The organism is Roseovarius sp., from assembly GCF_965228755.1.
Classification (GTDB): Bacteria; Pseudomonadota; Alphaproteobacteria; order Rhodobacterales; family Rhodobacteraceae; genus Roseovarius.
In genome coordinates, this window is the sequence record NZ_CBDDIG010000005.1 from 391,003 (window position 1) to 447,387 (window position 56,385).

Genomic DNA, 56,385 nt, shown 5'->3' on the forward strand with positions numbered 1-56,385 from the left:
GATGGCGCTGTCGATGCTGGGGGTGGTGGCGCTGGCGCTGTGGTCGGCCTCGCGGGGGGTGGAGTGAGCGCAGGACATGAAGGAGAGCGCATGACACAGAGAACGTATTCCGGCATCTGGCCGGTCGCGCCGACACCGTTTCACGAGGACGGGCAGGTTGACGGCGAGGGGATGAAGCGGGTGCTCGATTGCATGATCGACCAGGGGGTCGACGGGATCTGCATCCTTGCCAATTTCTCGGAGCAGTTCCTGATTTCAGACGCGGAGCGGGAGGCGCTGACACGGCTGTCGCTGGAGCATGTGGCGGGGCGGGTGCCGGTGATCGTGACGATCAGCCACTTCGCGACGCCCATCGTGGTGGAGCGGGCGCGGTTCGCCAAGGAGCTTGGCGCCGATATCGTGATGATGATGCCGCCCTATCACGGGGCGCTTCTGAAGGGCACGGCGGAGCAGACATTCGAGCAGTTCCGGGCCGTGGGCGAGGTAGGCATTCCGATCATGCTTCAGGACGCGCCGCTGTCGGGGGTCGACCTGCCGGTGCCCCTGCTGGTGCGGATGGCGCGGGAGATCGAGATGCTGAAGCTGTTCAAGATCGAATGCCCGCAGGCGGCGGCCAAGCTGCGGGCGCTGATTGCCGAGGGGGGCGCCGACATCGAGGGGCCGTTCGACGGGGAGGAGGCGATTACCCTGCTGGCCGATCTGGATGCAGGGGCGACGGGCACGATGACCAGCGCGATGATCCCCGACCTGATCGGGCCGGTGGTCAGGGATTTCCTTGCCGGCAACCGGCCGGCGGCAATTGAGGGGTATGCCCGCGTTTTGCCCGCCGTGAACCATGAGAACCGGCAATGCGGGTTCAGGTCTGCCAAGGCGGCGATGGTGGAGGGTGGCGTGATCGCCTCGGAATTCTGCCGCCATCCGATCCCGCCGCTGCATCCCGACACGCGGGCGATGCTGCTGGAACTGTTGAGGCCGCTCGACCCGATGGTGTTGTCATGGGGGAAATGAAGCCCCTCGACACGGCCCTGCCGGCGTTGCAGGCGCTTCTGGGCGAACGACTGGTCACGACGGAGGCCGATCGTAGCCTGCACGGGCAGAACGAGACCTATTACCCGGTCACGCCCCCCGATGCGGTCGCCTATCCGGATAGCACGGAGGAGGTGTCGGCCATCCTGCGCCTCTGCAACCGGCATGGCGTGCCGGTGACGGCCTATGGTGCGGCGAGCAGCCTCGAGGGGCAGCATCTGGCGGTAGAGGGCGGTATCAGCCTTGACATGAGCCGGATGAGCGGGGTTCTGGCGGTCAACTCGGAAGACCTGAACGCCGTGGTGCAGCCCGGCATCACCCGCAAGCGGCTGAACGAGGAGTTGCGGGCGACGGGGCTGTTCTTTCCGGTCGATCCCGGGGCGGATGCCAGCATCGGCGGGATGGCCGCGACGCGGGCGAGCGGGACGACGGCGGTGCGCTATGGCACGATGCGCGAGAATATCCTGGCGCTTGAGGCGGTGATGGCCGATGGCACGGTGATCCGCACCGGCAGCCGGGCGCGGAAAAGTTCGACCGGGTATGACCTGACGCATCTGCTGGTAGGATCGGAGGGGACACTGGGGATCATCTCCGAGCTGACCCTGCGGCTGCAGGGCATCCCCGAGGCGGTGAGCGCGGCGACCTGCCGGTTTCCCTCGGTCGAGGATGCGGTGAACTGCGTGATCCTGACGATCCAGTCTGGCCTGCCGATGGCGCGGATCGAGCTGCTGGACGAGATGATGGTGCGGGGGTTCAACCGGTATTCGCAGGCCGACCTGCCGGAGGAGCCCCACCTGTTCCTGGAGTTCCATGGCTCGCCCGCGGCCGTGGCCGAGCAGAGCGATGCCTTCGGCGAGATCGCCGCCGAGTTCGGGGCGGATGGCTGGAAGACCGCCGATACCACCGAGAAGCGGAACGCGCTGTGGGAGATGCGGCACAAGGCGCATTACGCCTCGGCCGCCTTCGGCAAGGGCGGGCATATCTGGCCCACGGATGTCTGCGTGCCGATTTCGCACCTGGCGGAGGCGGTGTTGCAGGCGCAGCGGGATGCCAGGCGGCTGGGCCTGACGGCGACGATCGTGGGGCATGTGGGGGACGGGAATTTCCATGCCGGGCTGAGTGTTGACCCGGGGGATGCGGACGCGATGGCCCATGCTGAAGAGTTCACGCAGGCGCTGGCAGAGACCGCGCTGCGCCTCGGCGGGACGGTCAGCGGCGAGCACGGGATCGGGCTGGGCAAACAGAAATTCATGGGTGCCGAGCATGGCGCGGCGCTGGCCTATATGCGGGCGATCAAGGCCGGGTTCGACCCCAACAACATTCTCAACCCCGGCAAGCTTCTGCCGCCGGGCAACCGGGAGGTTTCGGATGGTTCCTGAAGACAGCAAGGCGACATTGGTGGGGCGCATCTGGCGGCCGGGGATCGGGCCGGCGGTGGTGCGGCTCGACGGGGGCGAGGTGGTCGACATCACCAGCCGGGAGATCCCGACGATGCAGGCGCTGCTGGAGGCGGATGATCCGGCGGAGACGGCCCGCGGGGCTGCGGGCGAAATGGTCTGCACGCTGGCGGAGCTGGACGCGGGATCGACCGAGAGCGCCGGGGCGGATGACCTGCGGTTGCTGGCGCCGCCGGATTTGCAGGCGATCAAGGCCGCCGGGGTGACCTTCGCCGAGAGCATGGTCGAACGGGTGATTGAGGAGCAGGCGGCGGGCGATGCCGACCGGGCCGAGGCAATCCGGGCAAGGGTGAAATCGGTGATCGGCGACAGCCTGTCGGGGATCGAACCCGGCACGGATCAAGCCATGCAGGTGAAGGCCGTGCTGCAGGAGGAGGGCTTGTGGTCACAATATCTCGAGGTCGGGATCGGGCCGGATGCCGAGGTGTTTACAAAGTGCCAGCCCATGGCGTCGGTCGGGAGCGGGGCGGCCGTGGGCCTGCACCCGGTGTCGAGCTGGAACAACCCCGAGCCGGAAGTGGTGCTGGCGGTGAATGCGCGTGGTGCGGTCGTGGGGGCGACGCTGGGCAACGACGTGAACCTGCGGGATGTGGAGGGGCGTTCGGCGCTGCTTCTGGGCAAGGCGAAGGACAACAACGCCTCCTGTTCCATCGGCCCGTTTCTGCGGCTCTTCGACGGGGGCTACGGGATGGAGGATGTGCGCCGGGCCGAGCTGACCATGCGGGTCGAGGGGGAGGATGGCTTCGTGCTGGAGGGCCATTCCTCGATGACCAAGATCAGCCGCGACCCGGCCCAGATCGTGGCCCAGACCATCGGGGCGCATCACCAGTATCCCGACGGCTTCTTCCTGTTCCTCGGCACCATGTTCGCGCCGGTCAAGGACCGGGGCGCGACGGGGCAGGGGTTCACCCACAAGGGAGGCGATATCGTAACCATCAGCGAACCGTCGCTGGGGGCGCTGAGCAACACGGTGCGGCTGTCGACCGAGTGCCCGGACTGGGTGTTCGGGACCGCCGCGCTGATGCGGAACCTGGCGCAGAGGGGGCTGTTGTGACGGCGGTGGAGGTGTTTGACGACACGAACTGCCTGCTGGGGGAGGGGCCGCTCTGGCACCCCTTGCGGGGGCAGTTCTTCTGGTTCGATATCGACGCGTACCGGCTTTACACCCGCACGGACGAGGGCCGGCAGATGTGGCAGTTCGACGAGCATGTCTCGGCCGCCGGATGGGTGGACGAGTCGCGGCTTCTGGTGGCGTCGGAGAGCGCGCTGATTGATTTCAACGTGGAGACGGGGAAGAGCCGCAAGGTTTGCGACCTTGAGGCGGACGATCCCGCCACACGGTCGAACGATGGCCGGGCGGACCCTTATGGCGGGTTCTGGATCGGCACGATGGGCAAGGCGAAGGAGCCCGGCGCGGGGGCGATCTATCGGTATTACCGGGGCGAACTTCGGCGGCTTTATGCGCCGTGGTCGATCCCGAATGCCATGTGTTTCACGCCGGACGGGCGGTTTGCCTTCCTGGCCGATACGCCGACGGGCAAGGTCTGGCGGCAGGCGCTGGATGGTGAGGGCTGGCCGGAGGGGGAGCCGGAGGTGTTCCTCGACCTGCCGTCTGACCGGTATCGGCCGGACGGGGCGGTGGTGGATGTGGAGGGCAACTTGTGGTGCGCGCAGTTCCGGCACGGGAAGGTATCAGTGTTCGGTCCGGATGGACGGGAGATGCAGAGCATTGCCTTCCCGGCGCAGCGGACGACATGCCCGGCGTTCGGCGGGGCCGATCTGCAGACGCTGTTCGTGACCAGCGCCAGCCTCGAGCAGACCGTGACCACCGAGCATGACGGGCGGACATATTCGCTTCGCGTTGACGTGGCGGGCCAGCCAGAGCACCGGGTGATCCTGTGAGCCGGTCGTTCCTGTCGATCGGGGAGTGCATGGTCGAGATGGCCGATGCGGGCGCCGGGCTGTACCGGCGTGGCTTTGCCGGGGATACGTTCAACACGGCGTGGTATGCGCGGCGGTTGCTGCCGGACGACTGGAGCGTCGGGTATGGCAGCTGCATCGGCACCGATGCGGTTTCGGCCGAGATGTGCGCCTTCATGGAGGGGGAGGGGATCGACACGTCGACCCTGCGGCGGTTGGAGGATCGCACGGTCGGGCTTTACATGATCAGCCTCGAGCAGGGGGAGCGCAGCTTTTCCTATTGGCGCAGCCAGTCGGCGGCGCGGGCGCTGGCGGATGATCCGGGCTGGCTGGCGGAGGTGCTGGCGGGGCGGGATATGCTTTACTTTTCGGGAATTACGCTGGCGATCCTGACGCCCGCCGCGCGCCGGGCGCTGTGCGATGCGCTGGCGCGTGCGCGGGGTGAGGGAACGCTGGTGGCATTCGATACCAACCTGCGCGAGCGGTTGTGGGAGACGCCGGAGGCGATGCGCGAGGGGCTGACCATGGGGGCCTCGGTGGCCGACGTGGTGCTGCCCTCCTTCGACGAGGAGCAGCGCGCGTTCGGGGATAGCGCGCCGGAGGAAACGATTGCCCGCTACCGCGATTGCGGGGCCGGCATCGTGGCGGTGAAGAATGGCGGCGGCGACCTGACGCTTTGGGATGAGAAGGGCGCCAGAACGCTGCCGGCTGTGCGCTTTGAGAGCGTGGTCGACACGACCGCCGCTGGCGACAGTTTCGGGGCGGCGTTCCTTGCTGGCATGGCCGCCGGGGAATCAGTGGATGACGCCGCGCGGGGGGCGATGGAGCTTGCCGCGCAGGTCATCCAGTACCGCGGCGCATTGGTGCCGCAGATATTCGAAGGAGGAGAGACATGAACATCCTGATCATCGGGGGCGGCGGCGTCGTCGGGCAGAAGCTGGGCCGGACGCTGGTCAAGCGGGGAGAGCTGCGCGGGCAGGCGATCGAGAAGATCACGCTGGCGGATATCAACGATCCGGCGCCCATCGAGGGCGGCTCGGTGGCGGTCGACACCGTGACCTGCAACATTGCCGAACCGGCCTCGGTGGCGGAGTGCGTTACGGCGGATACGAACGTGATCTACCTGCTGGCCGCCATCGTCTCGGCCCATGCGGAAGAGGATTTCGACGCGGGGCTCGAGATCAACCTGATGGGCACGCTCAACGTGCTGCAACGGGCGCGGGAGCTGGGCACGAAGCCGGTGGTGGTCTTCACCTCGTCCATCGCCGTCTATGGCGGGGAGGTGCCGGACCCGATCGTCGATCACAGTTTCCTCAACCCGCAAACCTCCTACGGTGCGCAGAAGGCGATGGGGGAGCTGCTGCTGAACGACTTTTCGCGCAAGGGGTTCGTGGACGGGCGGGGGTTCCGCCTTCCGACGATCTCGGTCCGGCCGGGCAAGCCCAACCGGGCGGCGTCGAGCTTCATGTCGTCGATCCTGCGCGAGCCGCTGAACGGGCAGGAGGCGGTTTGCCCGGTCGATGTGGATTTTCCGCATTACTACCTGAGCCCGCGGAAATGCGTGGAGAACCTGATCAGGGGGGCCGAGATCGAGGAGGCGGACCTGGGGCAGAACCGCTGCATGATGATGCCGGGGCGGATGTGGACGATCGGGCAGATGATCGACGCGATGACGGCGGTGGCGGGCCCGAAGCCGGCGAAGCTAATCAAGTGGGAGGCGCAGCCGGATATCCAGGCCATCGTGAAGGGCTGGCGGTTTGATCTGCGGCCTGAAAAGGCGTTGAAGCTGGGGCTGTCGGCGGATGACAGTTTCGAGGACAACGTGCGGTACTACCTCGAGGACGACAAGCCCACCGCCTGATGTCGGCGGGCGTTTTCTTCGAAGAAAACGGGCAAGAAAACGGGGTTTTCTTGCCCGGAATTATTGAAAACTCCGGGTCGCCCTAGCCCTTGAAGTGCTTGCAGGCCTCCAGCCGGGCCAGCGCCCCCCGGCGCAGGAGCGGCAGGTCGATATCGACCGCGGTGAAGGTGCAACCGGCCTTTACCACGTCTTCCAGCATCCCTTGGACGGGCGACAGGAAGCCCGCCGGTTTCCCGGCGGCGCGGATGCGGGCGATGCCGTCGGTGATGGCGGCGAGGACCTCGGGGTGCTTGGGGTTGCCCGGGTGGCCGAGGCTGGCGGCAAGGTCGGCGGGGCCGATGAAGAGCCCGTCGATGCCCGGCACGGCGGCAATCTCCTCCAGCCGGTCGAGCGCCTCGCGGGTTTCGATCTGGACGATCAGACAAATCTCCTCGCGCGCCTTGATGAAATACTCGGGTTCCGCGCCGAAACCGGTGGCGCGGGAGACGCTGCTGACGCCGCGGATGCCCCCGGGCGGGTAGGCGACGGCGGCGGCGGCGAGTTCGGCCTCTTCGACGGTCTGCACGTAGGGCACGAGGATGTTGCGGGCGCCCACGTCGAGCAGGCGCTTGATCTCGGCCACGTTGAGGCAGCTTGGCCGGACCATCGGTTCGGTGTCGCAGGCCGAGAGGGCCTGCAGCATGGCCATGACGCCGGGCTCGTCATTGGGGGTGTGCTCGCAATCGAGCAGGATCCAGTCAAAGCCCAGCTGGCCCAGCATCTCGGTGACCATCGGCTCGCGCATCATGCTCCAGATGCCGATCTGGGGGCGGCCGGCGGCGATGGCGCGTTTGAAGCGGTTTTCCTTCATTGTGGCCTCCTTCAGTTGACGGCGGTCAGCAGGGGCTGACCGGCGTGGAATGCGGCGATGTTGTCGCGCTGGAGCTGGCCCATGGCGGCGCGGGTTTCGACCGTGCCGGAGCCCTGGTGCGGCTGGATCACCACGTTGTCGAGCGCGTAGAAGCGCCGGTCGATATCCGGCTCGCCGAGGAAGACGTCGAGCCCGGCGCCGGCGATGCGGCCCTGTTCGAGCGCGTCGAGAAGCGCGGCCTCGTCCACCGTGGTGCCGCGGGAGATGTTGACCACCACGCCGCGGGGGCCGAGCGCGTCGATCACCTCTTTCGAGACGAACTTCTCGGTGTCGGGTCCGCCGACGAGGGCGATCACGAGGTAGTCGACCGCCTCGGCCAGCGCGACGGGGTCGGCGTGGTAGGTCCAGCCGGGCGTCTCCTTCTCGGAACGGGCGTAGTAGTGGAGGTCCATCTTGAAGGCGGCCAGCCGGTCGGCGATCTCGCGCCCGATGCGGCCGAGGCCGACGATCCCGGCGCGGCCGCCCGAGAGCTTGCGGTTGAGCCGGTATTCGCCCTTGCTCTTCCAGTTGCCGGAGCGGGCCCATTGGCTGGCCTGTTCCATCTCGCGGACCTGCATCAGCAGCATCGCGACGGCGAGGTCGGCCACGTCGTCGTTGAGCACGTCGGGCGTGTTGGTCACCTTGATGCCGCGCGCATCGGCGGCAGAGACGTCGATGGCGTCGTAGCCCACGCCGTAATTGGCGATGAGTTCGAGGTTGGGCAGTTGGTCCATCTCGGCCGCGCCGAAGGCGTGGTGGCCCTTGTAGGCAAGGGCGGTGATGGCGTTTCGCGTGGCGTCGTCGAGTGATGGCAACTCGGCCGCGCTGGCGAGGGTGACGGGGGTGAAGGCCGCGTCGAGCGCGGCGGTGTCGGTATCGCTGTAGGGTCCGATGACGAGCGTGGCGGTCATGATGTCTCCTTTTGAATTGGCAGCGGGGTGCGGCGGTTACCCGGCGCAGATCTCGTCGACGGATTTCTTCACGGCCTCGAGGCTGAACACCTCGTCGAGCCAGTCGTCCTTGAAGATGACGGTCTTGGCCTTGTCGATGGCCATGAGCGCCCCGTCGGAGAACTTGCCTTCCGGGAAGATGCCGAAAGCGATGGCCAGTTCGATCTTGAGATGGCCCAGCACGAAATCATGCGCCGCGGCCTCTGGCACGCCCATGGCGACGGCGCGGTCGGTCGCCTCGCGCAGGGCGAGGGAAAGGGTGGCGGCCACGGTTTCGGAAAGCGCGGGCTCGAGCACGGCGATGTTTTCCAGCGTGCAGCGGTGCGAACGGGCGACGGGGGCGTAGATCACCTTGGCGATCTCCTCGCAGAGCGCGTAATGCTCTTCGGGGCCCTGGATCAGGGCGCAGACGATGCCCTGCGGCGCGGCGATGCCGCCGAAATAGTCTTTCTGGGCCTCGGCGCTGTCCTGCACTTCGAGGATGTGCGGGTGGCAGGGATGGGTGCAGAAATAGGTGACGTCGTCGCGTTCGGGCATTTCGCCGGCATAGGGCGCGGCGGCGTCGAGGACGATGATCGCGGTGCCGGGGCGGACCTTGTCGATGAAGCCATGGGCGATCTTGCCGATCAGCCGGTCGGGGACCGCCATGAGCACGACGTCGGCATTGGCGAGGGCGGTGTCCTGATCCACCGCGTCGAGCCCGGTTTCGGATTTGAGGCGGGCGCGGCCGTCTTCGGAGATCTCGACGGGGTCGACCTCGAAGCGGGAGTTGCGGAGGTTCGTGGCGAGCCTGACGCCCATTTTTCCGCCTGCGCCGAGCAGGGCTACCTTGGTCATGCGTTTGTCCTTTCCAGTGTTTGCGGGGCGGTGCCGCCGCCGCGTTTGATCCAGCCGAAATAGTCGGGGCTGCCCATCTGCCCGCCCTTGAGCGCCAGTTGCAGGCCGGCGAGGGCGGGGTCGTGGGAATGGGCTTGCAGGAGAGCCGCGCCGGGGATGGTGGGGGCGAGCGCGGTGAAGGCGAAGAGGCCGAGCTGGCGGGCGGCGTGGCCGGAGGTGTCGCCGCCGGAGATGACGGCGCGGCGGAGGCCGGTTTCCTTGAGGAGCCGGGCGAGGAGGCGGCCGAGGGCGGCGCCGAGGCGGGCGTTGGCCTCGTCCATGGCGAGGCCGGTGTCGGTGACGGCCTTGCGCATGGCGTCGACGGCGGGGTCGTCGGGGCCGCGGGCAGTGTGGATGATCGGGTCGCGGTGCTGGCGCAGGGCGTCGAGGGCGGCGGAGACGGCGCGGGTTTCGGCGGAAGGGTCGTCGCGGATGATGGCCGCGGCGTCGAGGGGGATGGGGGCGAAGCCGTTCTGTTCGGCCCAGTCGATCTGAGCCGCCGTGACGGGTGAGACGGAGCCGGAGACCGCGAGCATCCGGTCGACCGGCCCGGCGGTGTCGTTGGTGTCCTGCCGTGGCAGGGCGCCGGTTTCGCGCCAGTGGGCGACGAGCGCGTATTCCACGCCCTGCGAGCCCACGACGAAGCGGGGGCCTTGGCGATTTTCCCATATGAGCGCGCCGCAGCGGGCCATGTCGTCGTCCCGCATGGCGTCGAGGCAGATGACTTCGGCCCCGCGCGAGCGTTCGCGGGTGAGGGCGCTGTGCGGGTCGCGGGCCAGGTCTTCGAGGTCGATCAGGCCGAAGCGGCGGTCGGTCTGGCGGGAGAGGTGGCGGGCGACGTCGGATTCGTCCATCGGCGTGACCGGGTGGCGAGACATGACCGGGTGGCGGTCGAGGCGGAAGACGCCCTCGGGCGCCCCGGCGAAGAGGTGGCCGAACGCCTGGTAGCGGCGCAGGGCGGGGGCGGCGAGCAGGCAGGGGGCCCAGCCGCCGAAGCGCGGCAGGCCGAGGTCGATGGCCTTGCCGATGGAGCCCACGTGGGGGGCGCTGTCGAGGGTGGAGCAGGTCTTGTAGTGGACGACCGCCGCGCCGGTTTCGCGCAGGAAGTCGAAGGCTTGCGGCAGGTGGCGGTCCATCCAGTCGGGCCCATGGCTGCGGGCGGTGGAGGCGATGCCGATGGCGCGCGTGTCGGGGAAGGCGGCGAGCTCGTCGGGCGTGGGGATGTCGAGGAAGAGGACGGCCGGGATGCCGGAGAAGGCCAGTACCTCCATCGTGGCGGCGGAGCCGGTGAAGTCGTCGCCGTACCAGCCGACGAGGGGGGGCTGGGGCTGCTCGGTCATCCGCCGTAGGCCTTCAGCGCGCGGGCGAGGGCGGGGTGGGTGCGGGCGTGGTCGCGGGCCGGGATGCCGCCGATTGCGGCCTCCCATGCCTCGCGCAGGGAGGTGACGCCGGCGGCGGGCCCGTCGGGATGTGCCATGATCCCGCCGCCGGCGGCATAGATGCAGTCGGCGCTGCCGAGGCGGCTGTAGGTTTCCTCGGGCTGCACCGCCGACTGGCCGGAGGAGAATACGGGCATGGGGATGCAGGGTTTGCCGGAGAACATCGGCGTGAGGAGGGACTTGGCGGAGGCGATGACGCTGTCGTCGGGCTCGCTGAACTTGTTTTTCAGGCCGTTGACATGCATGTGGTCGGCCCCCGCGAGGCGCCAGAGTTTGGACCATGCGGGATAGTCCCAGCCCAGCATGGGGGCGCGGCTGAGATAGCCCCAGCCGTTGCGGTGGGCGTGGATGGGAAGCTCGGTATGGCGGGCGAGCGCCAGCAGGCCGGCGAGGCCGACCGAATTAAGGCTGGCCATCACGCAGGTGCCGCCGAGGTAGCGGACGAGGTCGTGGCGGCGGCGCATGTCGTCGACTTCGCCGGTGAGGTTGAAGGCGTACATGACCTTCTTGCCGGTGCGCTGGGCGTGGTCGTTGAGGACGCGCATGACGGCGCGGGCGCGGTCCTCGAAGGGGCAGGCGGGGCCGTTGGCCTGAAGCTCGTCATCCTTGATGAAGTCGATGCCGGCGCGGGCGAGCGTGTCGGTGAGCGCGGCGGTGTCTTCGGGGGTCAGGCCGACGGAGGGTTTGACGATGGTGCCGATGAGGGGGCCGGTGTCGACCCCGGCCAGCTTGCGGGTGCCGGGGATGCCGAATTGCGGGCCGGGGCCGGCGGCGGCGAAGCTGTCTGGCAGGCGCAGGTCGAGGAGGCGTAGGCCGGAAAACTGGCGCAATTCGAAGAGGTTGCCGGCGACGGTGGCCATGAGGGCGAGGAGGTCGGGGCCGATTGTCTCGACGGGCCAGGAGAGGGTGACGCGGGCGCGGTGGTAGGTGCCGCCGGTGAGGCCGCCGGGGAGGGAAGGGGTGGCGACGTCTTCGACCACCTCGAGCGATTCCACGCGGGCGGCGGCGCGGTCGTGGAGGTCGGGGGTTTCGCCGGGAACCTTGACGAAGGTGCCGGAGCTTTGCTCGCCGGCCATGGCCTCGGCCGCGGCGCTTGGGTCGACGGGGGTTTCGATCAGGTAGTCGGCTTCGATCCGGTCGGTCATGCGCGGCCTCCTCGATAGGGCTCGAGCCAGTGGAGGGAGGCTTCGGTGGGGCCTTGCGGCTTGTACTCGGCGCCCAGCGGGGCCTGCCAGCCGAGCCGGGAAATGGTTTCGAAAAGGTAAACGAAGTTCTGTTCTCCGCTGCCCGGCGGGCCGCGGTCGGGGGCGGAGGCGAACTGGATATGACCGATATGGGGCAGCAGGGTCTGGAGGCGGTGGGTCAGGTCGCCTTCCATGAGCTGGACGTGGTAACAATCGAACATCAGCTTGAGGTTAACGGCGCGGACGGTCTCGATGATGGCGACGGCCTGGGTCGTGGTGGTGAGGAAATAGCCGGGCGCGTCGTAGTGGTTGAGCGGTTCGATCAGGATGGTGATGCCGTGCGGGGCGGCGGCGGTGCAGGCGTAATGCAGGGTGTCGAGGAAGGTGTCGTGGGCCGCTTTGCCCGTGGCGAAGCCGGCCATGACGTGGACATTGCGGGTGCCGGTAGCCGTCGCATAGGCGATGGCCTCGTCGATGGCGGTGCGGGCGTCCGCCTCGCGGCCGGGCAGGGCGGCGAGGCCGTTTTCGCCGGCCTCCACGTTGCCGCGGCGGGTGTTGAGGCCGAGCATGGGCAGGCCGGTTTCGGTGAGGGCGGCGGTGACCTCGTCTGCTGGGGTGTCATAGGGCCAGTGGCATTCGACCGCGTCGAAGCCGGCGGCCGCCGCCGCGCGAACGGCGTCGGGCAAGGGCCTGTCATTCCAGAGGAAACCGAGGTTGGCGGAGAATTTCAATCGTCCCACTCCACGTCGAATTTCGTGACGACCGAGCGTACCTGCTCGGGGGTGAGCATCTGCGGGTTGAGGCCGCGGAGGAGGAGGGCGAGTTTGGCGGTTTCCTCCAGCTCCTCGATGGCGTTGCAGGCGGCCTCGACGTCCTTGGCCGCGACCACGGGGCCGTGATTGGCCAGCATTACCGCGGAGCGCTTGCCGGCGAGCCCGCGCACCGCTTCGCCCATCGCCGGGTCGCCCGGCAGGAAGAAGGGAAGGAGGCGGACCTTGCCCAGTTTCATGATCGCGTAGGGGGTCATGGGGGGCAGGAAATCGTCGGGGTCGGCGTCGGGCAGCATCGAGAGGGCGACGGAATGGGTGGAATGCAGGTGGACGACGGCGCCGGCGGTGGCGCGGGTGTCGTAGAAGGCGGTGTGGAGGGGCATTTCCTTGGTGGGTTTGTCGCCGTCGATCAGGGTGCCTTGGGCGTCGAAGCGGGAGAGGCGGCCCGGGTCGAGGCGGCCGAAGGAGGTGCCGGTGGGCGAGACGAGAAGGCCGCCATCGGGGGTGCGGGCGGAGATGTTGCCGGTGGACCCGTGGGTGAGGCCGCGATCGAAGAGGGATTTGGCGAGCAGGCAGATCTGTTCGCGGAGGCGGGTTTCCTCGGTCATGGGGCCTCCAGCGCGGTGAGGGCGTCGGTGAAGAAGGTTTCCGCGCCGAAATTTCCGGATTTGAGGGCGAGGGCGGCGGGGTGGCCGCCGGTTTGGGCGAAGCACCACGGGACGCCGGGGGCGATTTCGCGGCCGACATCGAGGCGGGTAATGCCCAAGCCTTGCGTGACCGCGCCGGAGGTTTCGCCGCCGGCGACGACGTAGCGGCGCGCGCCGTGGTCGCGGGCGGCGGTAGCGCAGGTGGCGAGGGTGTCTTCGACGATTTGGCCGGCGCGGGTTTGGCCGAGTTGGGCTTGGGCGGCCTCGACGGATTGCGGGTCGGCGGTGGCGTAGAGGAGGGGGGCGTGGCGGAGGTTTTGTTGGTTGAGCCAGTCGAGGGCGGGCCCGGGCCCGTGTTCGGCGAGGGCTAGCGGGTCGAGCTGGAAGCAGGGCGCGCCGGTGGCGCGGTAGGCGGCGACCTGGCGGTTGGTCATGGCGGAGCAGCTGCCGGACAGGATTACGGTTTCGGGAGCGGTGGCGGGTGGCGTGAAGGGCTCGGCCTGTCCGATGTTCTTTGCCAGCAGGCCGGGCAGGGGCTGGGCCAGCGCCGAGCCGCCGGTGAGGAGGGGCAGGTGGTGCGTGGCGGCGGCGATGGTGGCGAGGTCTTCATCCGCCACGGCGTCGATGATGACGTGGGCGATGTTGTCGTGGGCCAGTTGGGTGAGGGCGTCGAGGATGGCGTCGGGCCCGCGGGCGACGGTGAGGCGATCGATGAGGCCGACCTTTCCCTGCACCTGTGGCTGGAGAAGGCGGAGGAGGCTGGAATCGCGCATCGGTGTCAGCGGGTGATCCTTCATCGGGCTTTCCGACAGGAGGTCGCGGCCGACGAAGAGGTGGCCCATGAAGACGGCGCGGCCGTTTTCGGGGAAGGCGGGGCAGTAGATGGTTTGGGGCGTGTCGAGCTGGGCCATCAGCGCCTCGGCGACGGGGCCGATATTGCCCTTGGCGGTGGAGTCGAAGGTGGAGCAGTATTTCCAGTAGAAGCGTCGGGCACCGGCCGAGCGGAGCCATGCAAGGGCTTGTTCTGAAAGGGTTAACGCTTCGTTAACGGGGGTGGTTCTGATCTTGAGGGCGATGACCTCGAACGGGGCGGTGTTCTCAGGCGGGGTTTCGGGCACGCCCATGCGGAGCGAAACGCGGGCGCCGCTGCGGGCGAGAAGGCCCGCGAGGTCGGTCGCGCCGGTGAAATCGTCGGCGATGGCGCCGAGGAGGGTGGTCATCGGCGCGCCCGGGCCGGTAGGGATGACGGTTTTGGCGGCATCTGCTTAGGTTTGTCCCTGTCTACCGTGATTTGGTATACCAAATATCTTTCAAAGCGCGCGGAGGGTCAATGGCTGAGCAACTCTTTCGCGGTGGAGACCACGCGGGCGGGGGTGATGCCGAAATGGTCATAGAGAACAGGGGCTTGCGCGGAGGCGCCGAAACTTTCCATGCCGATGAAGCGGTCGGTGGGGCGGAGCCACTGGTGCCAGCCGAAGGGGGAGGCGGCCTCGATGGCGATGCGGGGGGCGGTGCCGAGGGTGGTGGATTGGTAGGCGGGGTCCTGTTGAGCGAAGAGCTCCCAGCAGGGCATGGAGACGATGGCGGCGGCGATGCCGGATTGGTGCAGTTGGGCCTGTGCCTGAAGGGCGAGGCCGACCTCGGTGCCGGTGGCGATGAGGGTGATGTCGCGGGGGCCTTCGGTGTCGCGGAGGATGTAGGCGCCGCGGCGCGAGAGGTTTTCGGAGCGGTCGGTGCGGACCTGGGTGGCGTCCTGCCGCGAGAGGGCGAGCATGGAGGGGCCGTCGCGGCGTTCGAGGGCGAGTTTCCAGGCCTCGGCAGTCTCGATGGCGTCGGCGGGGCGGAAGACGTGCATGTTGGGCATGGCGCGGAAGCTGGCGAGGGTCTCGACCGGCTGGTGGGTCGGGCCGTTGGAGCCTACGCCGATGGAATCATGGGAGAAAACGAAGATGCCGGGCAGGCCCATCAGGGCGGCCATGCGCATGGCGGGGCGTTCGTAATCGGCGAAGGCGAGGTAGGTGACGTTGATCGGTCGGAGGCCGCCATGGGCGGCGATGCCGCAGGTCATGGCGCCCATCAGGTGTTCGCGGACGCCGCAGTGGACGTAGGAGCCGCCGCGGTGGTCGGCGGTGAAGGCGGGGCGGGTGCGCTTGTGGTTGGTGGGGGCTTCGAGATCGGCGCAGAGGACGAGGGTTTCGGGGAGGATCTCGGTGAGGGCGTCGCAGATGTCGCCGGAGGAGAGGATGGTGGGGCGGGGGGTGTCGGTTGGGAGTTGGTTGGGGCCGAGATTGTGCCAGAACGCCTCCCATTCCGGGGGCAGGGTGGCGGTGTGCCAGCGGTCGAATTCGGTGGGATTTTCAACGTCGGTATAACGTCGGTATTTTGTCGGTATTGCGTCGGTGCGGCGGGCGAGGGCGGCGGCCCAGTCGGCGCGGATCTCGGCCGGGATGTCGAAGGGCGGGTGGGGCCAGTTGCGGGCCTTTCGGGCGGCGGTGGCGTCCTCGGGCGTGAGCGGGGCGGAATGGCCGCCGCGTTGGCCTTCGAGCCGGGGGATGCCACAGGCGATGGTGGTGCGGCAGGCCAGCAGCGAGGGGCGCGGGTCGGATCTGGCGGCGTCGAGGGCGGCGTCGATGGCCGCGATATCGTGGCCGTCGAGTTCCTGGACGTGCCAGTGGGCGGCGCGGAAACGGGCGGGGATGTCTTCGCTGATCGAGAGCGAGGTGGCGCCGTCATCGGTGATCTGGTTGTCGTCCCACAGGAAGGTGAGCTTGCCGAGGCGGAGGTGGCCGGCGAGGGAGATGGCCTCCTGCCCGATGCCTTCCTGCAGGCAGCCGTCGCCGACGAAGGCCCAGGTGCGGTGATCGACGTGGTCGGGGCCGAACCGGTCTGCGAGGCGGGCCTCGGCCACGGCCATGCCGACGGCGCAGGCAATGCCCTGGCCCAGCAGGCCGGTGGTGATCTCGATCCCGGCATCCTGTTCGATCTCGGGGTGGCCGGCGCAGACGTTGTGCAACTTGCGGAAGGATCTGAGGGCGTCGGTGGTGAGTTTCTCGTAGCCCGCGAGATGGAGGAGGGCGTAGAGCAGCATCGAGCCGTGGCCGTTGGAGAGGACGACGCGGTCGCGGTCGGGCCAGAGGGGGTTCTTCGGGTCGACCCTGACGTGGCGGGCGTAGAGGGTGGCGGCGATTTCGGCCATGCCGAGGGGCACGCCCTGGTGGCCTTCGCCGGCGTTGAGGATGGCGTCGATGGCGAGGAAGCGGATCGCGTCGGCCATTTTCTGGATGTCGGTCATTGCTGTCCTCCCCCGGTTTGCTGGGAGGAGTAGCGGGTTTTGGAGCGGGGGAGGTTTAAGTTTTGCTAATGGTGGGTTTGATTTTGGTTAAAGGTTTGGGTGGGCAGGTCCGGCGTTTCGGGCGGCCCCGCGCGGGACAAAGGGCTTCAGCCCGCCGCGCATCGACGGGCCGTCCCGACGGCACGGCGATTTGGCAAATGGCGTGGTACGTCGCGGGTGTCGGATGTCCTTGGCGACCATAAAGCGTCAAGCCACGCCCGTTGGTTCGCCGCGCCACGGCCCGTCGATGCGCGGCTTCTCGGCGTCGGGATAAATGACAACGGGGGCAGGAGGATGGTTGTCGGGATCGTGGTGGCTGGCTTAGGGTCGGGCACACCGTGACAATAGGGAGAGGCTGGGCATGACACCGCAGGAGGCAAGCCGCAGGACGCGGGAATTGTGCGGGCTGGCGCCGGTGATCCCGGTGCTGGTGATCGATGATGCGGGCAAGGCCAGGTCGTTGGCGGAGGCGTTGGTGGCCGGAGGGCTGCCGGTGCTGGAGGTGACGTTGCGCACGCCCGCGGCGCTGGAGGCGATCCGGGCGATGGCGGAGGTGCCGGGCGGGCATGTGGGGGCCGGGACGCTGCTTTCGGCCGAGGATGTCAGGGCAGCCAAAGAGGCGGGGGCCACGTTCGGGGTGTCGCCGGGGGCGACGGAGGATTTGCTGGCGGCTTGCGAGGCGGAGGGGTTGCCGCTTTTGGCCGGTGCGGCGACGGCGAGCGAGGCGATGCGGTTGCTGGCACGGGGCTATGACATGCTGAAGTTCTTCCCGGCGGAGGCGTCGGGCGGGGCGGCGGCGCTGAAGGCGCTGGGCGGGCCGTTGCCGCAGCTATCGTTTTGTCCCACGGGCGGGGTGAGCCCGGGGAACGCGGGGGAGTATTTGAAGCTTTCGACGGTGCCCTGTGTGGGTGGGAGCTGGATTGCGCCCGCCGACCTGGTGGCGGCGGGCGACTGGGGGGCGATCGAGGCGAAGGCGCGGGAGGCCGCCGGCCTGTCGGGGTGACGGCCGGCGGTGCGGGTCAGGTGGCCTGGGGTTCGGCCTCGACCGTGATGGGCTGGGTCTTGCCGTCTTTCGACTCGCCGAAGAAGATCGTCTGGTGGGGGAACGGGATCTCGATGTTGCGGTCGTCGAAGACGCGTTTGAGGACGGCGTTGTAGGCCCGCCCGATGCCCCATTGCCGCCCCGGCACGCACTTGATGCGGGCGCGGAGCACGACGGCGCTGTCGCCGAAGCTGTTGAGGCCGAACCATTCCAGATCGTCGAGGATGCCGTCGGCCTGGTCGGGATCGCCCTTTAGCTCGGCGAAGGCGTCGAGCATCGCCTGTTTCACCTCGTCCACGTTCTCGCGGTAGGCCACGCCCATGTCGCAGACGAAATAGCCGTAATCCTTGACGTAGTTCGACACCATGTCGACCGAGGAGAAGGGGATGATGTGGTAGACGCCGTGCAGGTCGCGCAGGCTGACCGAGCGGATGGTGAGGCGCTCGACCACGCCGGTGGTGCCGCCCACGGTGACCACGTCGCCCACGTTCATCGCGTTCTCGAACTGGATGAAGATGCCGGTGATGATGTCCTGCACCATCTTCTGGGCGCCGAAGCCGATGGCGAGGCCGAGCACCCCGGCGGAGGCCAGGAGCGGCGCGATGTCGAGGCCGATTTCCGCCAGCACGAACATCAGCGTGATGATGATGAGGGCGATGGTGGCGGCGTTCCGGAGGAGCGTCAGCAGGGTCTGTTCACGGGCGGTGGCGACCTTGCCGAATTCCGGGTTGAGGCGATAATCGACCCAGGAGGTGAGTGCGAGCCAGATGCCGAAGGCCACCAGCAGCACCACCGAGACAGAGAGGATCGTGCCGGTCAGGCGCAGGCCGAACTGGCTGACCATCCAGGCGCGCAGGTCGATGAGGCCGACCGCATTGAAGGCCAGCAGCACCACGGCCACGAAGATGAGGGCGCGCAGGACGAAGAGGATTTTCGGCACGAAGGCGTTGAGGCGGCCCTGCAGCAGCGGCACGCGGTCGGAGACGTTGGCCGGCAGGCTGACGCCGCTGGCGATGGAACGGCTGAGGAAGCCGGCGACGGCGAAGCCGAGGAGGCCCACGACCAGCACCTGTCCCGAGGCGATGAAGGTCTGGAAGACGGCGTTGCCGGGGCGCAGGAGGACGATGACGAACATCGTCAGCAGGTAGGCCAGCGCCGGCCAGTGCCAGTGCCGCGCGAGGTAGTGCAGCGCGCCGCGCCGGCGGCTGCGGCGGGGCGGGGGTGTGGCGGCGTGGTCCATGATCGGGGCGGTATCGGTGGTGGCGGTCACCATGGGGGCGCCGATCTCGTCGAGGGCTTCCTGCTGCGGGAGTTCGGGATCGGGGTGGTGGGGGGCCGGGTGGGGCTCGTCGGCGCCCAGCATCCAGTCGGTCACCGGCTTGCGGTTGCGCAGGACGAGCCAGATGGCGAAGGCCAGCACCGCGAAGGCGATGAGCGCCGAGACGGCGCGGCCCGCCGCGAAGGAGACGTTGCCGTTGATCAGCGGCACCACGAGAAGCTGGCCGTAACCCACCACGCCGACGATCAGGTTGATCCGGGTCGAGAGGTAGGAGGCCGCCCGGTCGCTGATGGGCAGCGGCCGCAGCGAGGTGGCGGAGGGCGACAGTACGAGGCGTACCGCCACCTTGGCCATCTCGACCAGCAGGAACGCGTTGAGATAGAGGGTCTGGCGGATGCCGATCTGGCCGAACTCGCCAAGGGCGAGGATGGCCAGTGCATAGCCCGCGGCCCAGGCCAGGATGACGATCAGCGCGTCGATCACCGCGGACATGAAGAAGAGCACGACGGTGCGGGCGATGCCGCCGTCGCGGGCCGAGGCGCTCATCCTTGCGTAGAAGGATTTGCCGAACCAGCGCAGGACCAGGAAGGACAGGACGGTGCCGACGATGACGATGGCAAGATCGGCCAGCGCGTCGAGCAGGACGCCCGCCTCGCCGCCGCTGAGGCCGGAGAAGACGGCCGGGGCGCGGGTAAGCTGGCGCCAGAAGGTGGTGGCGAAGCTGGCGATGTCTTCCGCCGCTTCCTGGGTGACGAGGGCCACACGGCGTCCGAAGGATAGGTCTTCGGGCGGGGGCGTGCCGTCGGCGAGGGTGTCGACGATCTCGTCGGGGGTGGCTTCCTCTTCCGGCAGGCCCGCGGCCCTGAGACGCTCGATCAGCTCGGCGCGGGTGGCGTCATCCTCGATGACCTCGATGAGGAGGTCGACGCTGGAGGGGGTGTCTTCGGGGGTGGTGCCCTCGGGCGGGGCCTCCTGCGCCGTGACCGGCGCGAGTGTCATGAAAACCAGAACGAGAAAACTCGCAACCAAACGCAGCATGTTTCACTGTCTCCGCATGTCTTTCGTATCAATGGGCGCGGCAGACGCGCCGAGGGCGCCGGCCACCGGGGTGAACCGCCCTGACTTCGGCTTGTACCTATCGGGAAGTGCTGTGAGGTCAAGGAACGCGCCGGGGTGCAGGGGTGACCGGCGGGGGATTGCCGTTGAATTTCAAACGTTTCCGGGGGGGCGGGGGTTTGCCCGGCCATCGCCTGTGTGCCGTTCGCTTCGCTCGCGACGCGGCGCGGGGCGACGAGGTTCAAGCCGTGCGATGCGGTGGCGGGGATGAATATGACGGCGAAACAGGCCGGTCAGGTCTTGCGGTCGAGGAAGTCGAGGATGGCCGTAGCGATGCGTTGGGCGCCGGCCGAGTCGAGGTGGGCGTGGTGGTCGCCGGGGAGTTCAAGCGCTTCGTAATCGGGGGCGAGCGTCTCGGCCAGGCGGCGCGCCTCGGCGGGCCAGTCGGTATAGGCCGGGAGGCCCTGTTCGGCCCAGATGTTCAGGACCGGCATGGTCAGCGCGCCGAGCACCGCCTCGACCTGGGGCTTGGTGAGCTTCATGGCGGAACTGGCGAACAGGCGGGCATCGGCGCGGGTGCGGAGGCCGTCGGGGGTTTCCACCACGGCGCGGTCGACGAGGGCCTCGGCGGTCTGGCGGCTGTTGCGGCGTTCGCTGCGGCGGGTGATGTAATCCTCTTTCGAGGTGAAGGAGCGGCGGCGCGTGGCCTGATGGCGGGTGTCCTCGATGAAGGCCCGGAGGGTGTCGACCACGGCGGTCTCGGCGACCGGGTCGGGAACGAGGGCGTCAAGCGCGATGACGGCGTTGACCCGGTTCGGCTGGGCGGCGGCGAAGAGGGAGTTGATGTTGGCACCGCGGGAATGGCCGAGGAGCGTGCATTTTTCCCAGCCGAGCGTGTCGAGCAGGGCGGCCATCTGCGGCAGGTCATCCCAGAGGTTGTAGGTGGCGTCGGGCGAGCGGTGGGCGCTGTGGCCCTGTCCGCTGAGGTCGAGGGCGACGACACGGCAGCCGGTCAGACGGGGGCCGAGTTCGCGGAAGCTGTCGGCGTGGTCCATCCAGCCGTGGGTGGCGAGGACCGGGCGGCCATCCTCGGGGCCCCAGGCGAGGCCCGCGTAGGTCAGGCCATCGAGGGCCCAGCGGTGCTCTTGGGGGGATGGCTGGTCGTGGTCCTTCATGGCGCGGCCTTCGGCTGATCGGTTCGGGCCTTCGATACAGGAGCGGGCCCGTGGCGTCGATCCGCATTGCGGCTTTGTACGCCTGGAACCGGACCGGGATGCGCCGCGTTGAGCTTCATGAGCTCAAGACAGCGTGACCGAGGGCATCACTGGCTGTTTGGACCCGCCGGCGTAAGGCTGGCGGGATTTTTGACGTTGGCCCTGCTGTCCGGCTGCGGCAAGGAGCAATCGGCGCTGGATGCCGCCGGGGTCGATGCGGTGGCGGTGCGCAACATCTTCCTGGTGACGCTTGTGGGCGCCTGCATCCTGTGGCTGCTGGTGAACGGGGCCTTCTATACGCTGACCCGGCTGCGCACCGGGCCGGTCGATCCCAAGTTCGTGCGGCCGCTTCTGATCGGGGGCGGCATCGTTGCCCCGACGGTGCTGCTGGTGGCGTTGCTGGTCTGGGCGCTGAGCCTCCTGCCGGACCAGCGGGCGCCGGGGGACGGGCTGCAGGTGCGGGTCACGGGCGAGCAATGGTGGTGGCGGGTGGAGTACTGGCCGGAAGGGGCAGAGGCGCCTGTCGTCACGGCCAACGAGATCAGGCTGCCGGCGGGGCAGCGGACGGAATTCCTTCTGGGCGCCGACCAGGTGATCCATTCGTTCTGGATCCCGTCGCTGGGCGGCAAGATGGACATGTTCCCGGGGAAAGAGACGCGGGTGAGCCTGCATCCGGAGCGGCCGGGGCGGTATCGCGGGCAATGTGCCGAATTCTGCGGGGTGAGCCATGCGTGGATGGCCTTTGCCGCCGTGGTCATGCCGGAGGAGGCGTTCGACGCGTGGCTGGAGCACGAGGCGGGCGATGCCGTGGCGCCTGAGAGTGCCGAGGCGATGCGGGGCGAGGCGTTGTTCCGGTCGGAGGGCTGTGGCGCCTGTCATGCCGTGCGGGGGACGGAGGCCGTCGGGCAGGTCGGGCCGGACCTGACGCATGTGGGCAGCCGCGAGACGCTGGGCGCCGGGCGGCTGGGCGCGACGCTGGAGGATTTCGAGCGGTGGATCGCGCATACCGGTGAGCTGAAGCCGGAGGTGGAGATGCCGACCTATGAGCACCTTGCCGAGGAAGAGATCGCCGACCTTGCGGCCTATCTGAAGGGGCTGAAATGACCGATCATGCGCCGGACAGATCAGCCTTGCCGACACCCTCGGGCCCCTATCCGCCGACCGAGGAGATGCTGGCCGAGCCGGTGCCGGAGGAGGTGCAGGCGGCACAGGCCGAGCGGCTTCGGGCCGCGTGGGCCACGCCGAAGGGGTTCCGGTACATCACGGCGGTGAACAACACCGAGGTCGGCAAGTGGTATTGCATGACCGCGCTGTGCTTCATGCTGCTGGCCGGGGTGATGGCGCTGCTGATCCGGGCGCAGCTGGCGGTGCCGGAGAACGAGCTAATCTCGGCCGACCGGTTCAACCAGCTTTTCACCATGCACGGCTCGGCGATGATGTTCCTGTTCGCCGTGCCGCTGTTCGAGGCGATTTCGATCCTGCTTCTGCCGGGGATGCTGGGGGCGCGGGACATGCCGTTTCCGCGGCTTTCTGCGTTCGGGTACTGGTGCTTCCTGATCGGCGGGATCTTCGTGATCGGGTCGATCTTCTTCGATGCAGCGCCAAGGGCGGGGTGGTTCATGTACCCGCCGCTGGCGACCAAGGACGAGGGGCCGGGGAGCGATATCTGGCTGCTGGGCTTGAGTTTCATCGAGGTGGCCTCGATCGCGGCGGCGGTGGAGCTGATCGTGGGGACGCTGAAATGCCGGCCGCCGGGGATGCGGGTGAACATCATGCCGCTTTACGCGTGGTACGTGATGGTCGTAGGCGGCATGATCCTGTTCGCCTTTCCGCCGCTCATTGCCGGGGATTTCCTGTTCGAGCTGGAGCGCAGCTTCGACTGGCCCTTCTTCGACCCCGAACGCGGCGGCGACCCGATGCTGTGGCAGCACCTGTTCTGGATCTTCGGGCATCCGGAGGTCTACATCATCTTCCTGCCCTCGATCGCCATTGCGGCGATGATCATTCCCACCGTCGCACGGCGGCCGATCGTGGGGTATTCGTGGATCGTGCTGTCGGCGGTGGGCACCGGGTTCCTGAGCTTCGGGCTTTGGGTGCACCACATGTTCACGACCGGGTTGCCGGCAATATCGCTGGGGTTCTTCTCGGCGGCGTCGGAGGCGGTGGTGATCCCGACGGGGGTGCAGATCTTCGCGTTTCTCGCCACGCTGATGGTGGGGCGGGTGAAGATGACGCTGCCGATGCTGTGGATCGCGGGCGCCTTGGCGATCTTCACCATGGGCGGGCTGACCGGCGTGATGCTGGCGCTGGCGCCGTTCGATTTCCAGGCGCATGACACGTATTTCGTGGTGGCGCACCTGCATTACACGCTGTTCGGGGGGATGGTGTTTCCGGTGATCGCGGGGGTCTATTACTTCTTCCCGTTCATCCAGAAGAAGAAGCTGTCGGAGCGGCTGGGGCGCTGGGCGTTCTGGCTGATCTTCTGCGGGTTCAACCTGACCTTCCTGCCGATGCACCTGACCGGGCTGTGGGGGATGCCGCGGCGGATCTATACCTACCCGACGGGGCTTGGCTGGGACGGGCTGAACCTGATCTCGACCGTGGGGGCGTTCATCATCGCCGCCGGGTTCGCCGTGTTCGTGTGGGACCTGGTCCGGCCGAAGCATCGCCAGCCGCAGATCGCGCGGAACCCGTGGGAGGCGGGCACGCTGGAATGGACCCATGACGTGCCCGAGGAGGCCTGGGGCGTGCGGTCGATCCCGCATGTCACGAGCCGCTATCCGCTGTGGGACGATCCGAAGATGCAGGCGCGGATCGACGCCGGGCGCTATTATCTGCCCGATGCCGCCGAGGGGCGGCGGGAGACGCTGGTGACCTCGGTGATCGATGCCGAGCCGATACAGGTGCAGCGGGTGACGGGGCCCGCGTGGATCACGCATATGGCGGCGGGGTTCACCGGGGGCGCGTTCATCTTTCCCACGTTCCACTGGTATCCGCCGGCGATCATCTGTGCGGCGCTGGCGGTGTGTTGCATCATCTACTGGCTCTGGACCTCGACCGCGCGGGTGCCGGAAGCGCCGAGCAAGGATGCCGGGCTGGGCCTGACCCTGCCGACCTATGCCTCGGGGCCGGCCTCGGTCGGGTGGTGGGCGATGTGGATCACCATGCTGGGGGATGCGACGGCGTTTGCCTCGCTGGTGTTCGGGTTCTTCTTCTACTGGACCTCGCAGGCGGATTTCCCGCCCGAGGGGGCGATGCATGCGGAGGCGTGGCTGGTCGGGCTGGCGGCGGTGGGTTTGTCGGTGTCCTGGGCGCTGACGGTCGGTGCGCGGGAGCTGAACCGGCGCTGGGCGGTAGGCGCCGCGCGGGCCTGTCTGGCGCTGGCGCCGCTGGCGGCGGCGGGCGGGGCGGCTGCGCTGATGCTGTCGGTGTGGGAGTTGCAGCCGTCGAGCCATGTCTACCCGGCGGTGCTTTGGGCGCTGGCGATCTGGATCACCGTGCATGCGGGCGCCGGGGTGATCATGCAGCTTTATTGCCTGGCCGGCTCGGTCTTCGGCAAGCTGACGCCGCGCTACGACGCGGATATCTGGAACGTCTCGCTTTTCTGGCATTTCCAGGTGCTGGCGGCGCTGGTGACCTGTGCGGTGATGGGCCTTGCCCCGGGGGTGCTATGACCGATCCGAAGCATACGCCGCAGAAGGACGAGCTGGAGGAGTTCGCCGAGGAGCGGGCGAGCCTGATGAAGATCACGATGGGGCCGCTGATCTGGGCCATCCATTTCGTGATCTGTTACGGGTTGGCGGCGGTGACCTGTGCCAAGGGCTGGGACATCGAGATGGCGCGGACCGGGCTTGTGGTGTTCAGCATCGTGTCGCTCGGGGCGATCCTGTGGGTCGGCTGGAACAGCTGGCGGCAGTGGAACCCGCACGAGACGGGGGATTACTTCAACAGCTGGGGGCGGGCCGAGGACCGGCATCACTTCCTGGGTCATGCGGCGTTCCTTCTGGCGATCATCGCGTTTCTTGGGGTGGTGTTCACCTCGTTGCCGCTGGTGATGCTGGGGGGGTGCCAATGAGTATGCGCTTCCTTCTGCCGGGCCTCGCGCTGTTGGCGGCCGTGTGGGTGGTGCCGCTGGAGGCGGTGATGCCGGTATTCGCGGCGCATATGCTGCGGCACATGGTGCTGGTGGCGGTGGCGGCGCCGCTGATCGTGCTGGGGCTGCCTAGGCTGACCGAGCGGCTGGCCGTGCCGCCGCTGGCGGCTGCGGCGGCGGAGTTCGTGGTGGTCTGGGCCTGGCACCTGCCGGTGGCGCACGGGCTGGGGCGGACCGTTGCGCTGGGCTTCGTTGCCGAGCAGGCGAGTTTCCTGGTCGTCGGCCTGCTGGTCTGGGCCGGGTGCCTGCGGCGGGACAGGCCGCTGGCGGGGGCCGGGGGGCTGTTGCTGACCTCGATGCACATGACGCTGCTGGGGGCGCTGATCGTGCTGGCGCCGCGGGATCTTTACGCCGAGATCTGCGGGACGGCGCCGGACCTGTCGGGGCAGCAGATCGGCGGAATGCTGATGCTGGGGATCGGGACGCCGGTCTACCTGATCGCGGGGCTGGCGCTGACCGGGCTGTCGCTGCGCGAAAGGGGGGCGGCATGAGGGCGGTGTTCATGACGCTGGCCGCGCTGGCGGCGCTGGGCCTGACCGGGGCCGTGGCGGTGGTGGCGCTGGGGCTTTACAACGTCTCGGCCGTGGCGGGGCATCTGCCCGGGGTGAGCTGGGTGCTGCACACGACGTTCCGGAATTCGGTCTGGCTGCGCGCGCCGTCGGAGGAGGAGGTGCCGGAGCTGGACGATGCCGAGCTGATCGCGCTGGGGGCGGGGCATTACGCGACGGCCTGCGTGCCGTGCCACGGGGCGCCGGGTGCGGAGGCCAGCGCGACGATGCGGGCGATGGTGCCGGAGCCGCCGCAGATCGAGGAGGCGGTGGCCCATTGGGAGGCGAACGAGCTGTTCTGGATCGTCGAGAACGGAATCAAGATGACCGGCATGCCGGGCTGGCCCGCCGAGGGGCGCGATGACGAGGTGTGGGCGGTAGTGGCCTACCTTTCGTCGGTAAAGGGGGAAACTGCGCCGGAGCTGGTACTGGAGACGAGCGAGCCGGAGGAGTATTGCGCGAGTTGTCACGGCGAGGTCGGCGGGCAGGTGCCGCGGCTGGATATCCTGTCGGAGGCGTATCTCGAGGCGCAGTTGCAGGCCTACCGTTCGGGCAAGCGGCCGAGCGGGATCATGGAGCAGGCTGTCACGTCGGTGCCGGAGGAACGGCTGGCCGAGCTGGCACGGCACTTCGCGGAAACGGAAGACGAGGCGGGGGATGCGCTGGTGGCCGGTGCGGAACTGGCGTCGAAGGGCGAGGCGCTGGCCAAGGTGGGCACGCGGGACGTGCCGACCTGCCTGGCCTGTCATGGTGAGCGCGAGGACGGGCGGCGCAAGGGGCCGGTGCTGGACGGGCAGCGGCGCGGGTTCCTGGAGGTGCAGCTGACGCTGTGGCGGGACGGAGTTTACGACTACGATCCGCTGATGCATGCGGCCGCCCGCGACCTGAGCGACGCCGATATCGAGGCGCTGGCGGCCTATTTCGCGGGCCGGTGAGGGGCGGCCGCGGGGAAACTTTCGGTCGGGGTATGCGTTTTGGGCTGAGGCCTGACGCCGGGGAAGACCGGCGAAGGCCACCGGAAATGCGCCGCAACTGTCAGGATCCGCCCCGTGAACAAGCTCGACCGGTATAGCGCGAAACGCGATTTCGACACGACGCCCGAGCCGCCCGCCGAGGCGGCCACCGCCGGTGGCACCTTGTCCTTCGTCGTGCAGAAGCATGACGCGAGCCGGCTGCATTTCGATTTCCGGCTGGAGTGGGATGGGGTGCTTTGGTCTTGGGCGGTGACGAAGGGGCCGTCGGACGACCCGTCGGAGAAGCGGCTGGCGGTGCGGACGGAGGATCATCCGGTTGCCTATGGCAGTTTCGAGGGCACGATCCCCGAGGGCGAGTATGGCGGCGGCACGGTGATGCTGTGGGACAGCGGCGCGTGGGAGCCGCTGCACGATCCGGCGGAGGGGCTGAAGGAAGGCAAGCTGCATTTCCGGCTGCATGGCGCGCGGATGGAGGGCGGCTGGGCCTTGGTCAGGATGGGGGGCGACAAGGGCAAGCGCGAGAACTGGCTGCTGATCAAGGAGCGCGACGATCTGGCCGGGCGGAGTGCCGATGCGCTGGTCAACAAGCACAAGCGGAGCGTCACGACCGGGCGGACGATGCGGCAGATCGCGAAGGAGAAGGCCGCTTTCGAGGCGGCGAAACACAAGAAGGCGTTGCCGCGGTTTCGGAAGGTGGAGCTGGCGACGCTGCAGGATGAGCCGCCAGAGGGCGAGGGCTGGCAGCACGAGGTGAAGTTCGACGGGTATCGCTGCCTGATGGCCGTGGGCAAGGGTGGCGTGCGGCTTTACACGCGGAACGGCAAGGACTGGTCCGACCGGTTCGGCACGTTGTGCGGGCCGGCGGATGCGCTGGGCTGCGATGCCGCGCTGATCGATGGCGAGGTGGTGGCCGAGCGGGGCGGATTCTCGGACTTGCAGAAGGCGCTGAAGGGGGGCGACCCGCTGGTGTTCTACGCGTTCGACTGCCTGCATCTGGATGGCAAGGACCTGACCGGCAAGCCGCTGAAGAAGCGGCGGAAGGTGCTGGAGGGGCTGTTCGAGGGTCTGCCGCCGCGTGGGCCGTTGCGGCTGAGCCCGGTGCTGGGGGGCGATGGCGCCGAGGCGCTGGCGGCGATGTGCAAGGCGGGCGGCGAGGGGATCGTGTCGAAGAAGGTCGACGCGCCCTATAGCGGCAAGCGCAGCAAGGCGTGGATCAAGGCGAAATGTGTACAGGAGGCGGAGTTCGTGGTGGGCGGCTGGTCGCCCTCGGACAAGAAGGGGCGGGCGTTTTCCTCGCTTCTTCTGGGGAGTTACGAGGACGAGGGGTTTGTCTACCGCGGGCGGGTCGGCACCGGTTTCGACGATGATGATTTCAAGGCGCTGGCGAAGAAGCTGAAGCGGCTGGGCCGGAAGACCGCCCCGTTCGAGGGCGAGTTGCCGGCGGAGACCAAGGGCGCGCATTGGGTAACGCCGGAGCTTGTGGCGCAGGTGGAATATACCGAGTTCACCAGCGAAGGACGGATCAGGCATGGCGCCTTCAAGGGGCTGCGCGAGGACAAGGAGGCAAAGGACGTGAGTGCGAAGGCGGAAGCGGAAACCGACAGTGGCGACCAGGAGATCGGCGGTGTGCGGGTGTCGAGCACGGGGCGGGTCATCTTCCCCGAAGCGGGGCTGACCAAGGGCGACGTGGCGCGGCATTACGCGCGGGTGGCGGAGCGGATGCTGGAGCATGTGGCCGACCGGCCGCTGTCGCTGTTGCGCTGTCCGGACGGGATCGCGGAAGATTGCTTTTTCCAGAAACATGCCGGGAAGGGGTTTCCGGAGGATATCAAGGCGGTGCCCATCAGGGAGAAGGATGGCGGGACCGAGGATTACATGTATGTCACCACGCCCGAGGGCCTGATCGGGGCGGCGCAGATGGGGGCGGTGGAGTATCACGTATGGGGCGCACGGCGGGACAAGCTGGAGCGGCCTGACCGGATGGTTTTCGACCTCGACCCCGACGAGGGGTTGGGCTTCGACGAGGTGAAACGGGCCGCGTTCGAGGTGCGCGAGGGTCTCGAGGCCTGCGGGTTCGACTCGGCGCCGATGGTGACGGGCGGCAAGGGGGTGCACGTGATCGTGCCGCTGCGGCGGATTGCCGAGTGGGACCGGGTGAAGGAGTTCGCCAAGGGGTTCGCTCAGGCGCTGACCGGGAAGGCGTCGGATCGTTACACCGCGACGATGTCGAAGGAGAAGCGCAAGGGGAAGCTGTTCATCGACTGGCTGCGGAACGAGCGCGGGGCGACGGCGATTGCGCCCTATTCGTTGCGGGCACGGCCCGGGGCGGCGGTGGCGGTGCCGGTGAGCTGGGACGAGCTTGAGGGTCTGGACCGCCCGGACGGGTTTCACGTGGAGGATATGGAGGTTCGGTTGTCGCGCGCCTGCCCGCTGGGCCGCGTCAAGGCGCAGGGGCTTGGCAAGGGGGCGATGAAGGCGCTCGACGATTGGGCCGGCGGGTAGCGCTCAGATCCAGTAGTAGATCGTGACGGGAATGACCGCCAGCAGCGGGAGCGATAACAGCGCCAGCACGCCGTCGCGCGTGAGCAGGCTGGCCGCGAAGAGGGCGATGACGCCCGAGGCGATGGAGCCGGAGGTGGGCACGAACTCCATGAACGGCATGAAGAGGGTCAGCGCCATGACAAGGATCAGGGGCACCCAGATCCAGGGCCGGTGAAAGAACCACGTGAAGCGCGGTTTCAAAAAGCGTTCGACGAAGCGCACCGGCTTGCGCAGCCATTTGATGCCCTTGCAGAGCTTTTCTGAGGAGAGGCGGCGGCGGGTGATGAAACCGGGCAGCCAGAGGCTTTTCCGCCCCACCATCATCTGGGCCACGAGGATGAAGACCATCAGGGCGAGAAGCGCGGTGACGCCGGGGATGGCGCTGGCCGGGGAGGTGCAGATCAGCGAGAAGACCAGCATGAGCGAGGCGAAGGAGGAATGCCCGAGCGCCTCGATCACGTCTTCCACGCGGACGGACTCGCCTTCGACGGTGCCTTCGAGCTCGTCGAGCAGATCGCTGAGGGCATGTGTGCGGGGTTTGGACACGTGTTCTGGAACCCTTTTGATTTCGCTGTGGCCTGTCGGGTGGTTAACCCGCGCGGCTCGCCCGAGGTTCCAGTCCTTGGGGTGGGTGGCCTGACACGGCTGGCGCGGCCCTGCCAACTTACTTGGGATGCGTGGCCACCGCTTGCAATGCACCGGCGAGCGCCCAGGCTTCGAGCCGGTCTTTCAGCGAGCCGGGCCTGTCGAGACCCATGCGGGCCATCTCTTCCGGCGGTTTCGGGGCGGTCATGCCGGAAAGGACAAGCCGGGCCATGCCGAGCTTGTGTCCTTGGGTTTCCGACAGGCGGCCTAGGGCGGGGAGGATGCGGCGCTCGACGGCATCGAAATCGGTGCCGAAGGGGAAATCGGGCAGGTCGTGGGGGGCGAGCCATCGGGCGAGGGTGTCGGGCGTGTTGGCGCGCCAGGCGGGGTCGATGGCGAAATCCTTCGCCACCTTGCCGGCGGATCTGGCCTTGTCCAGCAGCTCGTCCTGAAAGCGGCTGTCGGTGATCGCGAGCATGCGGGCGATTGCCTCTTCGTCGCGTTGCCCGCGCAGGTCGGCGATGCCGTACTCGGTGACGATGATGTCGCGATAGGCGCGAGGCACGCTTTCATGCGGGTGTTCCCAGACGATGTTCGAGACGGTCTGGCCGTTTTTCGTGCGGGTCGAGGGCAGGGTGAGAAGGGCGCGGCCGTCGTCGAGGGCGAAGGCCTGTTCGATGAAGTTGAACTGGCCGCCGATGCCGCTGACCACCTGCGCACCGGTGGTGATGTCACTGACGAGCCCGCCGAGCAGGGTGGCCTTCATCGCGGAGTTGACGAAGCGGGCGTCGGTTCGGGCGGCGCGCTTGGTGGGCTCGTTGCCGTAGAGCTGGTTGGTGAAGGAGACGGGCATCATGCGGATTTGCGCGCGCTGGTCGGCGGGGAGGGCACGGAGGCGTTGGTAGAAGTCGCGGCAGTCGACGAAGAAGCCGGCGTGGATGGCGGCGCCGTCGACCTGGCGGCGGATGATGCCGTTCTCGAAGAGCTGCAGGAGGCCGTCGACCAGCATCTCGGTGACGGCATAGAGGCCGGTGTCGAAGGGGCCGTGCTCGTCGAAGGCGTCGGGGACGAAGGGGGAGGTTTCGGTGATCTTCGAGAGCTGGTCGGACTGGCGGAGGAGGAGCGCATGGGCCACCGCATCGCCGATGGCGCCGATGCCGATTTGCAGCGTGCCGCCGTCGGGGATGGTGCGGGCGACGTGGAGGCCGATGGCGTGCTCGGGCTGGCCGACGGGGCGTTTGACGACCGAGAAGAGGTCGAAATCGGCAGGAGAGTCGCAGTGGAGGTGGACCTCGTCACGGGGCAGGCGGGCCTCTGGGCCGTCCATCGGGGGAAGCTTGTCGTTGATCTCGCCCACGACCAGGAAATCCTGCCGCCCCTCGCGGCGTTCGCGCAGCAGGTCGGCGGAGATGTCGGTGTTGCAGGACAGGCTGTAGGCGGCATCGTCGAGCGGCGCCAGCAGTTGCATCAGCACGTTGGGGCGCCAGTTGGCCAGCACGTCGTAGGCGTGGGTGTAGTTGGCCGGGATGTAGCGGCGCTGGGCCGCGCGGATGCCGATCCAGCGGCCGGCCTGGATGAAGAACTCGGACACCTCGATATTTTCGGGCAGGGTGCCGTCGCGCAGCATGTCGGCATAGGCCAGCGGCGGGTAGCGGCCGAAGAGGCGGTCGGCGGCCGGTTCTAGGAAGCGCTGCGCCATGCCTTCCGACATGTCGGGGCGTTCGAGCGTCAGGGCGGTGAGGATCGACAGGCGCGTGTCGGGGCGGTCGGCCACCGCGCGCGTTAGGGCGTTGACCAGCGTGACCGGCTTGCCCAGGCCGAGGGGGAGGGCAAGCCGGATGTCGCCGCCGGTGCGCGTGATGATCTCCTGCGCGATGGCGTCGGCGGACCGGGCGGTGTCAGGCAAGGTCGCTCCAGCCCGGGTCGGGCGTGAAGCGGGGGCCGTGGCGGTCGGCCAGTTGTTCGAGCACCCTGGGCACGTCGCGGCGGGTCTTGGCATAGTGCAGCGGGCCGCCGCGGAAGGGGGCCCAGCCGGTACCGAAGATGACGGCGCCGTCGATCGTGTCGGCGTCGGGCGCCACCCCCTTGCGCAGGCATTCGACGGCGGCGTTGCACATGGGCAGGATCAGCCGGTCGATGATCTGCTGGTCGGGATCGTCGGCGGGCGTGTCGGGGGCTTCCTCGCTGTTATAGTCGTAGAGGCCCTTGCCGGCCTTCTTGCCGGTTTCGCCCTTCTCGACCTTCTCGCGCAGCCAGGCGGGGGTGTCGGCGACAGGGGTTTCGAGGCCTTCCTGCATCGAGTTTGCCACTTCGAGGCAGATGTCGAGCCCGACCTGGTCGGCGAGCGTCACCGGGCCCATCGGCATGCCGAAGGCGAGCGCGGCGCGGTCGATGTCTTCCTTGTCGTAGCCCTCGTCGAGCATGACCATCGCCTCCATCAGGTAGGGGGCGAGGATGCGGTTGACGAGGAAGCCGGGATAGTCCTTCACCCGGGCGGGCAGGCGGTCGATGCCGGTGGTGAAGGCGGCAAGGCGGTCAAGCGTGTCGGTCGAGGCCATGTCGTGCGAGACGACTTCGACCAAGGGCATCTGGCTGACCGGGTTGAAGAAGTGCAGCCCGGCGAAGAGCGCTGGGTCGGGGGCGGCGTCGACGAGGCTGGACAGCTTGAGGCTGGAGGTATTGGTGGCGAGGATCGCGCCGGGCTTCATCACGTCGACGAGGGAGGCGTAGATCTTCTCCTTCAGGTCCAGCTTTTCGGGGGCGGCCTCGATCACCAGGTCGGCGCGCGACCGGCCCAGCCCCTCGGGGTCGGGCATCAGCCGATCGAGCGCGTCGCGCTTCTCGATCCCGCTGAGGTGCTTCTTGTCGTAGATCCGGGCGGCGGACTTGATGGCAGAGCCGAGCGGGTCGAGCTTGACATCCTCGATGGTGACACGCTTGCCCTGCATGGCGGACCAGGCGGCGATTTCGGCGCCCATGGCGCCGGCGCCGATCACGTGGACATGGGCGATGCCGTCCTCGCCCTTGCCGGCGGATTTGAGGGTCCGGCGGAGGAAGAAGACGCGGATCAGGTTCTGGGCCGTTGGGGTGCCGAGCAGGTTGGCGAATGAGGTGATCTCGGCCTTCTGCATGTCGTCCGCGTCGTCGCCGTGGTCTTCCCAGAGGTCGATCAGGGCAAAGGGGGCGGGGAAATGGGCGCGGGGGGCCTTCTTCTCGCTTTCCGAGCGCATGCGGGTAGCGGCGAGGTTGCGGGCCACGCCGGTGCGCAGGGCAGAGGCGCGGAAGCCGCCATGCTCGCGCTTCATCTTGCCATTGGCGGCGGCGTCGATGGCGGCGTCGACATGGCGATCGGGGACGAGCGCGTCGAGGATGCCGAGCTTTTTGGCCTTTCGGTCATGGGTGGATTTGCCGGTGAGCATCATCTGCATCGCCTCGGTCGGGTCGATGAGCGAGGTCAGGCGGAAGGTGCCGCCAAGGCCGGGATGCAGGCCGAGCTGGATTTCGGGGAAGCCCAGCTTCACGCCGTCGATGCCGATGCGGTAATCGCAGGCGAGCGCCAGTTCGAACCCGCCGCCGAGCGTGGCGCCGTGGACCACGGCGACGGTGGGGAAGGGCAGGCCGGCCAGCTTGTCGAGCACGGTATGGCCCTGTTGCAGCATCTGCACGGCGTCGTCGTCGCGCAGGCCGGCGAAGCCGTCGATATCGGCGCCGGCGGCGAACCCGCCGGGTTTGGCGGAGCGGATGACCAGCGCCTTGGGCTGGGCCGCCTTGACGTGGTCGAGCAGCGTGTCGAGCTCGCGCAGCACCGCCTCGGAGATGACGTTGGTGCCGGTATCGGCGCAGTCGAGCCAGAGGACGATCAGGTCGCCCTTCGCCTCCTTGCGCCAGTGGCGGGCATCGGGCGCGGTGGGGGCATCGGTGGTCTCGTCGGGGGTGATCTTGTCGAGTACGTCGGTCATGCGGCCTCCAGAAGCATGGCGCCGCCCTGTCCGCCGCCGATGCATTCGGTGGCGATGCCGCGTTTTGCGCCGCGGGCCTTGAGGGCGTTGGCGAGGTGAAGCACGATGCGGTTGCCGCTGGTGCCCACGGGGTGGCCGAGGCTGATCGCCCCGCCGTCGACGTTGAGCCTGTCGTGGTCGATGCGGCCGAAGGCGCTGTCGTATCCAAGGACATCGCGGCAGAAGTCGTCATCCTGCCACGCGGCGAGGCAGGCCAGAACCTGCGCGGCGAAGGCCTCGTTGATTTCCCACAGGTCGACATCGTCGACGGAGAGGCCGTGGCGCTGGGCCAGCGGGGTCGAAGCCAGCACCGGGCCGAGGCCCATGATGCCGGGGTCGAGCGCGGCCCATTCGCTGTCGACGATCTTCGCGATGGGGCTGAGGCCATGCGCCTCGACCGCCGTTTCGGAGGCGAGGATCGTCCAGGAGGCGCCATCGGTGATCTGGCTGGAATTGCCGGGGGTCACCTTGCCGTAGGGCTTCTCGAAAGCCGGGTCGAGCTTGGCCAGCTTCTCGAGCGAGCTGTCGGGGCGGACGCCGTCATCGTGCTCATGCGCCGTGCCGTCCTTGTCGAAGGCGGGGAAGACCTCGTCCTTGAGGCGGCCTTCCTTCTGGGCGGCGGTGAGGCGCTTGTGGCTGTCGACGGCATAGGCATCGGCGGTGGTGCGGTCGATGCCGAAGCGGTGGGCCAGCACCTCGGCCGTCTGGCCCATGTTGAGGGAGGTGATCGGGTCGGTCAGGCCGCGCTCGAGGCCGATGACCGGCGAGAAGAAGTCGGGGCGCACATCCGCCATCGCCTTCATCTTGTCGAGCGGGCCCTTGGCGCGGGCGAGGTCGCCGTACCATTCGGTCGCCTCGCGGCTGTAGACGAGGGGCGCGTGGCTGAGCGCCTCGGTGCCGCCGGCGAGGATCATCTCGTGGCTGCCCTCGCGGATGTAGCGGTAGGCGGTGTCGATGCTCTGCATCCCCGAGCCGCAGTTGATCTGAACGGTGAAGGCCACCTGCTTTTCGCCCATGCCGAGGCGGAGGGCGGCGACGCGGGCGGGGTTCATCTCGTCCTGCACGACGTTGACGCAGCCGAGGATCACGAGGTCGAACGCGGTCGCGTCGAACGGCTGGCGCATGAGAAGCGGGCGACCGCATTGCACCGCCAGATCGACGGGGGTGAAGGGGCCGGGGCGGCCGCGGGCGCGCAGGAAGGGCGTGCGGGCGCCATCGACGAGGTAGACGGGTCGGCTCATTCAGCGGCCTCCTTGTTGCCGCCCCAATCGCCGGGGCGGCGCATGTCGGGGAACAGGCGGGCGAGTTCTTCGGGGGTGTAGTCGTCGACGGCGACGACGCGTTGCACGGCCTCTTCGACCTCTTTCAGCCGGGCGAACTCGGCGTCGGAGAGGACGCCGGCCTCGAGTGCCTCTTGCGGCGTCTTGCGGATGTCGCGCAGGCGCTTGGCCAGCGGCTCGGTGTCGGTCACGAGGCGGTAGGCTCGGTCGAGCAGGCCCAGCCCGCTTTCAGGGGCGGGATGGTGCAGGTCGCGAACCAGCCGGTTGCGGGTCTCGGACGGGTGGTAGATCAGCATCGCGCATTCCTCCGTCACCTTGTCCGAGGGGCCGCGCGGGTGGGCGCGGGGCAGCAGGATCGGGCGCAGCAGCCAGCCGACCCAGCGGGCGGGCATGTTGGCGATGGTCTCGTCGAGCGCCTGGCCGATGCGGTTGAACCCGGTCTCGGCGGCGTGGTGGACGAGAGGCAGGTCGGCCTCGTTGCGGCCTTCGTCCTCCCACCGTTTGAGGGTGGCGGCGAGGAGGTACATCTCGGACAGGGCGTCGCCGAGGCGGGCCGAGATCATCTCTTTCCGCTTCAGTGCCCCGCCGAGGGTGAGGAAGGCCATGTCGGCGGTGACGGCGAAGGCCGCGGACCAGCGCGACAGGCGGCGGTAGAGGGGGGCGACCTTGCCCGCGCCCTCGGGCGCATCGCCAAGGCCCGTCCATGCGGACCAGCCGGCGCGGAACACCGTGCGCACGGAATGGCCGACATGGGCCCAGAAATGCTTGTCGAACGCGTCGAGGGATTTCTGCTCGTCGGGTTCCTGCAGCGCCTCGATTTCATCGAGCAGGTGGGGATGCGCGCGGATGGCGCCCTGGCCGAAGATGATCAGGTTGCGGGTGACGATATTGGCACCCTCGACGGTGGTACCGATCGGGATCGCGCGGTAGGAGGGCAGCAGGTAGTTGAGCGGCCCGTCGATCACCGCCTTGCCGGAATGCACGTCCATCGCATCGGTGATGGCGTCGCGCATGCGGGTGGTGGCGTGGTATTTCATGATCGCCGAGATGACGGCGAGCTTGTAGCCCTCGTCGAGCGTCGCGGTGGTCAGGCGGCGGCCGGCGTCGACGGTATAGGCGCTGGCGGCGATGCGGGCCATGGGTTCCTGTACGCCGCCGAAGAGGCCAATGGGCAGGTTGAACTGCTTGCGGATGCGGGCATAGGCGCCGGTGGTGTGGGCGGCCATGGCGGTGGAGGCGGCGGAAAGGGAGGGCAGGGAAATGCCGCGGCCGGCGGCCAGCGCGCTCATCAGCATCATCCAGCCGCGGCCCGCGTATTCCGGCCCGCCGATGATGTGGTCGAGGGGAACGAACACGTCCTTGCCGGTGGTCGGCCCGTTGAGGAACATGGTGCCCGAGGGCAGGTGGCGGCGGCCGGTCTCGACGCCGGGCAGGTCGGTGGGGACGAGGGCGCAGGTGATGCCGATATCCTCGGTCTCGCCCAGCAGGTGATCGGGATCGCGCAGTTTGAAGGCGAGGCCCAGCACGGTGCAGACCGGCGAGAGGGTGATATAGCGCTTGGCCCAGTTCATCCGGATGCCGAGAACTTCCTCGCCGTTCCACTGGCCCTTGCAGATGACGCCGTCATCGGTCATCGCCGAGGCGTCGGAGCCCGCGTCCTCGCTGGTCAGGCCGAAGGCGGGGAGCTCCTGCCCGCTGGCGAGGCGCGGCAGCCAGTCCTTCTTCTGGTCGTCGGTGCCGAATTGAAGGATCAGTTCGCCCGGGCCCAGCGAGTTGGGCACCATGACGGTGACGGCGGCCACGACGGAATGGCTGGCGATGTAGCGCACGACCTCGGAATGGGCGTAGGCGGAGAAGCCGAGCCCGCCGTGCTCCTTCGGGATGATCATGCCGAAGAAGCCCTTTTCGCGGAGGAAGTTCCAGGCTTCGGGCGACAGGTCGGCGGTGTAGTTGTCGATCTCCCAGCTATCCACCATGCCGCAGAATTCGCGGCAGGGGCCGTCGATGAAGGCCTGTTCCTCGTCGGTCAGGGCCGGCGCCTTCATCGATCGCAGCATCGACCAGTCGGGCTTGCCCGAGAACAGCTCGGCCTCGAAATGCACGTCGCCGGAATTGATGGCCTCGGCCTCGGTATCCGACAGGGTGGGCAAGGCGCCCTTGGCCCATTTGAATATCGGCTTGGTGATGTAGTCTCGGCGAAATGACACTATGCGACCCTCCTGCTTGTACAAAACGCACGGGTCAGTGCGTGAGTTCCGTGCAGATCCGGCGCGCCTGCGGGTTTTTGGGCAATGCGGCGGAATGGCCGCGGAAATTGGCTGATTCCTGCTGATCTGACGCCGCCGAACCCTAGGGTTCGAGTGTTTCCAGCCTGTGTCGCAGCGCATCGACGATCGGTTGATCGGCCTGTGCCAGAATGCCGAGCGCCTTCATCCGGTCGGCCGCGTCGAGGGCGCGGTCGAGGGTGTCGCGGGTCTCATCGCCGGCCTCGACGACGCCCTTGTACGCGACAAGCTGATCGCGCTGCCATCTCGCGTTCGTCGGGTCGGCATCGACCAGTTTGCGGGCGATGGACAGGCTTTCGGAATAGGCAACCAGGGCGGCGTCGGTGGCACCCGCCGCCATGTGGGCCGCGCCGATCTTGCGCAGGGTGACGGCGGTGAAGCGCTGGGTCGCAAGGTCGTCGGGGTCGGCGTCGCGGGCGGCGCTCATCCGGGCGAGGCTCGACTGGTACTGCTCGAGGGCCGCGCCGAGGTTGCCGGCGGCGAGATGGGCGTCGCCGAGGTTCTCCTCGGTGATCGCCACCACGCGGCGCCAGCGGGCGTTGTCGGGGTCCTGGTCGAGCAGGACCGACATGACGGAGAGTTCGCGGCCATAGGCGGCGACGGCCTCGTCATGGGCGGCCAGGCGCATGTGGGCATTGCCGATCAGTTCGTGGCTGATACCCAGCACGAAGCGCCAGTCGCCGTTCTGCGGATCGGTTGCGACCAGTTTCTCGCGGAGGGTCAGGCTGTTGCGGTAGAGGTCGAGGGCGGCGTCGGTCTCGCCCTTGTCCATCAGGACGCCGGCGAGGTGATCCTGCGTGAACGAAAGGAAGCGGTTCAGTTCCATGTCGGTCGGGCTGGCATCGCGCAATGGGGTCATGCGGTCGAGGCTTTGCCGGTAATAGGCCATCGCCGCGTCGAGATCGCCGCGGTCATGGGCCAGCCGCCCGAGCCGTTCATCGGCGACCGACAGGTCGCGGAGCCAGCGGACATTGGTAGGGTCCGAGGCGGAGAGGCGGGAGACGATGGCGTGCTTGGCCTCGTAGGCGGCGGTGGCGGCGGGCATGTCACCCATGCGGGTCAGGATGTCGCCGAGGCGTTCGTGGCTGATGCCGAGGATGTATTGCCAGTCGGCATTGGCCGGGTCGGCGGCGGCAAGGGCGGTGCGCAGGGCGAGGCTGTCCTCGAATTTCTTGCGCGCCTCGGGCAGCTTGTTCCGGAGTGCGTAGACATCGCCAAGGCGGTCGAGCGTAATCGAGGTAAAGCGCTTGAGTTCGTGATCTTCGGGGTGGGCGTCGCGGATCGGGACCATGCGGTCGAGGCTGGCCCGGTAATGTGCAAAGGCGCCGTAGAGATCGCCGCGTTCGAGAAGGATGTCGCCAAGCCGCTCGTCGCTGATCGAAAGGTCCCTCTGCCAGCGGTAGCCCTCCGGCTGCGCCGCCACCATGCGGGTGCCGAGGCGGTGCTTTTTGCGGAAATGGGTCTCGGCGGCGGCAAGATCGCCCTGCCGCTGGTGGATGCGGCCGAGGCGTTCGTAGCTGTTGCTGAGGGCGAATTTGATCTCCTCGTCGTCCGGGTTGTCGTTGGCCAGCGCCTCGCGCACGGCATGGCCGGCGCGGTAGTGGTCGAAGGCGTCGGAGATGCGGCCCTGTTCGAGCAGCACGTCGCCGAGATTGTCGCGGGACAGGGCGAGGGTGAGGTGGAGGTCGGCGTTGTCGGGGTGGCGGGCGCTGGTGCTCTGCGATAGGGCGAGTTGCTGTTCGTAGGCGCTGGCGGCATCGGGCAGGTTGCCGATGGTGATGTTGATGCGACCGAGCGCGCCGAGGGCGGCAAGCTGTTGCTGGCGGGCGTCGGGCGGGATCAGCTCGTCGTCGAGTTCGGCGAAGAGGGCGAGGGCCTTTTCGTAGTCGGACATTGCCAGCTGGTAGCGGAGTTCGGCTTGAGCTGCGCCGCCGTTGAGGTAATGGGTCGCAGCCTCGGAGAGGGTGCGCTCGAGGAGATTGGCCTTGAGGGTCTCGCGCGAGGAGGCGTCGATCTCGGCCGCCTCGGTCAGTTTGGCGCGGGCGGTTTCGAAGGCGCCGAGGGCGAGCTGTTCCTCGGCTTGACGGCGCAGGTCGGTGACCCGGTCGTCGCCGGCGCGCAGGCGGCGCAGTTCGTCGCGGACCTGGGCGAAGGCGCTGGCGGCCTCGGTCAGCTTTTCGCTGCGCTGCTGGCGGTCGAGCGTGGCGAGGTCGGAGCCGATGAGCGCGCCGTAAAGGGGGGCAAGCGGCACGTCGGCGTCGAGGGCGACGCGCTCGACATCCTGCCGGACGGTGTCATCGATCTCGGCCATGGCGAGGAGCAGGCGTTCGCGTTCCGGCAGCTCGCCCGGCGTGGCGCTGACGAAGTAGAGGCCCGGCAGGCCGCTTTCGACGTAGGGCAGCTGGGTGCCGCGGGTGCGGTCGTAGACGTCCTGCTGGACAAGGGTGAGGGCGGTGCGCAGTTCCAGCCCCTCGGTTCCGAGATGGCGGACGAGGGCGGCGGCGAAGGGGGAATTCTCGCCCTCGCCGTCAAGCGCGCCCTGGCCGGGGGCGGCGGCGAAGGCATAGACCAGGCGGTCGGCCCGGCCGATGCGGCCGAGGCCGGGGCTGACCTGGGCGTCGAGGCTGAAGGCGCCGCGGGTGGCGTCGGCGAGGGGGACGCCGAAGGCATCGGTGCGGCAGGCGTCGATCAGGAGGAGCCCGGCGCGGGCTTCGGATACGGCGGCGACAACATCGGCGAGGGGCAGGGCGGTGGCCTTGAGCTCCTCGACGTCGCCGGCGGCGGCGTCGCGGGCGAAGAGCAGGTTCTCGCCCGCGACTTCCATGCCGTGCCCGGCGAAGTAGACGACCGCGAGGTCGGCGTTGCGCGCGTCCTCGGCGAATTGCTCCAGCGCCCGGCTGAGACGGGCGAGGTCGCGGTCGGTGACCATGTCGACCCGGAAGCCCAGATCATAAAGGGTTTCGTCCATCGAGCGGGCGTCGTTGCGGGGGTTCTTGAGCGGGCGGAGCGCCTCGTATTCGCCGACGCCGATGACCAGAGCGATGCGGGTCTCGGCAAGGGATGCCGAGCTCCAGATCACCAGCACGATGGCGGCCACCAGTACGCGCACGCAGGTCTCCCGGGCCCAAGGTTCGGGGCGAGTATCCGCTGTTTGCCGGGGTGTCGCAAGCCGGAGGGCGGGCAGTTGAAGCGATTGTGAGATTGCGTTCCGGCCCCCATTGGCAGGGGCAGGAGGGGCGTTCCGACGCGGTAATTCCGACGTCGGTATAACGTCGGTATTTTGTCGGTATTACGTCGGTGCGCTGTCGGTGCGCCGTCGGGGGGCGAAGGCCGGCCGCACGGGGGCCTTGCGGGCAGGCGAGCCGGTTTTCCCGGTACGGAAACTTTCGCTCCCCGCCGCCATTCGCGTCCGAAGTTTGTGTTTGCGCAACGTTCGAAACCCCGTGGTCCGGTAGCTTTCACTCAAACAGCATTCACACCTGAAAGGAGACCGAAAATGCTGACGAGAAGAGCCGCACTGATGGGAGCCGCCGGCATTGCCGCGCTGCCCGTCCTCGCCCGGGCCGCGACGGCCGAAGAGATCATGGACACGTCGATGGCAGCGCCGGTGGACCTGTCCAACCTGAAGCGCGTCAAGCGCAAGCTGGTTCGCCCCCCGATGGTACACGAGCATGAGCAGGAAGCCCCGGACGAGCCGCGGATCATCGAGTTCGAGATGCAGATCGTCGAGAAGGAGATCGAGGTCGACGACGGCGCCTATCTTCAGGCGATGACCTTCAACGGGTCGGTTCCCGGCCCCATGATGGTCGTGCATGAAGGCGACTATGTCGAGCTGACCATGTTCAACTCTCCCGAGAACCTGATGCAGCACAATATCGACTTCCACTCGGCGACCGGTGCGCTTGGTGGCGGGTCGCTGACGCTGGTGAACCCGGGCGAGAAGACCACGCTTCGGTTCAAGGCGACGCGGCCGGGCACCTTCGTCTATCACTGTGCCCCGGGCGGCCCCATGATCCCCTGGCACGTCGTCAGCGGCATGTCCGGCTGTATCATGGTCCTGCCGCGCGACGGCCTGAAAGACCCGGAGGGCAACCCCGCCCGCTATGACCGCGTGTTCTATATCGGCGAAAACGACTTCTACATTCCGAAGGACGAGAACGGCGAATACAAGCGGTTCGCGGACGTGGCCGAAAGCTATCCCGACACGCTCGAGGTGATGAACGGCCTGATCCCGAGCCACGTGGTCTTCAACGGCAAGGTCGGGGCGCTGACCGGCGACAATGCGCTACACGCCGCCCAGGGCGAAAAGGTCCTGTTCGTGCACAGCCAGGCCAACCGGGACACCCGTCCGCACCTTATCGGCGGACATGGTGACCTTGTCTGGGAACGCGGGAAGTTCAACAACCCGCCGGCGCGCGACCTGGAGACCTGGTTCATCGCGGGCGGCTCTGCCGGTGCGGCGCTGTACGAGTTCCTGCAGCCGGGCGTCTATGCCTACGTGAACCACAACCTGATCGAGGCCGTGAACCTTGGCGCGACGGCGCACGTCATTGTCGAGGGTGACTGGAACAACGACCTGATGGAACAGGTGCAGGCGCCTGTCGAGTACGACGCCGCCTACGAGGGCAAGACCGCGCTTCCGTGACGGTTGGCCCCCTGGCGGGTTCAAACGGGGGCGGCCGAGATCCTTCGGCCGCCCCTTTCTGCCTGAAAAGGAGTTCGCAATGAAACGGTTTGTCCTGTTGGCCTCGATCGTAGCGGCCATCGCCACGGCCTCGGCGGTTGCCGTTTCGCTGGCGCCGGCCCGGGACGCAGGCCAGGGGCGGGCGCGCGCTGTCGACGTGCCGGCGCCGATCGCCCTGCCGGAGACGGTTCGGGTGGCGGCGGGGCCGGTCGCGTATCGCCCGCTCGGGAACTTCAGCCGGGACGGGAAGACGGTGACGCCGGGCCTGGTCGACCTGCCTGTCGCCGCCTTCGAGATCATGACGTACCAGGTGACCCGCGACGCCTATGCCGCCTGCGTGGAGGAGGGTGCCTGTGTCGATGTCGGGACGGGCCGCGGGGCGCTTCCGCAGACCAACGTGAACTGGAACGACGCCACGGCCTATGCCCGGTGGCTGTCCGGCCGGACCGGCGAGACCTGGCGCCTGCCGACGGCGGCGGAGTGGCAGCGCGCGGCGCAGGACCGGCTGGGCGATGCCGCGCCGGATGAAACCGAGCTCGACCCCGGCGAGCGGATGCTGTCGCAATACAAGCGCGGTGTCTTCCTTCGGGGCAGCGCCAGCCCGGCATTGCGCCCTTCGGGAGGGTTCGGAGCGAACAGCCTGGGGATCAGCGACATGGGCGGCAATGTCTGGGAGTGGACGGACGGGTGCATGGAGAACGGCGAGGTCGGAGACGACGGGTCGGTGACCACGAGAGAGCCCTATTGCGGTGTCCGCGTCGCCGGGGGACGCCACCGCGCCGCCGTGATCGACTTCGTGCGGGATGCCAGTGTCGGGGGCTGCGCCGTGGGCCTGCCGCCGGATCACCTCGGGTTTCGGCTTGTCCGCGAGGGGGCTGGCGGGACGGCCGCCGACTGAGCCTTCGGGCTTCCGTTTTCAGTAGGGAAAGGGCGAGACGCCGATCACCGCGCTATGCAGGTGGAGGAGGGCGGCCCAGAGGAGGAGGCCGATTGCCGCCCGGATCGCCGCGGGCCCTGCATTGGCCCGGAGCCATGCCCGGTCAAGCAGGGGGCGGAGGGAGAGGATCGCGGTGGATGCGAAGAACGGCCTGGCCTGCGCGCCTAGGGTGCGCCGTGCCCGGGCGTCGAAGGCCGGAATGGCGGCAAGGGCCATGATGGCGAAGCTGCCGAAGAGGATGACATGGGCGAGGTCGCCATTGGGGAGGAGATGCGCCCCGGCCCACAGGGCGAGGGCGAGGAACAGCGGGTGGCGGGAGACGGCCGCGAAGCCCGGGTTGGCGGGGTCGAAGGTGGCGCCGCGCCGGCCGCCGAGGGTGAAGGCATTGGCCAGCCCGGCGCCGCAGCAGGCCAGCAGGACGGCCAGCGGCATGGCGATACCCGGCGCCCAGCGTGTCCATGGCATTTGGGACCAGAGCTCGACATGGGGGGCGCGGCCTGCCGCGGCGATCACCCAGACGAGAAGGCCGAGCGACAGGGCACCGTAGACGGAGAAATAGGCCCGCCGCCCGACCGCGCCGATCAGCCGGTCCCGCAGCCCGCCGATGCGGGGCAGGAAATGGCTGGCCACGAAGATCGCCAGCGCGAGGGTGTATTCCGTCCAGCCCGTCATCAGGTGTCGGCCTTCTTTATCAGTCGCACGATGTGACAGGCGAAGGCATAGGTTGCCGGCAGGCCGATGACCAGCCCCCCGGCCGCCGCCTGCCACGGTGTCAGGACGGGCCAGCCGATCCATGACCCGATCAGCGAGGCGAAGAACAGGTTCACCCCCATCGCCCCCGCGCCGAAGGGGTAGAGGGCGGCGAAAAGCCCGGGCGAGGGTTTCATCGCCGGCTCACCAGGACCTGGACGGCGACCAGCGACAGGATCAGCGCGACGGAGCCCACGAGGAACCAGAACTCCGCGGTTTCCGTCTGGGGCTGCGGGATCGGGCGGTCGAAGGTTTCGGCGAGGGCCGTGGCGGGCAGGGTCAGGGCGATTGCGAGGATGCGTTTCATCTCAGCTCTCCATGGTGAGGGATTGGTAGATCCCGGGCAGGGCCCGGGGCAGGCGTTCGGGGTGCGGCAGCAGGGTAAAGCCGGCGCGGCCGAAGATGCGGGCGAACCAGTCCTGCCCGTCCTGGTCGACGATGACGCCGTGGACCGCCTGGCCGAGGGCGCGGGCCTCGCGGACGGCCATGCGGCTGTCCTCGATCCCGTGCTGGCCCTCGTAGTGGTCGAGGTCGTTCGGCTTGCCGTCGGTCAGGACCAGCAGGAGGCGGCGGGTCGCGCCTTCGTCGGCAAGTTGGGCCGAGACGTGGCGGATCGCGGCGCCGAGGCGGGTGTAGTGGCCGGGCGCGAGGCCGCCGATGCGGGCGGTGATGTCACGCGACATCGGTTCGGAGAAGGTCTTGGCGCGGTGCAGGAAGACGCGGTCGCGACGGAGCGAGGAAAAGCCCCAGATGCCGAGGCGGTCGCCGGCCGTGTCGATGCCCTCGGCGAGCGACGACAGGGCCTCGCGCGCGACCTCGATGACGGAGGTGTCGCCGATGGCGGCCTCGGTCGAGCGCGAGCAGTCCATGAGGATGGCGACGCTGAGGTCGCGGGCGACGGGGCGGCCGGCCTGCCAGACCCTGTCGGACCCTTCCTGCCCGCAGGCGATATCGGTGCGGGAGGTGACGACGGCGTCGAGGTCGAGGTCGTCGCCGTCGATCTGGCGGGGCAGGATGACGCGCCGGGGGTGGAGCGGGGCGAACTGGCGCTTGACCCGTGCGACGAGGCGCGGATCGGGGGCGTATTCGGCGCGCGGCCTGGCCGGGGCTTCGAGCACGCGGGTATGGCCGGGCATGTAGTCGCCGGTGCGGCGGTTCCACTCGGGATAGGTGAACCGGCCGGCCAGCATCTCGTGATCGGCATCCTGCGGCGACAGGTCGAGCGACAGGCGCAGCCGGGTGGCCGCGCGTTTCATGTTCTCGGAAAAGGTCAGGTGGTCCTGATCCTCGGCTGCCTTGGCGGCGTTGTCCTGGTCGTCGTCATCGACCATGCGGTTGATGTTCAGGCTTTCGGCCCAGGACATGATCGTCTCGAACCGGTGGATGATGAACCCGTCGTTGCGGTTCGCCTGATCGCGGTCCTCGCGCCGTGCTTCCTTCCGGCTGGGGACGGCGAAGGCGGGGGCCTGGTCGGGCTGCTCGGCCGGGTCCGACGCCCCCTTGCCGGCAACGCGCGGCAGGAACCGGAGCCAGATCGGCACCGGGGCATAGCTGCGATAGCCGCGCGTGGCGGGGCCGTCGATCTTGTCGGTCCCGCCGCGCTGGCAGCCGATCTGGTCGAGGATCATCCGCTCGACCGAGGCCTCGTGGCGCGGAAGGGCGCCGCGTTTGCGCATGGCGCAGGTCTCGACGCAGAGCGATTGGTAGGCGTCCTGAAGCCCGGGACAGGCGCGGAAGGCTCGATCCATCGCGGCCTCGTTCGCGGCGACCTGGGCCAGGTCGTTGAGATAGGGATCGGCCAGCCGCCGGGGGAGCTCGGCGAAGGCGGCGATGGCGGCGAGCCAGAGATAGGCGGCGCGATTCAGTTGCCGGGTCGAGAAGCCATCCAGCACCGGCGGCAGGCGCAGGCGGTCGCCGTCGAAATCGGCGACATGCACCATTTCCCGCGGCGTGCCGACCCGGCGCAGGAGGCCGGGCCGGTGATCGGACGAGGCCAGGGGCGAGGCCACGATCTCGACCCCGGCCGGGCCGCCGAGCGCACGGAAGAGCGCGGTGAGCGAGGGGCGCATGGCGTCGAAGGTCACGGCGCGGCCGGACTCGGCGGCGGCCTGCCGCGTGGCCATGTCGTGCCAGAGGTTGCCGACCGTTTCCTCCGGCTCCATGAGGTCGAGAAGGTGGATCATGGCGTTACCCGTAGACGGCACTGGCGAGATCGCGCAGGGCCTGTTGGACGTCCGGCTCGTCGGACAGGGGTTCGATGATGGCGGCCTGGAGCGCGCGTTCGACGGTCATGCCCGTCGCGATCATCGTCGCGGCATAGATGAGGAGACGGGTGGACACGCCTTCCTCGAGGTCCATGCCCGAGAGGTTGCGGATGCCACCGGCGAGCCGCACCAGCGCCCCGGCGCGCCCCTCGTCGAGCCCGCTTTCGCGCATCACCACCGGCACCTCCACCTCTGGCGAGGGGAAGTCGAAGCCGATGGACACGAAGCGCTGGCGGGTCGAGGGTTTCAGCTTTTTCAGGATATTCTGGTACCCGGGGTTGTAGCTGGCCACCAGCATGAAGCTATTCGGTGCCACCAGTTCCTCGCCCGTCTTGTCGATGACCAGCCGGCGGCGGTCGTCGGTCAGCGGGTGCAGGACGACGGTGACATCCTTGCGCGCCTCGACCACCTCGTCGAGATAGCAGATGCCCCCCTCGCGCACCGCCCGGGTGAGCGGCCCGTCGACCCAGACCGTCTCGCCGCCTTTCAGCAGGTAGCGGCCGATCAGGTCGGCGGCCGACAGGTCGTCATGGCAGGCGACGGTGTGCAGCGGCAGGTTCAGGCGCGCCGCCATGTGTTCGACAAAGCGCGTCTTGCCGCAGCCGGTCGGCCCCTTCAGAAGAAGGGGCAAACCGTTGGTGTGGGCCGTTTCGAACACCGTGCATTCATCGGCGACGGGCTGGTAGAACGGCAGGGCGGGGTCATGAAGGTCTTTCATCGGATCACTCTCCCGGGACGGCCACGGGGCCGGGTTTGACCACCTCGCGGCGCACCACGAGCATGGAGTAGATGAACAGGATGGCGCCGAGGACCACGGCGATGCCCGAGCCGAACCGCATCAGGTAGAAGAGGCCAAGCTGGTCCTGCACATCCATGTAGTAGTCGCCCACGATCCGCTGCATGTGCGTCTGGATCGTTCCGGCGAAGGTCAGGGTGAAGGTCATGAAGGCCATGCCCCCCGTCATCAGCCAGAAGCTTGCCATGTTGAGCACCTGGTTATAGGGCGCGCGGTTCCGCAGGAGCGGCATCGCGTAGCTGAACATCGCCAGGTTGAGGGCCACGTAGGCGCCGTAGAAGGCGAGGTGCCCGTGCGCGGCGGTGATCTGGGTGCCGTGGGTGTAGAAGTTCACCCCGTGCAGCGTGTGCAGGAAGCCCCAGACGCCCGCGCCGAAGAAGGCGACGGTCGAGGCGCCCAGCGACCACAGCAGGGCGGCCTTGTTGGGGTGGTTCTTGCGGCCCTTCCAGACCATGATGAAGGCGAAGGACATCATGGCGAAGAAGGGAACCACCTCGAAGGTCGAGAAGATGGAGCCGATCCACTGCCAGTAGCCCGGCGTGCCGATCCAGTAGAAGTGGTGCCCGGTGCCGAGGATGCCGCTGAAGAGCGCGGTGGCGACGATGACGTAGAGCCATTTCTCGATCACCTCGCGGTCGACGCCGGTGAGCTTCAGCATCAGGAAGCCCAGGATCGCGGCCATGACGAGTTCCCACGTGGCCTCGACCCAGAGGTGGACGACCATCCACCAGTACATCTTGTCGAGTGACAGGTTGTCGGGGTTGATGAAGGCGAAGACCCAGAGCAGGCAGAGCAGCCAGAGGCCCATCATCAGGATGTTGGTGATTGCCGTCTTGCGCCCTGCCAGGAAGGTCAGCGAGACGTTGACGAGAAAGATCACGGCCGCGACGAGGATGCCGAACTTGACCCAGAGGGGCTGTTCGAGGAATTCGCGCCCGCCGTGGATGCCGACGAGATAGGAGCCGACGGCGCCCAGGGTGCCGACCACGAGGATCGCGAGCTGGATATAGGCCAGCTTGACCGAGAAGATCTCGCGCTCGCTTTCCTCGGGTACGAGGTAGTAGGCCGCACCGAAGAAGCCGAGCAGCAACCAGACGATCAGCGCGTTGGTATGGATCATGCGGATGACGTTGAACGGCAGGATCTCGGACAGCGTGTTCGGGGACACGTAGACCCAGCCGGCGAGAAGCCCGCCCAGCACCTGGATGCCGAACAGGGCCATGGCCACGAGGAAGTAGGCGTAGGCCACTTTTTGCGATTGGTATTTCATGGGTTCATCTCCTCAAAATGGCTCAGCCGGCGTCGTTCGGCGGCCAGTTCTGGGTGTCGGTCTGGTCGGCCCAGCGGAGGAATTCGGCAAGCGCGCGCATCTCCTCCTCGGTGATTTCGAAATGCGGCATCTGGCGGCGGCCCTCGATGCCCGAGGGCTGGGCCTTCATCCATCCGTCGAGCATCTCGTAGGCGAGCTCGGGGTCGTCCTGGACGCCCCACCGGGTCATGACGTTGCCGACCTCGGGGGCGAAATAGGCGCCTTCGCCGTGCAGGGTGTGGCAGTTGATGCAGGAGAAGCGCTCCCACACGTGCTTGCCCAGCCGGACTTCGTCGGTCAGGGGCATTCCGGCCGTGGCGGTGTTTACGATGTGGCGGTGGCTTTGCGCCGTCAGGGCCACGAACACGACGACGAAGAAGATGGATCCCCCGTAGAACACGTTCCTGGCCCGCGATTTGGTAAGTATTTCTGACATGTCGCGGTCCCGACAGATTGTTTCGGATACCCGAGGTCTAGGGGGAGCGGCGTGGTCGCTTGTTGTGCAAACGCAAAGAACGGGACGAAAGATGCGCGCAGCATGCCGGTATGAAAGGAGCCGCCATGAGACCGCCCGACTTCGACGATCCCGACCTGCCGCTTTCGGAGCTCTTCGTGATGTGGCCGATGACGGCCACGGCCTTCCTGGCGAGGCGGATGCTTTGCCCGGGCTGCCCGATTGCCCCTTTTCACGCGATCACGGATGCCTGCCTGGAATACGGGCTGGACGAGGATGCGTTCCGGGCGGAGCTTGCCGGGCTGATCGGCGAGGCGGGCGCGGGCAGGCGGCGGGCGTGATCCGGCGGCCGGGCGGTCAGCCCTGCATGCCGCCGAGAATCACCAGCCGGTGCGGATCGGTGACGACGATGTGCTTGCGCGTCGACTGGACGACACCGTCCCGCTGCCAGGCGGAGAGGAGGCGGCTGACCGTGTGCAGGGTCGTGCCGGTCATCTCGGAGATGTCCTGGCGGGTGACCGGAAAGGCGATCTCGATACCCTCGGCGGTCTTGCGCCCGCTCTGGTTGACCATGCGCAGCAGGGCGCAGGCCACCCGTTTCTCCACGGCCTGGGTCGCCATCTCCGTCAGGGTTTCCTGAATCTGTCCCAGCCGCTGGCCGAGCGTCTTGTAGCTTTCGGTCGCGAAGCCGGGGTAGTTCGCCACGAAGTCCGGCCAGAGGCCGACGGGCCATGACAGCGCGATCGATTCCGCCGCGGCGATGGCGGTGGCCGGGTAGGTGTCGCGCTGAAGCGCCGGGGCGATCCCGAAGAGCTGGCCGGGAGAGATGTGCAGCAGGATGATCTGGTCGCCGCCCGGTGTCGTCCGGACGACGCGCAGGTAGCCGTCGAGCAGCAGGTAGAAGCGGCCCGCGTCATGCCCTTCGCGGAAGATCGTCGTGCCTTCCTCGTAGCGGCGCGAGACGGCGTGGTCGAGAATCTCGCGGATCTGGGCGCGCTCCAGCAGGGAGAACGGGGGCAGGCCGGTCAGGAGGCTTTCGTCGAGCTTGGGCACGTTTTGTGTCCGGAGTTTGTTTCAGAGCAAAGTTCGTTCGGGCTTCTTAACGCATATCGGAGGCAGAGAACGCAACCGGACAAGATACGAAAGGATGTTCCGATGCTGACGAAACTGATGATGACCGCTGCTCTTGCCCTGGCCGCAGGTGCCGCCGGGGCCGAGACCTTCGAGGTTCACATGCTGAACAAGGGCGAGGCCGGTGTCATGGTCTTCGAACCCGCCTACGTGAAGGCCCAGCCGGGCGACGTGATCAGGTTCCTGCCCACCGACAAGGGCCACAACGTCGAGGATATCGACGGGATGCTGCCCGAGGGTGTCGAGGGCTTCAAGACCAAGTTCAACGAAGAATTCGACCTGACGGTCGAGGCCGAGGGGGTCTATGGCATCAAGTGTACGCCGCACTATGCCATGGGGATGGTCGCGCTGATCCAGGTGGGCGACGCGGTCAACCTAGAGGCGGCGGAGGCCGTGAAGCAGAAGGGTAAGGCAAAGGCCCGCATGGCGGACCTGATCGCCCAGGTCGACTGACGCAGCGTCCCGCGTCACGAGACCGATTCGGGCGGTGCCGATGGTGCCGCCCGATTGCTTTTGGAAGGACCGAGAACCATGACAACGCGCAACACCTACCGGGGCCCGGCCCTTTTCAGCTATGGCTTCCGGCCATTCTTCTTTTGCGCAGGCATCTTCGCCTTCGCGGCGATCCCGGCCTGGTGGCTGGTCTGGCGCGGAGAGGTCGGCATCGGGGGCCATTTCGCGCCGACGGACTGGCATGTCCACGAGATGATATTCGGCTATGGCTCCGCGGTGGTGGCGGGGTTCCTGTTCACGGCCGTTCCGAACTGGACCGGGCGGATGCCGACCCGCGGCTGGCCGCTGGCGGCCCTGCTGGCGCTCTGGCTGGCGGGGCGGGCGGCGGTGGCCGGCCTTGTCCCGGCCGGACCGGTGGGCGTTGTCCTGACCGACCAGGCGTTCCTGCTGGCCGTGGCCGCGATGGTCGCCCGGGAAATCGTCGCGGGGCGCAACTGGAAGAACCTGAAGGTGCTGGTGCCGGTCTCCCTGCTCTGGGGCGCGAATATCCTGTTTCATGTCGAGGCCCTGACCCAAGGCGTGTCGGAAACCGGCCGCCGGCTGGGAATTGCCCTGCTGATCTTCCTGATCATCCTGATCGGGGGGCGGATCGTGCCGAGCTTCACGCGCAACTGGCTTGCGCAGCGTGGCGCGGCGCGCCTGCCGGTGGCGTTCAACCGGTTTGACGGCATCTGTATCCTGGCCGGCGTCGGCGCGCTGGCCTGCTGGGTCATTGCGCCGTTTCACGTCGCGACCGTTCCTCTCGGCGGTCTTGCGGCTGTCCTGCACGTGATCCGCCTGGGGCGCTGGCGGGGGCAGGACAGCTGGCGGTCGCCGCTTCTGCTCATGCTTCACGTGGCGTACCTGATGGTGCCGCTGGGCTTTGCCGCCATCGGGGTAGGTGCGGCCGGGCTGGTCGGGCCGGCGGTGGGTGCCCACGTGCTTGGCATCGGCGCCATCGGCGGGATGACGCTGGCCGTCATGATGCGGGCGACGATGGGCCATACCGGACGAGCGCTTGTGGCCGGCGCCGGGCTGAGCTGGGCCTTCGCCCTGATCTGTGGCGCCGCCGTGGTGCGCGCGGTGGCCGGGCACGTGGCGGTGGGAGGCGTTGACGGAATCGACCTGTCGGCGGCGCTCTGGACGCTGGCCTTCGGCATCTACCTTTGGCGTGTCGCCCCTTGGCTGGTCGGGCCGAAGGTGGCGCGGAAGGCGGCCTCCCGGGCGTGACATGTGCCACCGGGAGAATGGCCGGATCGGTTGCGTGCCGAGGGCCTGGGCCCGCGCATGGCGGGGTTTTTCGTTCTGACGGGAAGACTGGCTGGGGTGGTAGGATTCGAACCTACGGTACACGGTACCAAAAACCGCTGCCTTACCACTTGGCTACACCCCAACGTGACGCGCGTATTACTCCGGTCGGTGCGGCTGTTCAAGCCCGGATTGGCAGAAATTCTCGGCTTTTGATGTCGGCGGGCGACCGGGGCGTGTCACTCGAGGATTTCGTCGGGTGCGACGCCCCAGATCGTGCCTTTCGGGGTCCAGCCCTCGTAGCCGGCCACCTCGAGACGGCACCACGTGGCGGTGCAGGTTTCGATGCGCGCGATCACGCCGATCTCGAGCCGGGCGATGACGAGCGAGCCCGGATCGGGCTGGGCGCGGAGTTCGAGCATGTCCGTCTCGGCAATCGCCGTGCGCACGCCGGAGAGGAGCGAGTAATGCACCCAGCCGCCCGCGCCGTCGCGGTCGCGCACGCGGCGCCAGTGGCCGTGCTCGGCGGTGATCTCGAGCGGGATGTCCTCGTGCTTGAAGACCCAGTCGATGCGGTGCGTGAGGCTGGGGCCGCGGCGCACGTTCGCCTCGGCCGCCTTCATCGAGACATAGCGTGGCAGGGGAAGGTTGGTGACGGGGCCACGCTCTTGCGCGCGGGCGGGCGCGGCGGTGGCCAGGGCGGAGATGACACAGGCAAAAATGGCCGGGACCACCCCCGGAAACGCCGATTTCAGCGACATGTTCGAATTCCTGCTCTTCAATGCCAATGGGGTTCTTGTGCCCCGCTGTTTCCTGCGCCAGTCTGGCATCATCGCGCGGTCTTTGGAAGTCAAAGGAGGAGCTTCATGCCATCTGCCCGTCTGAGTGTTGTCGTTACGCGACGCCTGCCCGAGCCGGTCGAGCGCCGGATGCAGGAGCTCTTCGACGTGCGCCTGCGCGAAAGCGACACGCGGATGACGCGCGAGGAGCTGGCCGAGGCGGTGGCGACGGCCGACGTGCTGGTGCCGACGATCACCGACCGGATCGACGCGGGGCTGATCGCGCAGGCCGGGGAGAAGCTGAAGCTGATCGCCAATTACGGCGCCGGTGTCGACCATATCGACGTGCATACGGCCCGCCAGCGGGGGATCCTGGTGTCGAACACGCCCGGGGTGCTGACCGACGATACCGCCGACATGACCATGGCGCTGATCCTGGCGGTTTTGCGCCGCATACCCGAAGGGCTGGCGGTGATGCAGTCGGGCGAGTGGCATGGCTGGTCGCCCACCGCGCTGCTGGGCGGGCGCGTGGCCGGGCGGCGGCTGGGCATCCTCGGGATGGGCCGGATCGGGCAGGCGGTGGCCCGCCGGGCCGCGGCGTTCGGGATGCAGATCCATTACCACAACCGTCACCGCCTTCGGGAGGAGACGGAGGAGGAGCTGGGCGCGCGGTACTGGGAAAGCCTCGACCAGATGGTGGCGCGGATGGACGTGATGTCGATCAACTGCCCGCACACGCCCTCGACCTTTCACCTGATGAACGCGCGGCGGCTGAAGCTGATGAAGCCCGACGCGGTGATCGTGAACACCTCACGCGGCGAGGTGATCGACGAGAACGCGCTGACGAGGATGCTGCGGGCGGGGGAGATTGCCGGCGCCGGGCTCGACGTGTTCGAGCATGGCACCGAGATCAACCCGCGCCTGCGGGAGCTGAAGAACGTGGTGCTGCTGCCGCATATGGGATCGGCCACCAACGAGGGGCGGATGGAGATGGGCGAGAAGGTGCTGTTGAACATCAAGACCTTCGATGATGGCCACCGCCCGCCCGACCAGGTGGTTCCGTCGATGCTTTGACGGGGGAACGGCGCCGCGAGGGCGCCGTTCTTCGTTTGCTCAGAGGGTGATGATGGTGGAGCCGGTGGTTTCGCGGGCTTCGAGCGCGCGGTGGGCCTCGGCGATGTCCTCGAGCTTGTAGCGCTGGCCGATATTCGTCTTCACGTCGCCGCTTTCGACCTTCTCGAACAGGTGTTTCGCCATCGCCTGGCAACGGTCGTGATCGGCGAGGAAGGTGAAAAGCGTGGTGCGGGTCATCTTGAGCGACCCCTTGGAGGCCAGCGTCAGCAGGCTGACCGGCTCGACCGGGCCGGAGGCGTTGCCGAAGGAGATCATCATGCCCAGCGGCTTGAGGCAGTCGAGCGAGGCGTCGAACGTGTCCTTGCCGACGCCGTCCATGACGATGTCGACGCCCTTGTCGCCGGTGATTTTCTTGACCTCGGGGGCGAAATCCGTCTGGCGGTAGTTGATGCAGTGGCTGGCGCCCATGTCGAGGGCGAGCTTGCATTTCTCGTCCGTGCCGGCGGTGCCGATCAGCTCGATCCCTTCGGAGCGGGCCCATTGGCAGGCGAGCAGGCCGACGCCGCCGGCGGCGGCGTGGAAGAGCACCGTCTGACCCTTTTCCAGCGGCCAGGTGCGGTGGAAGAGGTATTCGACGGTCATGCCCTGCAGCATGATCGAGGCGGCGTCTTCGAAGGAAATGCCGTCGGGCAGGGGGCAGACCTGGGCGGCGGGCATGACGCGGGCGTCGGCATAGGCGCCGGGGGGCACGGCGGCATAGGCTGCGCGGTCGCCTTCCTTGAGGTGGGTGACGCCCTCGCCCACTGCCTCGACGATGCCGGCGGCTTCCATGCCGAGGGCGTGGGGCAGGGGCAGCGGGTAGAGCCCGGTGCGCTGGTAGACGTCGATGTAATTGAGGCCGCAGGCCTTGTGGCGGATGCGGATCTCGCCCGGGCCGGGGTCGCCCACCTGCGTTTCGGTCAGCTTCAGTTGCTCGGGGCCGCCGGCCTGTTCGATGATGACGCTTCGTGACATGGGCGCTTCCTTGGATGTTGCGTGGATTTGCGCGGCATTAGTGCATGGATTGCGGGGCAGGCTCAACCGGTTGCCTATGGCCCCGTGTTGCGACAGAGTTCGGGCAACTCCCCTTGCCCCAGGAGGCCGTCATGCGCCGCTTCATCCTCTGCCTGTCCCTTTGTCTTTTGCCGGTGGCCCTTGCGGCCCAGCAAGCCGCCGATGCCGTCGAGCCGGAAGCCGCCGGGGCGGGGCAGGTTGCCGTATCCGAGCAGACACTGCACGCGCTCGAGGCGAAGGCGGCCGGGCGGCCGGTGGAGGCAAAGGACTGGATGGTCGCGGCCGCCAACCCTCTGGCGGTCGAGGTCGGGGCGCGGGTGCTGGAGCAGGGCGGCACGGCGGCCGACGCGATGGTGGCCGTGCAGGCGGTGCTGGGGCTGGTCGAGCCACAAAGCTCGGGGCTTGGCGGGGGCGCGTTCCTTGTCTGGTATGATGGCGAGAGCGGCGAGCTGACGACGCTCGATGGCCGTGAGACCGCGCCGCTGGCGGCGACGCCGCGGCTGTTCCAGGACGAGGCGGGCGAGCCGCTGGATTTCTACGATGCCGTCGTGGGCGGCCGGTCGGTGGGGGTGCCGGGCACGCCAGCGCTGCTCAAGGCCGCGCACGAGGCGTGGGGCCGGTCCGAGTGGACGGGGCTGTTCGACGAGGCGATCCGGCTGGCCGACGAGGGATTCGCGGTGTCGCCCCGGCTGTCGACCATGGTGGCGGGCGACGCGGTGCGCCTGACGCGGTTCGCGCCGACGCGGGCGTATTTCTTTCCCGAGGGCAAGCTGCCGGAAGTGGGGCAGGTGCTGAAAAACCCGGACTATGCCGAAACGCTGCGCACCTTGGCCAGCGAGGGGCCGGCGCCGTTCTACACGGGCGATATCGCCCAGGACATCGTGGCAACCGTGCAGGGGGCGCCCGGCAACCCGGGCGTGATGGAGGAGATCGACCTTGCCATCTACAGCGTGAAGGAGCGCGCGCCGGTTTGCGTACCCTATCGCGGCTACGAGGTGTGCGGGATGGGGCCGCCCTCGTCCGGGGCGCTGACGGTGGGGCAGATCCTGGGGTTGCTGGCGCCGTTCGACCTTGCCGGGATGGGGGCGGAGAGCGCCGAGGCGTGGCGGCTGATCGGCGATGCCAGCCGGCTCGCCTTTGCCGACCGGGGGCGGTACATGGCCGACACCGATTACGTGCCGGTGCCCGTCGAGGGGCTGGTCGAGCCGGGCTACCTGGCGGAGCGGGCGGAGCTTCTGAAAGGCGAGGCGGCGCTGGAGGCGGTCGAACCGGGCGCGCCGGAGTATGACCATGCGCTCAATTGGGCCGATGATGCGTCGATCGAGTTTCCCTCGACCTCGCATATTTCCATCGTCGACGGGTATGGCAACGCGCTTTCGATGACGACGACGATCGAGAACGGATTCGGCTCTCGCCTGATGGTGCGGGGGTTCCTGCTGAACAACGAGCTGACCGATTTCTCGTTCACCAGCCACGAGGACGGGCGGCCCGTGGCCAACCGGGTGGAGCCCGGCAAGCGGCCGCGCTCGTCGATGGCGCCGACCATCGTGCTGAAGGACGGCAAGCCGGTGCTGGTCGTGGGCTCGCCCGGGGGCAGCCGGATCATCGGCTATGTCGCCAAGACGATCATCGCGCATCTCGACTGGGGCATGGATGTGCAGGAGGCGGTGGCGCTGCCGCACCTGGTGAACCGGTTCGGCACCTATGACGTGGAAGGCGGGCTGGTGAGCGACGAGCTGGTCGGCGCGCTGGCGGGCATGGGGTTCGAGGTGAACCGGAATGTGCTGACCTCGGGCCTGCACGCGATCTCGGTGCAGGAGGGCGGATTGCTGGGCGGGGCCGACCCGCGGCGGGAAGGGGTGGCCGTGGGGCGGTAGGCCCGCGCCATCCAATCGCCGCCCCCGATCCCGATTTCCGCCCGATTCCGGTGCGATCACGTCGCTGACCGGACAGTTAGCGGAGCTTTTCAATGTTCAATCCTTACGCCATCGGGTTCGTCTGTGTGGCCGCCACTTTCGCCGTCGGCACGGATTACGTCGTGCAGGCCAAGGCCAACGGCTCGTACCCCGGCGAATATGCGTTCGCGACCTATGTCGGATCCTACACCTC

General features: G+C 68.1%; 49 protein-coding genes and 1 tRNA gene (2 of these 50 cut by a window edge). 22 read left to right on the forward strand and 28 right to left on the reverse strand.

Going from position 1 to position 56,385, the window contains the following annotated elements:
* The 7 genes in view from ACO07J_RS05255 to denD are tightly spaced (at most 29 nt apart) and all read left to right on the forward strand, a layout consistent with a single transcriptional unit that may run on beyond the window.
* On the forward strand, positions 1-67 hold the 3' portion of the coding sequence (locus tag ACO07J_RS05255; RefSeq protein ID WP_422026960.1) for a LysE family translocator. Its footprint begins 536 nt before the window's first position; 67 of the gene's 603 nt are visible here — the last part of the coding sequence; its start codon lies off the left edge, out of view; it ends in the stop codon at positions 65-67.
* A gap of 23 nt (positions 68-90) precedes the next feature.
* Complete coding sequence (locus ACO07J_RS05260) at positions 91-1,008, forward strand: dihydrodipicolinate synthase family protein (RefSeq protein ID WP_422026962.1); 918 nt, start codon at positions 91-93, stop codon at positions 1,006-1,008.
* Positions 996-2,405 (forward strand): FAD-binding oxidoreductase, encoded by a 1,410-nt coding sequence (locus ACO07J_RS05265; RefSeq protein WP_422026964.1) that lies wholly within the window; start codon positions 996-998, stop codon positions 2,403-2,405. The genes ACO07J_RS05260 and ACO07J_RS05265 overlap by 13 nt, the downstream gene beginning before the upstream one ends.
* Positions 2,395-3,537 (forward strand): fumarylacetoacetate hydrolase family protein, encoded by a 1,143-nt coding sequence (locus ACO07J_RS05270; RefSeq protein WP_422026966.1) that lies wholly within the window; start codon positions 2,395-2,397, stop codon positions 3,535-3,537. Before ACO07J_RS05265 ends, ACO07J_RS05270 begins: the two co-directional genes overlap by 11 nt.
* Before the next feature lie 11 nt (positions 3,538-3,548).
* A complete protein-coding gene (locus tag ACO07J_RS05275; RefSeq protein ID WP_422026968.1) occupies positions 3,549-4,385 on the forward strand; it encodes an SMP-30/gluconolactonase/LRE family protein in 837 nt (278 codons plus the stop codon).
* A gap of 29 nt (positions 4,386-4,414) precedes the next feature.
* A complete protein-coding gene (locus tag ACO07J_RS05280; RefSeq protein ID WP_422029707.1) occupies positions 4,415-5,299 on the forward strand; it encodes a sugar kinase in 885 nt (294 codons plus the stop codon).
* Positions 5,296-6,264: a D-erythronate dehydrogenase gene (gene denD, locus ACO07J_RS05285; RefSeq protein WP_422026970.1), complete on the forward strand. Its 969-nt coding sequence runs from the start codon at positions 5,296-5,298 to the stop codon at positions 6,262-6,264. Before ACO07J_RS05280 ends, denD begins: the two co-directional genes overlap by 4 nt.
* An 82-nt stretch (positions 6,265-6,346) precedes the next feature.
* Here denD and ACO07J_RS05290 read toward each other — a convergent pair whose 3' ends face one another.
* From ACO07J_RS05290 to ACO07J_RS05330, 9 genes are all read right to left on the reverse strand, one after another.
* Positions 6,347-7,114, reverse strand: a complete 768-nt coding sequence (locus tag ACO07J_RS05290) for an HpcH/HpaI aldolase family protein (RefSeq protein ID WP_422026972.1) — start codon at positions 7,112-7,114, stop codon at positions 6,347-6,349.
* An 11-nt stretch (positions 7,115-7,125) separates the two neighbouring features.
* Entirely contained in the window at positions 7,126-8,064 is a 939-nt protein-coding gene (locus ACO07J_RS05295; RefSeq protein WP_422026974.1) for a 2-hydroxyacid dehydrogenase, read from the reverse strand.
* 36 nt (positions 8,065-8,100) lie between these two features.
* Positions 8,101-8,940, reverse strand: coding sequence for a phosphogluconate dehydrogenase C-terminal domain-containing protein (locus ACO07J_RS05300; protein WP_422026976.1), 840 nt, complete (start codon positions 8,938-8,940; stop codon positions 8,101-8,103).
* Positions 8,937-10,319: a four-carbon acid sugar kinase family protein gene (locus tag ACO07J_RS05305; protein ID WP_422026978.1), complete on the reverse strand. Its 1,383-nt coding sequence runs from the start codon at positions 10,317-10,319 to the stop codon at positions 8,937-8,939. The genes ACO07J_RS05300 and ACO07J_RS05305 overlap by 4 nt, the downstream gene beginning before the upstream one ends.
* Positions 10,316-11,563 (reverse strand): ribulose-bisphosphate carboxylase large subunit family protein, encoded by a 1,248-nt coding sequence (locus ACO07J_RS05310; RefSeq protein WP_422026980.1) that lies wholly within the window; start codon positions 11,561-11,563, stop codon positions 10,316-10,318. Before ACO07J_RS05310 ends, ACO07J_RS05305 begins: the two co-directional genes overlap by 4 nt.
* Entirely contained in the window at positions 11,560-12,333 is a 774-nt protein-coding gene (locus ACO07J_RS05315; protein ID WP_422026982.1) for a hydroxypyruvate isomerase family protein, read from the reverse strand. The genes ACO07J_RS05310 and ACO07J_RS05315 overlap by 4 nt, the downstream gene beginning before the upstream one ends.
* Complete coding sequence (locus ACO07J_RS05320) at positions 12,330-12,980, reverse strand: aldolase (RefSeq protein WP_422026984.1); 651 nt, start codon at positions 12,978-12,980, stop codon at positions 12,330-12,332. Before ACO07J_RS05320 ends, ACO07J_RS05315 begins: the two co-directional genes overlap by 4 nt.
* The gene (gene otnK, locus ACO07J_RS05325) at positions 12,977-14,239 is read right to left on the reverse strand and encodes a 3-oxo-tetronate kinase (RefSeq protein WP_422026986.1); all 1,263 of its coding nucleotides are present in this window, start codon (positions 14,237-14,239) and stop codon (positions 12,977-12,979) included. The genes ACO07J_RS05320 and otnK overlap by 4 nt, the downstream gene beginning before the upstream one ends.
* Positions 14,240-14,346: 107 nt before the next feature.
* Positions 14,347-16,311 (reverse strand): transketolase family protein, encoded by a 1,965-nt coding sequence (locus ACO07J_RS05330; RefSeq protein ID WP_422026988.1) that lies wholly within the window; start codon positions 16,309-16,311, stop codon positions 14,347-14,349.
* Between the two features lie 400 nt (positions 16,312-16,711).
* On the opposite strand from ACO07J_RS05330, the gene eda reads away from it, so the two are divergent.
* Positions 16,712-17,353, forward strand: a complete 642-nt coding sequence (gene eda, locus ACO07J_RS05335; RefSeq protein ID WP_422026989.1) for a bifunctional 4-hydroxy-2-oxoglutarate aldolase/2-dehydro-3-deoxy-phosphogluconate aldolase — start codon at positions 16,712-16,714, stop codon at positions 17,351-17,353.
* Positions 17,354-17,369: 16 nt separating this feature from the next.
* On the opposite strand, the gene ACO07J_RS05340 is transcribed toward eda, so the two are convergent.
* Both ACO07J_RS05340 and ACO07J_RS05345 read right to left on the reverse strand, forming a co-directional pair.
* Positions 17,370-19,709, reverse strand: coding sequence for a mechanosensitive ion channel domain-containing protein (locus tag ACO07J_RS05340; RefSeq protein WP_422026991.1), 2,340 nt, complete (start codon positions 19,707-19,709; stop codon positions 17,370-17,372).
* A 311-nt stretch (positions 19,710-20,020) separates the two neighbouring features.
* Positions 20,021-20,902: an alpha/beta fold hydrolase gene (locus tag ACO07J_RS05345; RefSeq protein ID WP_422026993.1), complete on the reverse strand. Its 882-nt coding sequence runs from the start codon at positions 20,900-20,902 to the stop codon at positions 20,021-20,023.
* A 195-nt stretch (positions 20,903-21,097) separates the two neighbouring features.
* Between ACO07J_RS05345 and ACO07J_RS05350 the strand changes: the two genes are divergently transcribed.
* The 6 genes from ACO07J_RS05350 to ligD all read left to right on the forward strand — a co-directional run bounded on the left by ACO07J_RS05350 (position 21,098) and on the right by ligD (position 29,118).
* A complete protein-coding gene (locus ACO07J_RS05350) occupies positions 21,098-22,045 on the forward strand; it encodes a cytochrome c oxidase subunit II (protein WP_422026995.1) in 948 nt (315 codons plus the stop codon).
* Positions 22,042-24,615: a cytochrome c oxidase subunit I gene (gene ctaD, locus ACO07J_RS05355; RefSeq protein ID WP_422026997.1), complete on the forward strand. Its 2,574-nt coding sequence runs from the start codon at positions 22,042-22,044 to the stop codon at positions 24,613-24,615. The genes ACO07J_RS05350 and ctaD overlap by 4 nt, the downstream gene beginning before the upstream one ends.
* Positions 24,612-25,016 carry a hypothetical protein gene (locus ACO07J_RS05360; RefSeq protein WP_422026999.1) on the forward strand — a complete coding sequence of 135 codons (405 nt, stop codon included), beginning with the start codon at positions 24,612-24,614 and terminating at the stop codon, positions 25,014-25,016. The genes ctaD and ACO07J_RS05360 overlap by 4 nt, the downstream gene beginning before the upstream one ends.
* Positions 25,013-25,585 (forward strand): cytochrome c oxidase assembly protein, encoded by a 573-nt coding sequence (locus ACO07J_RS05365; RefSeq protein ID WP_422027001.1) that lies wholly within the window; start codon positions 25,013-25,015, stop codon positions 25,583-25,585. Before ACO07J_RS05360 ends, ACO07J_RS05365 begins: the two co-directional genes overlap by 4 nt.
* Complete coding sequence (locus ACO07J_RS05370; protein WP_422027003.1) at positions 25,582-26,577, forward strand: c-type cytochrome; 996 nt, start codon at positions 25,582-25,584, stop codon at positions 26,575-26,577. Before ACO07J_RS05365 ends, ACO07J_RS05370 begins: the two co-directional genes overlap by 4 nt.
* Positions 26,578-26,691: 114 nt before the next feature.
* Positions 26,692-29,118, forward strand: a complete 2,427-nt coding sequence (ligD, locus tag ACO07J_RS05375; protein WP_422027005.1) for a DNA ligase D — start codon at positions 26,692-26,694, stop codon at positions 29,116-29,118.
* Between the two features lie 3 nt (positions 29,119-29,121).
* Here the strand turns inward: ligD and ACO07J_RS05380 are convergent, their stop codons facing one another.
* From ACO07J_RS05380 to ACO07J_RS05405, 6 genes are all read right to left on the reverse strand, one after another.
* Positions 29,122-29,703 (reverse strand): exopolysaccharide biosynthesis protein, encoded by a 582-nt coding sequence (locus ACO07J_RS05380; RefSeq protein WP_422027007.1) that lies wholly within the window; start codon positions 29,701-29,703, stop codon positions 29,122-29,124.
* Between the two features lie 118 nt (positions 29,704-29,821).
* Positions 29,822-31,648 carry an acetyl-CoA hydrolase/transferase C-terminal domain-containing protein gene (locus ACO07J_RS05385; protein WP_422027009.1) on the reverse strand — a complete coding sequence of 609 codons (1,827 nt, stop codon included), beginning with the start codon at positions 31,646-31,648 and terminating at the stop codon, positions 29,822-29,824.
* Positions 31,641-33,701 carry a 3-hydroxyacyl-CoA dehydrogenase NAD-binding domain-containing protein gene (locus ACO07J_RS05390; protein WP_422027011.1) on the reverse strand — a complete coding sequence of 687 codons (2,061 nt, stop codon included), beginning with the start codon at positions 33,699-33,701 and terminating at the stop codon, positions 31,641-31,643. Before ACO07J_RS05390 ends, ACO07J_RS05385 begins: the two co-directional genes overlap by 8 nt.
* Entirely contained in the window at positions 33,698-34,981 is a 1,284-nt protein-coding gene (locus tag ACO07J_RS05395; RefSeq protein WP_422027013.1) for an acetyl-CoA C-acetyltransferase, read from the reverse strand. The genes ACO07J_RS05390 and ACO07J_RS05395 overlap by 4 nt, the downstream gene beginning before the upstream one ends.
* Complete coding sequence (locus ACO07J_RS05400; protein ID WP_422027015.1) at positions 34,978-37,227, reverse strand: acyl-CoA dehydrogenase; 2,250 nt, start codon at positions 37,225-37,227, stop codon at positions 34,978-34,980. Before ACO07J_RS05400 ends, ACO07J_RS05395 begins: the two co-directional genes overlap by 4 nt.
* Before the next feature lie 142 nt (positions 37,228-37,369).
* Positions 37,370-40,414, reverse strand: coding sequence for a caspase family protein (locus tag ACO07J_RS05405; protein ID WP_422027017.1), 3,045 nt, complete (start codon positions 40,412-40,414; stop codon positions 37,370-37,372).
* A gap of 387 nt (positions 40,415-40,801) precedes the next feature.
* On the opposite strand from ACO07J_RS05405, the gene nirK reads away from it, so the two are divergent.
* Positions 40,802-41,950, forward strand: coding sequence for a copper-containing nitrite reductase (nirK, locus tag ACO07J_RS05410; RefSeq protein WP_422027019.1), 1,149 nt, complete (start codon positions 40,802-40,804; stop codon positions 41,948-41,950).
* Positions 41,951-42,029: 79 nt separating this feature from the next.
* The gene (locus ACO07J_RS05415) at positions 42,030-42,887 is read left to right on the forward strand and encodes an SUMF1/EgtB/PvdO family nonheme iron enzyme (protein WP_422027021.1); all 858 of its coding nucleotides are present in this window, start codon (positions 42,030-42,032) and stop codon (positions 42,885-42,887) included.
* 18 nt (positions 42,888-42,905) lie between these two features.
* Here ACO07J_RS05415 and ACO07J_RS05420 read toward each other — a convergent pair whose 3' ends face one another.
* From ACO07J_RS05420 to ACO07J_RS05450, 7 genes are read right to left on the reverse strand one after another with little or no spacing between them, the layout of a single operon-like run.
* Positions 42,906-43,598: an NnrU family protein gene (locus ACO07J_RS05420; RefSeq protein WP_422027023.1), complete on the reverse strand. Its 693-nt coding sequence runs from the start codon at positions 43,596-43,598 to the stop codon at positions 42,906-42,908.
* Positions 43,598-43,813, reverse strand: coding sequence for an NnrT protein (locus ACO07J_RS05425; protein WP_422027025.1), 216 nt, complete (start codon positions 43,811-43,813; stop codon positions 43,598-43,600). The genes ACO07J_RS05420 and ACO07J_RS05425 overlap by 1 nt, the downstream gene beginning before the upstream one ends.
* On the reverse strand, positions 43,810-43,983 hold the full coding sequence (locus ACO07J_RS05430; RefSeq protein ID WP_422027027.1) for a hypothetical protein: 174 nt from the start codon (positions 43,981-43,983) through the stop codon (positions 43,810-43,812). Before ACO07J_RS05430 ends, ACO07J_RS05425 begins: the two co-directional genes overlap by 4 nt.
* Position 43,984: 1 nt before the next feature.
* Complete coding sequence (locus ACO07J_RS05435; protein WP_422027029.1) at positions 43,985-45,859, reverse strand: nitric oxide reductase activation protein NorD; 1,875 nt, start codon at positions 45,857-45,859, stop codon at positions 43,985-43,987.
* A 4-nt stretch (positions 45,860-45,863) separates the two neighbouring features.
* The gene (locus ACO07J_RS05440) at positions 45,864-46,658 is read right to left on the reverse strand and encodes a CbbQ/NirQ/NorQ/GpvN family protein (RefSeq protein ID WP_422027031.1); all 795 of its coding nucleotides are present in this window, start codon (positions 46,656-46,658) and stop codon (positions 45,864-45,866) included.
* Positions 46,659-46,662: 4 nt separating this feature from the next.
* On the reverse strand, positions 46,663-48,006 hold the full coding sequence (locus ACO07J_RS05445; protein ID WP_422027033.1) for a cbb3-type cytochrome c oxidase subunit I: 1,344 nt from the start codon (positions 48,004-48,006) through the stop codon (positions 46,663-46,665).
* 22 nt (positions 48,007-48,028) lie between these two features.
* Positions 48,029-48,481 carry a c-type cytochrome gene (locus ACO07J_RS05450; protein ID WP_422027035.1) on the reverse strand — a complete coding sequence of 151 codons (453 nt, stop codon included), beginning with the start codon at positions 48,479-48,481 and terminating at the stop codon, positions 48,029-48,031.
* 125 nt (positions 48,482-48,606) lie between these two features.
* On the opposite strand from ACO07J_RS05450, the gene ACO07J_RS05455 reads away from it, so the two are divergent.
* Positions 48,607-48,840, forward strand: a complete 234-nt coding sequence (locus ACO07J_RS05455) for a hypothetical protein (protein WP_422027037.1) — start codon at positions 48,607-48,609, stop codon at positions 48,838-48,840.
* 16 nt (positions 48,841-48,856) lie between these two features.
* On the opposite strand, the gene ACO07J_RS05460 is transcribed toward ACO07J_RS05455, so the two are convergent.
* Positions 48,857-49,552 carry a Crp/Fnr family transcriptional regulator gene (locus tag ACO07J_RS05460; protein ID WP_422027039.1) on the reverse strand — a complete coding sequence of 232 codons (696 nt, stop codon included), beginning with the start codon at positions 49,550-49,552 and terminating at the stop codon, positions 48,857-48,859.
* A gap of 102 nt (positions 49,553-49,654) precedes the next feature.
* On the opposite strand from ACO07J_RS05460, the gene ACO07J_RS05465 reads away from it, so the two are divergent.
* Together ACO07J_RS05465 and ACO07J_RS05470 are read left to right on the forward strand one after the other, a co-directional pair.
* The gene (locus tag ACO07J_RS05465; protein ID WP_422027041.1) at positions 49,655-50,083 is read left to right on the forward strand and encodes a pseudoazurin; all 429 of its coding nucleotides are present in this window, start codon (positions 49,655-49,657) and stop codon (positions 50,081-50,083) included.
* Positions 50,084-50,161: 78 nt separating this feature from the next.
* Positions 50,162-51,352, forward strand: a complete 1,191-nt coding sequence (locus tag ACO07J_RS05470; RefSeq protein ID WP_422027043.1) for an NnrS family protein — start codon at positions 50,162-50,164, stop codon at positions 51,350-51,352.
* An 88-nt stretch (positions 51,353-51,440) separates the two neighbouring features.
* On the opposite strand, the gene ACO07J_RS05475 is transcribed toward ACO07J_RS05470, so the two are convergent.
* Positions 51,441-51,515, reverse strand: a tRNA-Gln gene (locus tag ACO07J_RS05475).
* A 94-nt stretch (positions 51,516-51,609) separates the two neighbouring features.
* Entirely contained in the window at positions 51,610-52,131 is a 522-nt protein-coding gene (locus tag ACO07J_RS05480; RefSeq protein WP_422027045.1) for an SH3 domain-containing protein, read from the reverse strand.
* A 105-nt stretch (positions 52,132-52,236) separates the two neighbouring features.
* Here ACO07J_RS05480 and ACO07J_RS05485 point away from each other — a divergent pair, with 105 nt between their 5' ends.
* Positions 52,237-53,223 carry a 2-hydroxyacid dehydrogenase gene (locus ACO07J_RS05485; RefSeq protein WP_422027047.1) on the forward strand — a complete coding sequence of 329 codons (987 nt, stop codon included), beginning with the start codon at positions 52,237-52,239 and terminating at the stop codon, positions 53,221-53,223.
* A gap of 39 nt (positions 53,224-53,262) precedes the next feature.
* Here the strand turns inward: ACO07J_RS05485 and ACO07J_RS05490 are convergent, their stop codons facing one another.
* Complete coding sequence (locus ACO07J_RS05490) at positions 53,263-54,237, reverse strand: quinone oxidoreductase family protein (protein WP_422027049.1); 975 nt, start codon at positions 54,235-54,237, stop codon at positions 53,263-53,265.
* 131 nt (positions 54,238-54,368) lie between these two features.
* Here ACO07J_RS05490 and ggt point away from each other — a divergent pair, with 131 nt between their 5' ends.
* Both ggt and ACO07J_RS05500 read left to right on the forward strand, forming a co-directional pair.
* Entirely contained in the window at positions 54,369-56,153 is a 1,785-nt protein-coding gene (gene ggt, locus ACO07J_RS05495) for a gamma-glutamyltransferase (RefSeq protein ID WP_422027051.1), read from the forward strand.
* Positions 56,154-56,245: 92 nt separating this feature from the next.
* A protein-coding gene (locus ACO07J_RS05500) for a hypothetical protein (protein WP_422027052.1) crosses the window boundary here: on the forward strand, positions 56,246-56,385 show its 5' end (the start). 820 nt of this gene lie beyond the right edge of the window; only the first 140 of its 960 coding nucleotides appear in the window; the start codon lies at positions 56,246-56,248; its stop codon lies off the right edge, out of view.

Excerpts from the sequence above, each read along its gene's own strand:
- ACO07J_RS05260 (WP_422026962.1), top strand. The coding sequence starts at position 91 with ATGACACAGAGAACGTATTCCGGCATCTGGCCGGTCGCGCCGACACCG.
- ACO07J_RS05265 (WP_422026964.1), top strand. The coding sequence starts at position 996 with ATGGGGGAAATGAAGCCCCTCGACACGGCCCTGCCGGCGTTGCAGGCG.
- ACO07J_RS05270 (WP_422026966.1), top strand. The coding sequence starts at position 2,395 with ATGGTTCCTGAAGACAGCAAGGCGACATTGGTGGGGCGCATCTGGCGG.
- ACO07J_RS05280 (WP_422029707.1), top strand. The coding sequence starts at position 4,415 with ATGGTCGAGATGGCCGATGCGGGCGCCGGGCTGTACCGGCGTGGCTTT.
- denD (WP_422026970.1), top strand. The coding sequence starts at position 5,296 with ATGAACATCCTGATCATCGGGGGCGGCGGCGTCGTCGGGCAGAAGCTG.
- ACO07J_RS05290 (WP_422026972.1), bottom strand. The coding sequence starts at position 7,114 with ATGAAGGAAAACCGCTTCAAACGCGCCATCGCCGCCGGCCGCCCCCAG.
- ACO07J_RS05295 (WP_422026974.1), bottom strand. The coding sequence starts at position 8,064 with ATGACCGCCACGCTCGTCATCGGACCCTACAGCGATACCGACACCGCC.
- ACO07J_RS05300 (WP_422026976.1), bottom strand. The coding sequence starts at position 8,940 with ATGACCAAGGTAGCCCTGCTCGGCGCAGGCGGAAAAATGGGCGTCAGG.
- ACO07J_RS05305 (WP_422026978.1), bottom strand. The coding sequence starts at position 10,319 with ATGACCGAGCAGCCCCAGCCCCCCCTCGTCGGCTGGTACGGCGACGAC.
- ACO07J_RS05310 (WP_422026980.1), bottom strand. The coding sequence starts at position 11,563 with ATGACCGACCGGATCGAAGCCGACTACCTGATCGAAACCCCCGTCGAC.
- ACO07J_RS05320 (WP_422026984.1), bottom strand. The coding sequence starts at position 12,980 with ATGACCGAGGAAACCCGCCTCCGCGAACAGATCTGCCTGCTCGCCAAA.
- otnK (WP_422026986.1), bottom strand. The coding sequence starts at position 14,239 with ATGACCACCCTCCTCGGCGCCATCGCCGACGATTTCACCGGCGCGACC.
- ACO07J_RS05330 (WP_422026988.1), bottom strand. The coding sequence starts at position 16,311 with ATGACCGACATCCAGAAAATGGCCGACGCGATCCGCTTCCTCGCCATC.
- eda (WP_422026989.1), top strand. The coding sequence starts at position 16,712 with ATGACACCGCAGGAGGCAAGCCGCAGGACGCGGGAATTGTGCGGGCTG.
- ACO07J_RS05340 (WP_422026991.1), bottom strand. The coding sequence starts at position 19,709 with ATGCTGCGTTTGGTTGCGAGTTTTCTCGTTCTGGTTTTCATGACACTC.
- ACO07J_RS05345 (WP_422026993.1), bottom strand. The coding sequence starts at position 20,902 with ATGAAGGACCACGACCAGCCATCCCCCCAAGAGCACCGCTGGGCCCTC.
- ctaD (WP_422026997.1), top strand. The coding sequence starts at position 22,042 with ATGACCGATCATGCGCCGGACAGATCAGCCTTGCCGACACCCTCGGGC.
- ACO07J_RS05360 (WP_422026999.1), top strand. The coding sequence starts at position 24,612 with ATGACCGATCCGAAGCATACGCCGCAGAAGGACGAGCTGGAGGAGTTC.
- ACO07J_RS05365 (WP_422027001.1), top strand. The coding sequence starts at position 25,013 with ATGAGTATGCGCTTCCTTCTGCCGGGCCTCGCGCTGTTGGCGGCCGTG.
- ACO07J_RS05370 (WP_422027003.1), top strand. The coding sequence starts at position 25,582 with ATGAGGGCGGTGTTCATGACGCTGGCCGCGCTGGCGGCGCTGGGCCTG.
- ACO07J_RS05390 (WP_422027011.1), bottom strand. The coding sequence starts at position 33,701 with ATGACCGACGTACTCGACAAGATCACCCCCGACGAGACCACCGATGCC.
- ACO07J_RS05395 (WP_422027013.1), bottom strand. The coding sequence starts at position 34,981 with ATGAGCCGACCCGTCTACCTCGTCGATGGCGCCCGCACGCCCTTCCTG.
- nirK (WP_422027019.1), top strand. The coding sequence starts at position 40,802 with ATGCTGACGAGAAGAGCCGCACTGATGGGAGCCGCCGGCATTGCCGCG.
- ACO07J_RS05415 (WP_422027021.1), top strand. The coding sequence starts at position 42,030 with ATGAAACGGTTTGTCCTGTTGGCCTCGATCGTAGCGGCCATCGCCACG.
- ACO07J_RS05420 (WP_422027023.1), bottom strand. The coding sequence starts at position 43,598 with ATGACGGGCTGGACGGAATACACCCTCGCGCTGGCGATCTTCGTGGCC.
- ACO07J_RS05425 (WP_422027025.1), bottom strand. The coding sequence starts at position 43,813 with ATGAAACCCTCGCCCGGGCTTTTCGCCGCCCTCTACCCCTTCGGCGCG.
- ACO07J_RS05430 (WP_422027027.1), bottom strand. The coding sequence starts at position 43,983 with ATGAAACGCATCCTCGCAATCGCCCTGACCCTGCCCGCCACGGCCCTC.
- ACO07J_RS05435 (WP_422027029.1), bottom strand. The coding sequence starts at position 45,859 with ATGATCCACCTTCTCGACCTCATGGAGCCGGAGGAAACGGTCGGCAAC.
- ACO07J_RS05440 (WP_422027031.1), bottom strand. The coding sequence starts at position 46,658 with ATGAAAGACCTTCATGACCCCGCCCTGCCGTTCTACCAGCCCGTCGCC.
- ACO07J_RS05445 (WP_422027033.1), bottom strand. The coding sequence starts at position 48,006 with ATGAAATACCAATCGCAAAAAGTGGCCTACGCCTACTTCCTCGTGGCC.
- ACO07J_RS05450 (WP_422027035.1), bottom strand. The coding sequence starts at position 48,481 with ATGTCAGAAATACTTACCAAATCGCGGGCCAGGAACGTGTTCTACGGG.
- ACO07J_RS05455 (WP_422027037.1), top strand. The coding sequence starts at position 48,607 with ATGAGACCGCCCGACTTCGACGATCCCGACCTGCCGCTTTCGGAGCTC.
- ACO07J_RS05465 (WP_422027041.1), top strand. The coding sequence starts at position 49,655 with ATGCTGACGAAACTGATGATGACCGCTGCTCTTGCCCTGGCCGCAGGT.
- ACO07J_RS05470 (WP_422027043.1), top strand. The coding sequence starts at position 50,162 with ATGACAACGCGCAACACCTACCGGGGCCCGGCCCTTTTCAGCTATGGC.
- ACO07J_RS05480 (WP_422027045.1), bottom strand. The coding sequence starts at position 52,131 with ATGTCGCTGAAATCGGCGTTTCCGGGGGTGGTCCCGGCCATTTTTGCC.
- ACO07J_RS05485 (WP_422027047.1), top strand. The coding sequence starts at position 52,237 with ATGCCATCTGCCCGTCTGAGTGTTGTCGTTACGCGACGCCTGCCCGAG.
- ACO07J_RS05490 (WP_422027049.1), bottom strand. The coding sequence starts at position 54,237 with ATGTCACGAAGCGTCATCATCGAACAGGCCGGCGGCCCCGAGCAACTG.
- ggt (WP_422027051.1), top strand. The coding sequence starts at position 54,369 with ATGCGCCGCTTCATCCTCTGCCTGTCCCTTTGTCTTTTGCCGGTGGCC.